44 protein-coding genes (1 of these 44 running past the window's edge) are annotated in these 57,671 nt (G+C 72.6%); 27 read left to right on the top strand and 17 right to left on the bottom strand.

The window, feature by feature from the left end:
• The 3 genes in view from CHB94_RS13010 to uxaC are tightly spaced (each overlapping or abutting the next) and all read right to left on the bottom strand, a layout consistent with a single transcriptional unit that may run on beyond the window.
• Positions 1-457, bottom strand: the beginning of a protein-coding gene (locus CHB94_RS13010) for a gluconokinase (RefSeq protein WP_217899292.1). It extends 1,046 nt beyond the left edge of the window; only the first 457 of its 1,503 coding nucleotides appear in the window; its start codon is at positions 455-457; its stop codon lies off the left edge, out of view.
• Positions 454-1,812 carry a mannitol dehydrogenase family protein gene (locus CHB94_RS13005; protein ID WP_254920616.1) on the bottom strand — a complete coding sequence of 453 codons (1,359 nt, stop codon included), beginning with the start codon at positions 1,810-1,812 and terminating at the stop codon, positions 454-456. Before CHB94_RS13005 ends, CHB94_RS13010 begins: the two co-directional genes overlap by 4 nt.
• On the bottom strand, positions 1,809-3,227 hold the full coding sequence (gene uxaC, locus CHB94_RS13000) for a glucuronate isomerase (RefSeq protein ID WP_089336995.1): 1,419 nt from the start codon (positions 3,225-3,227) through the stop codon (positions 1,809-1,811). Before uxaC ends, CHB94_RS13005 begins: the two co-directional genes overlap by 4 nt.
• Positions 3,228-3,476: 249 nt before the next feature.
• Between uxaC and CHB94_RS12995 the strand changes: the two genes are divergently transcribed.
• Together CHB94_RS12995 and CHB94_RS12990 are read left to right on the top strand one after the other, a co-directional pair.
• Positions 3,477-5,846 (top strand): glycoside hydrolase family 3 protein, encoded by a 2,370-nt coding sequence (locus CHB94_RS12995; protein ID WP_217899291.1) that lies wholly within the window; start codon positions 3,477-3,479, stop codon positions 5,844-5,846.
• A 107-nt stretch (positions 5,847-5,953) separates the two neighbouring features.
• Complete coding sequence (locus CHB94_RS12990; protein WP_089336993.1) at positions 5,954-7,243, top strand: lactate racemase domain-containing protein; 1,290 nt, start codon at positions 5,954-5,956, stop codon at positions 7,241-7,243.
• Here the strand turns inward: CHB94_RS12990 and CHB94_RS12985 are convergent.
• Positions 7,144-8,283 carry a LacI family DNA-binding transcriptional regulator gene (locus tag CHB94_RS12985; RefSeq protein ID WP_089337053.1) on the bottom strand — a complete coding sequence of 380 codons (1,140 nt, stop codon included), beginning with the start codon at positions 8,281-8,283 and terminating at the stop codon, positions 7,144-7,146. The two genes, CHB94_RS12990 and CHB94_RS12985, sit on opposite strands and share 100 nt — an antisense overlap.
• Before the next feature lie 213 nt (positions 8,284-8,496).
• Here CHB94_RS12985 and CHB94_RS12980 point away from each other — a divergent pair, with 213 nt between their 5' ends.
• Genes CHB94_RS12980 through CHB94_RS12970 form a run of 3 tightly spaced genes read left to right on the top strand, consistent with a single transcriptional unit; the run spans position 8,497 to position 11,371 of the window.
• The gene (locus CHB94_RS12980) at positions 8,497-9,531 is read left to right on the top strand and encodes a TRAP transporter substrate-binding protein (RefSeq protein WP_089336992.1); all 1,035 of its coding nucleotides are present in this window, start codon (positions 8,497-8,499) and stop codon (positions 9,529-9,531) included.
• An 8-nt stretch (positions 9,532-9,539) separates the two neighbouring features.
• Positions 9,540-10,049 (top strand): TRAP transporter small permease, encoded by a 510-nt coding sequence (locus tag CHB94_RS12975; protein ID WP_089336991.1) that lies wholly within the window; start codon positions 9,540-9,542, stop codon positions 10,047-10,049.
• Between the two features lie 8 nt (positions 10,050-10,057).
• Positions 10,058-11,371, top strand: coding sequence for a TRAP transporter large permease (locus tag CHB94_RS12970; RefSeq protein ID WP_089336990.1), 1,314 nt, complete (start codon positions 10,058-10,060; stop codon positions 11,369-11,371).
• 28 nt (positions 11,372-11,399) lie between these two features.
• Here the strand turns inward: CHB94_RS12970 and CHB94_RS12965 are convergent, their stop codons facing one another.
• The 3 genes from CHB94_RS12965 to CHB94_RS12955 are packed head-to-tail and all read right to left on the bottom strand — an operon-like array spanning position 11,400 to position 14,646.
• Positions 11,400-13,025 carry a phospho-sugar mutase gene (locus tag CHB94_RS12965; protein ID WP_089336989.1) on the bottom strand — a complete coding sequence of 542 codons (1,626 nt, stop codon included), beginning with the start codon at positions 13,023-13,025 and terminating at the stop codon, positions 11,400-11,402.
• Positions 13,022-13,840, bottom strand: a complete 819-nt coding sequence (locus CHB94_RS12960) for an NAD-dependent epimerase/dehydratase family protein (protein WP_089336988.1) — start codon at positions 13,838-13,840, stop codon at positions 13,022-13,024. Before CHB94_RS12960 ends, CHB94_RS12965 begins: the two co-directional genes overlap by 4 nt.
• Positions 13,837-14,646, bottom strand: a complete 810-nt coding sequence (locus CHB94_RS12955; protein ID WP_254920615.1) for a purine-nucleoside phosphorylase — start codon at positions 14,644-14,646, stop codon at positions 13,837-13,839. Before CHB94_RS12955 ends, CHB94_RS12960 begins: the two co-directional genes overlap by 4 nt.
• A 68-nt stretch (positions 14,647-14,714) precedes the next feature.
• On the opposite strand from CHB94_RS12955, the gene CHB94_RS12950 reads away from it, so the two are divergent.
• The 6 genes from CHB94_RS12950 to meaB all read left to right on the top strand — a co-directional run bounded on the left by CHB94_RS12950 (position 14,715) and on the right by meaB (position 23,045).
• Positions 14,715-15,269 carry a GNAT family N-acetyltransferase gene (locus CHB94_RS12950; RefSeq protein ID WP_176445545.1) on the top strand — a complete coding sequence of 185 codons (555 nt, stop codon included), beginning with the start codon at positions 14,715-14,717 and terminating at the stop codon, positions 15,267-15,269.
• A 66-nt stretch (positions 15,270-15,335) separates the two neighbouring features.
• The gene (locus CHB94_RS12945; protein WP_089336985.1) at positions 15,336-16,544 is read left to right on the top strand and encodes a glutamate--cysteine ligase; all 1,209 of its coding nucleotides are present in this window, start codon (positions 15,336-15,338) and stop codon (positions 16,542-16,544) included.
• Positions 16,541-17,866 (top strand): amidohydrolase, encoded by a 1,326-nt coding sequence (locus CHB94_RS12940; protein ID WP_089336984.1) that lies wholly within the window; start codon positions 16,541-16,543, stop codon positions 17,864-17,866. The genes CHB94_RS12945 and CHB94_RS12940 overlap by 4 nt, the downstream gene beginning before the upstream one ends.
• Positions 17,841-19,784: a methylmalonyl-CoA mutase family protein gene (locus CHB94_RS12935; RefSeq protein ID WP_089336983.1), complete on the top strand. Its 1,944-nt coding sequence runs from the start codon at positions 17,841-17,843 to the stop codon at positions 19,782-19,784. The genes CHB94_RS12940 and CHB94_RS12935 overlap by 26 nt, the downstream gene beginning before the upstream one ends.
• Positions 19,781-21,991 carry a methylmalonyl-CoA mutase gene (scpA, locus tag CHB94_RS12930; protein ID WP_089336982.1) on the top strand — a complete coding sequence of 737 codons (2,211 nt, stop codon included), beginning with the start codon at positions 19,781-19,783 and terminating at the stop codon, positions 21,989-21,991. The genes CHB94_RS12935 and scpA overlap by 4 nt, the downstream gene beginning before the upstream one ends.
• A 37-nt stretch (positions 21,992-22,028) precedes the next feature.
• Positions 22,029-23,045 carry a methylmalonyl Co-A mutase-associated GTPase MeaB gene (meaB, locus tag CHB94_RS12925; protein WP_089336981.1) on the top strand — a complete coding sequence of 339 codons (1,017 nt, stop codon included), beginning with the start codon at positions 22,029-22,031 and terminating at the stop codon, positions 23,043-23,045.
• 84 nt (positions 23,046-23,129) lie between these two features.
• On the opposite strand, the gene CHB94_RS12920 is transcribed toward meaB, so the two are convergent.
• Positions 23,130-23,585, bottom strand: a complete 456-nt coding sequence (locus CHB94_RS12920; protein WP_089336980.1) for a gamma-glutamylcyclotransferase family protein — start codon at positions 23,583-23,585, stop codon at positions 23,130-23,132.
• A 113-nt stretch (positions 23,586-23,698) separates the two neighbouring features.
• On the opposite strand from CHB94_RS12920, the gene CHB94_RS12915 reads away from it, so the two are divergent.
• From CHB94_RS12915 to CHB94_RS12905, 3 genes are all read left to right on the top strand, one after another.
• A complete protein-coding gene (locus CHB94_RS12915; protein WP_089337052.1) occupies positions 23,699-25,105 on the top strand; it encodes an NAD(P)H-quinone dehydrogenase in 1,407 nt (468 codons plus the stop codon).
• 120 nt (positions 25,106-25,225) lie between these two features.
• Positions 25,226-26,914 (top strand): zinc-dependent metalloprotease family protein, encoded by a 1,689-nt coding sequence (locus CHB94_RS12910; RefSeq protein ID WP_141137491.1) that lies wholly within the window; start codon positions 25,226-25,228, stop codon positions 26,912-26,914.
• Between the two features lie 88 nt (positions 26,915-27,002).
• Entirely contained in the window at positions 27,003-30,980 is a 3,978-nt protein-coding gene (locus CHB94_RS12905) for a hypothetical protein (RefSeq protein ID WP_176445544.1), read from the top strand.
• Between the two features lie 38 nt (positions 30,981-31,018).
• Here CHB94_RS12905 and CHB94_RS12900 read toward each other — a convergent pair whose 3' ends face one another.
• The 4 genes from CHB94_RS12900 to CHB94_RS12885 all read right to left on the bottom strand — a co-directional run bounded on the left by CHB94_RS12900 (position 31,019) and on the right by CHB94_RS12885 (position 35,424).
• Entirely contained in the window at positions 31,019-32,776 is a 1,758-nt protein-coding gene (locus CHB94_RS12900) for an acetyl/propionyl/methylcrotonyl-CoA carboxylase subunit alpha (protein WP_089336977.1), read from the bottom strand.
• A 79-nt stretch (positions 32,777-32,855) separates the two neighbouring features.
• Positions 32,856-33,464: a Maf family protein gene (locus CHB94_RS12895; RefSeq protein WP_089336976.1), complete on the bottom strand. Its 609-nt coding sequence runs from the start codon at positions 33,462-33,464 to the stop codon at positions 32,856-32,858.
• Entirely contained in the window at positions 33,461-33,646 is a 186-nt protein-coding gene (locus CHB94_RS12890; RefSeq protein ID WP_254920614.1) for an acyl-CoA carboxylase subunit epsilon, read from the bottom strand. The genes CHB94_RS12895 and CHB94_RS12890 overlap by 4 nt, the downstream gene beginning before the upstream one ends.
• A gap of 149 nt (positions 33,647-33,795) precedes the next feature.
• Complete coding sequence (locus CHB94_RS12885) at positions 33,796-35,424, bottom strand: acyl-CoA carboxylase subunit beta (RefSeq protein ID WP_089336975.1); 1,629 nt, start codon at positions 35,422-35,424, stop codon at positions 33,796-33,798.
• Between the two features lie 189 nt (positions 35,425-35,613).
• On the opposite strand from CHB94_RS12885, the gene CHB94_RS12880 reads away from it, so the two are divergent.
• From CHB94_RS12880 to dprE2, 4 genes are read left to right on the top strand one after another with little or no spacing between them, the layout of a single operon-like run.
• A complete protein-coding gene (locus CHB94_RS12880; RefSeq protein ID WP_254920613.1) occupies positions 35,614-36,108 on the top strand; it encodes a phosphatase PAP2 family protein in 495 nt (164 codons plus the stop codon).
• Positions 36,109-36,110: 2 nt separating this feature from the next.
• Entirely contained in the window at positions 36,111-37,103 is a 993-nt protein-coding gene (locus CHB94_RS12875; RefSeq protein ID WP_254920612.1) for a decaprenyl-phosphate phosphoribosyltransferase, read from the top strand.
• The gene (gene dprE1 / locus CHB94_RS12870) at positions 37,096-38,469 is read left to right on the top strand and encodes a decaprenylphosphoryl-beta-D-ribose oxidase (RefSeq protein WP_089336974.1); all 1,374 of its coding nucleotides are present in this window, start codon (positions 37,096-37,098) and stop codon (positions 38,467-38,469) included. The genes CHB94_RS12875 and dprE1 overlap by 8 nt, the downstream gene beginning before the upstream one ends.
• Complete coding sequence (gene dprE2 / locus CHB94_RS12865; RefSeq protein ID WP_089336973.1) at positions 38,466-39,221, top strand: decaprenylphospho-beta-D-erythro-pentofuranosid-2-ulose 2-reductase; 756 nt, start codon at positions 38,466-38,468, stop codon at positions 39,219-39,221. Before dprE1 ends, dprE2 begins: the two co-directional genes overlap by 4 nt.
• Before the next feature lie 76 nt (positions 39,222-39,297).
• Here the strand turns inward: dprE2 and wsfD are convergent, their stop codons facing one another.
• Positions 39,298-40,863 (bottom strand): glycan biosynthesis hexose transferase WsfD, encoded by a 1,566-nt coding sequence (gene wsfD, locus CHB94_RS12860; RefSeq protein ID WP_141137489.1) that lies wholly within the window; start codon positions 40,861-40,863, stop codon positions 39,298-39,300.
• A 458-nt stretch (positions 40,864-41,321) separates the two neighbouring features.
• Here wsfD and CHB94_RS12855 point away from each other — a divergent pair, with 458 nt between their 5' ends.
• On the top strand, positions 41,322-42,158 hold the full coding sequence (locus CHB94_RS12855) for a biotin--[acetyl-CoA-carboxylase] ligase (protein ID WP_141137488.1): 837 nt from the start codon (positions 41,322-41,324) through the stop codon (positions 42,156-42,158).
• Positions 42,159-42,187: 29 nt separating this feature from the next.
• Here the strand turns inward: CHB94_RS12855 and CHB94_RS24535 are convergent, their stop codons facing one another.
• Complete coding sequence (locus CHB94_RS24535) at positions 42,188-44,191, bottom strand: DUF6541 family protein (protein ID WP_141137487.1); 2,004 nt, start codon at positions 44,189-44,191, stop codon at positions 42,188-42,190.
• 343 nt (positions 44,192-44,534) lie between these two features.
• Between CHB94_RS24535 and CHB94_RS27025 the strand changes: the two genes are divergently transcribed.
• Both CHB94_RS27025 and CHB94_RS12845 read left to right on the top strand, forming a co-directional pair.
• The gene (locus CHB94_RS27025; protein ID WP_497006392.1) at positions 44,535-45,107 is read left to right on the top strand and encodes a PH domain-containing protein; all 573 of its coding nucleotides are present in this window, start codon (positions 44,535-44,537) and stop codon (positions 45,105-45,107) included.
• A 54-nt stretch (positions 45,108-45,161) separates the two neighbouring features.
• Positions 45,162-46,490: an acyltransferase family protein gene (locus CHB94_RS12845; protein WP_176445543.1), complete on the top strand. Its 1,329-nt coding sequence runs from the start codon at positions 45,162-45,164 to the stop codon at positions 46,488-46,490.
• A gap of 671 nt (positions 46,491-47,161) precedes the next feature.
• Here the strand turns inward: CHB94_RS12845 and CHB94_RS12840 are convergent.
• Together CHB94_RS12840 and CHB94_RS12835 are read right to left on the bottom strand one after the other, a co-directional pair.
• The gene (locus tag CHB94_RS12840; protein ID WP_089336969.1) at positions 47,162-49,474 is read right to left on the bottom strand and encodes a LasA N-terminal domain-containing protein; all 2,313 of its coding nucleotides are present in this window, start codon (positions 49,472-49,474) and stop codon (positions 47,162-47,164) included.
• Complete coding sequence (locus CHB94_RS12835; RefSeq protein ID WP_089336968.1) at positions 49,471-50,022, bottom strand: hypothetical protein; 552 nt, start codon at positions 50,020-50,022, stop codon at positions 49,471-49,473. The genes CHB94_RS12840 and CHB94_RS12835 overlap by 4 nt, the downstream gene beginning before the upstream one ends.
• Before the next feature lie 392 nt (positions 50,023-50,414).
• Between CHB94_RS12835 and CHB94_RS12830 the strand changes: the two genes are divergently transcribed.
• The 3 genes from CHB94_RS12830 to CHB94_RS12820 all read left to right on the top strand — a co-directional run bounded on the left by CHB94_RS12830 (position 50,415) and on the right by CHB94_RS12820 (position 55,161).
• Positions 50,415-50,978, top strand: a complete 564-nt coding sequence (locus tag CHB94_RS12830; protein WP_089336967.1) for a PH domain-containing protein — start codon at positions 50,415-50,417, stop codon at positions 50,976-50,978.
• Between the two features lie 77 nt (positions 50,979-51,055).
• Complete coding sequence (locus tag CHB94_RS12825; RefSeq protein ID WP_089336966.1) at positions 51,056-52,204, top strand: exonuclease SbcCD subunit D; 1,149 nt, start codon at positions 51,056-51,058, stop codon at positions 52,202-52,204.
• Entirely contained in the window at positions 52,201-55,161 is a 2,961-nt protein-coding gene (locus CHB94_RS12820) for an AAA family ATPase (RefSeq protein ID WP_089336965.1), read from the top strand. The genes CHB94_RS12825 and CHB94_RS12820 overlap by 4 nt, the downstream gene beginning before the upstream one ends.
• Positions 55,162-55,167: 6 nt before the next feature.
• Here the strand turns inward: CHB94_RS12820 and CHB94_RS12815 are convergent, their stop codons facing one another.
• Positions 55,168-55,680 (bottom strand): GtrA family protein, encoded by a 513-nt coding sequence (locus tag CHB94_RS12815; protein ID WP_089336964.1) that lies wholly within the window; start codon positions 55,678-55,680, stop codon positions 55,168-55,170.
• Positions 55,681-55,759: 79 nt separating this feature from the next.
• Between CHB94_RS12815 and CHB94_RS12810 the strand changes: the two genes are divergently transcribed.
• From CHB94_RS12810 to CHB94_RS12800, 3 genes are all read left to right on the top strand, one after another.
• Positions 55,760-56,965: a 5-(carboxyamino)imidazole ribonucleotide synthase gene (locus CHB94_RS12810; RefSeq protein ID WP_089336963.1), complete on the top strand. Its 1,206-nt coding sequence runs from the start codon at positions 55,760-55,762 to the stop codon at positions 56,963-56,965.
• Positions 56,966-56,973: 8 nt separating this feature from the next.
• Positions 56,974-57,492, top strand: a complete 519-nt coding sequence (purE, locus tag CHB94_RS12805) for a 5-(carboxyamino)imidazole ribonucleotide mutase (protein WP_089336962.1) — start codon at positions 56,974-56,976, stop codon at positions 57,490-57,492.
• Positions 57,492-57,671 (top strand): acyl-CoA dehydrogenase family protein (locus tag CHB94_RS12800; RefSeq protein ID WP_368073860.1); only part of this gene is annotated, 180 nt, incomplete at its 3' end. The genes purE and CHB94_RS12800, both read left to right, overlap by 1 nt.

The following is a 57,671-nucleotide window of genomic DNA, read 5'->3' as shown; positions in this document are numbered from 1 at the left end:
TCGTGTCCGGCTCGTGACGGGCGAACCACAGCAGCTTGGCCAGCGGTGACATGGGGTGCGCCGGCGTGCCGCTGATGCGGTGCACTTCGGCTGCCAGGCGCGAGGTGTGCAGCGAGCGCGCCTCGCCCTCCGCCCGCGCGTCCGCCCAGGTGACCAGCGAGGTCACCGGTGATCCCGCCCGGTCCAGGCCGATGAGCCCGTGCATGGCCGCGCTGAGCGAGACGGCGAGCACCCGCGCGCCCTGCGTCTGCGCGACGCAGGCCGCCAACGCCTCCATCGCCGCGGCGACGACGACGTCCGGCTCCTGGACGGCGTGCCCCGGCACCGGCTGCAGCAACGGGTACTCACGCACCGCCGCCACCCGCCATGGCCCGCCCACACCGAAGGCCACCGCCTTGGCCGCCGTGGTGCCGACGTCCAGCCCGACGACCACCGCCGCAGGAGGCGCGGCGGTCACTGCGAGCCGAGCTCGACGACGCAGGACGAGACGGCGGCGACCAGGTCGGTGTCGTCGCCCAGTGCGGGGTGCAGCGCCGCCAGGACCCGTGGCGCCGCATCGGACAGTGCCCCGTCGAGCAGCGGACGCAGTTCCGGCTCCCGTACGTCCTTGACCGGCGCGCCGGCTCCACCAAGGTGGAGGAACCACGCCGCGAGCACACGGACGGCGGCCTCGGGCAGCCGTCCGTCGGCACGTTCCCGCAGCAGCACGGGCACGATCCGGGCCGGGAGCTTCTGCGAGCCGTCTGCGGCGATCTGCGCGAGGGAGTGTGCGATCCGGGGATGGGCGAACCGCTCCAGCAACGCGGCGCGGTACCGCGCGACGTCGTCGTCCGGCAGGTCGAGATGGGGAGCGCAGGTGTCCCACCACTGCTCCACCCAGGATCGGCAGAGCGGGTCGGCGACGGCCTCGGCGACGGTCGTGCGGCCGCGGAGCGAGCCGGCGTAGGCGAGCAGCGAATGGGCGCCGTTGAGCAGCCACAGCTTGCGGTCCTCGAACGGCGTGACGTCGGGGGCGAGGACCGCACCGGCCGTCTCCCACGCGGGGCGGCCGCCCGGGAAACCACCGGCGAGCACCCATTCGCTGAACGGCTCCGTGGCCACCGGGCAGCGGTCGTCGACCCCGGTCGCTGTGCGGACCGCCCGGCGGTCCACGTCGGTGGGCTCCGGCGTGATGCGGTCGACCATGGTGGTGGCCACGGAGACCTGCTCGTCCAGCCAGTCGGTCAGCGAGGGATCGACTGCGTCGGCAGCGTCCCCCAACACGGCCCTCAGCGCGGCGCCGTTCTGCGGCAGGTTGTCGCACGGCACGATCGTCAGCGGGCCGGCATCGGCCCGGCGGCGGGCGAGCAGTCCCGCCACGAGCCGGGCAGGAGCGGATGTGACGGCGGCTCGGGCGTCGGCGCGCAGTGCAGCGATCTCCGCGGCCACCTCGGGCCGGGCCGTGTCGAGTCGGCCGGCGCCGTCGCGCAGGTAGCCGGCCTCGGTGACGGTCACGGTGACGACGCGGACAGCGGGGGAGGCCCAGTAGCCCAGCCAGGCGTCGTGGTCGGCCGCCGCGTGGGCGCGCGCCACGGACCGCATCACGTCGAACTCGTCGCCGTCGGCCGCCCTGGTGATCAGGGTGTACAGCCCGTCCTGTGCCTCGAGGGTCCGGGCCAGGTCGGCACGACGACCGGTGAACGCGGCGATGCCCCAGTCGTCGTCCGCCCGGTGGGTGTACCAGGCCTGGTGGGCGCGGAAGAAGCTGCCGAGGCCGAGATGCAGTGCCCGCACCGGCGGGGGCTCGGTGCTGCGGCGCAGCGGGGTGCTCACAGCTTGAACACCTCGCGCGGGCGACGGCTCACCAGGTCGACGGCAGCCTCGAGCGCCTCGTCCTCGTCCAGGCGGTGCTCGGCCACCAGGTGCGCCAGGTACCCGCTGTCCAGGCGCCGCGCCATGTCGTGGCGGGCCGGGATCGAGCAGAACGCCCGGGTGTCGTCGATGAACCCGGACGTGCGCGAGAAGCCGGCGGTCTCGGTGACCGCGGACCGGAACCGTCGCACGGCCTCCGGCGCGTCGAGGAACCACCACGGCGCACCCACGTAGACCGACGGATAGAACCCGGCCAGCGGTGCCAGCTCGCGCGAGAAGACCGACTCGTCGAGCGTGAAGAGGACCAGGTGCAGGTTCGGATGGGTGCCGAACCGCTCCAACAGCGGGCGCAACGGATCGGTGAACTCGCCGCGCAGCGGGATGTCGTGGCCGGTGTCCGGACCAAAGACGTCCGACGTGGGTCGGTGGTGGTTGCGCCGGACGCCCGAGTGCAGCGTCATCACCAGGCCGTCGTCGCAGGACATGCGGGCCATCTCCAGCAACATGTGACGGCGCAGTGCCGCACCTGCTGCCGCCGTCACCTCTCCGGCCAGCGCCGCGGCGTAGATGCGCTCCGCCTCGCCGTCCTCGAGCGGCTGCGTTCCCACGTCTTCGTGGCTGTGGTCGGCCGAGGTGGCCCCGTGTGCGACGAAGTGCGACCGGCGGGCCTCCATGGCCGCGACCCAGCCGGCGTAGGTGCCCGTCTCGATCCCGGCGGCCTCGCCGAGCCGGGCGACAGCGGATGCCCAGCCTGGCTGCGCCGCCTCCAGGTAGCGGTCGGGGCGGAAGGTGGGCACGACCCGTCCGGGGAACGTCGGGTCGGCGGTGAGAGCGGCGTGCGGGGCGAGGTCGTCGCAGGGGTCGTCGGTCGTGGCCAGCACCTCGATGCCGAACCGCTCGAAGAGCGCTCGGGGGCGGTAGGCGTCCTTGTCCAGTCGCTCCGCGATCTGGTCGTAGATCGCGTCCGCCGACTCCGCGGACGGTCGGAGCCCGACGTCGAAGATCTCCGCGAGCTCCGACTCCAGCCAGTACCGCACCGGCGTGCCGCGGAAGACGTGCCAGTTCTCACACAGCCGGCGCCAGACCGCCCTCGACTCCACCTCCGTCAGGACGCCGCGGCCGACGCCGAGGTCGGCCAGGGACACGCCGGACGCGTGCAGCAACCGCGTCACGTAGTGGTCGGGCGTCACCAGCAGAGCTGCCGGGTCGGTGAACGGGACGTCGTCGACCAACGTGCGGGGGGCGACGTGGCCGTGCGGGGACACGATCGGCAGGTGTCGCACCGCGTCGTACAGCCGCCGGGCGATGGCGCGCACCGCGGGCTCCGAGGGGAGCAGACGGTCGGGGTGCGGAGCCAGGGTATGAGTCGGCGGCATGTGTTCATGGTCATGAGGCCAGGCGTGGTTTGGCAAACGCTTGCCAGCAGTTGCCTCCCGCCGCTCCCGCGCCGACCGGACGCCCCCGTGCGGAGACAACTCCTGGCAATGCGTTGAGCCTGACGGAAGCTGGGAGCAGGGTCACATCTCCACGACGCTCTCGACGGGTGGCGAGGGGCGCTGGACGAGCCATTCAGGGCCGGACACCGGTCCTCGACGGCATCCATCGACGTTCGAAGGAGAACTCGGGTGACTCGAAGGCCCGGATCGGCCCTCCGGCGGGGCGCTGTCCTGCTGGCGCTGGCTGTCCCTCTGTCCATGGTCGTGCCCGCCGGCGCCGCCGCCGCGCCCGGCTCCTCCAGCGGTCATCCGCCGGGGCACTCGAACGCGGGCGGCAAGAACGCCCCGAGTGTCGAGTCGCGCGTGAAGCCCCTCCTCACGGTGGGCCAGCGGCAGTTCCGCGACCTCAACGGCAACGGCAGGCTCGACCCCTACGAGGACTGGCGTCGTCCGGTGGACGAGCGGGTGGCCGACCTGGTCGGCCAGATGACCCTGGCCGAGAAGGCCGGCCTGATGCTCATCGACACGCTGAACGCCGAGTGCGGTCCGGCCGCCGACGATCCGGCCGTCAAGGAGCGCGGCACGCTGGGCCCGAATGCCACCAGGTTCGTCAACGACGAGAACATGCACCGCTTCATCTTCCGCAACGTCGTGACCGGCGAGGACAAGGCGGTGTGCGCCGCACCGGGCGGGGGCGGCTTCGCCGCGAGCACGAGCGTCACGCCCGCGGAGGCGGCGCGGTACATGAACCGGGTCCAGGAGCTCAGCGAGAAGACGCGCCTGGGCATCCCGGTCCTATACAAGTCCAACGCGCGCAACCACATCGACCCGGACGCCCGCGCCGGCATCAACGAGTCCGCCGGGGCCTTCACCGCCTTCCCGAAGGAGGCCGGCATCGCCGCCGCCGCGCTGGGGGAGGAGTCCCTGCGGACCGGGGAGGCGCCCACGACCGGGGACATGTCGGTGGTCGAGGACTTCGCCGAGGTCATGGGCGAGGAGTGGGAGTCGATCGGGCTGCGCGGCATGTACGGCTACATGGCCGACCTGTCGACCGAGCCGCGCTGGTACCGCACGCACGAGACGTTCACGGAGGACGCCGACCTCGCCTCCGAGATCATGCGGAGCCTGGTGGAGACGCTGCAAGGGCCGGTCGACAGGTCCGGGGTCTCGCTGAGCCCCGACACGTCGGTGGCCCTCACCATGAAGCACTTCCCGGGCGGTGGGCCGCAGGAGCTGGGCCTGGACCCGCACTACGCGTTCGGGAAGACGCAGGTCTACCCGGGCGGTGGCTTCGGCTACCACCTGGAGCCCTTCGAGGCCGCCATCGACGCCGGCGTCTCGGCGATCATGCCGTACTACGGCATCCCGATGGGCGTCACCCACGACGGTGTCACGTACGACCAGACGGGCATGGCCTTCTCGGAGCAGATCGTCAACGACCTCCTCCGCGACGAGCTCGGCTTCCAGGGTTACGTCAACTCCGACACCGGCATCATCAATGACCGCGCCTGGGGGTTGGAGACGAAGTCGGTTCCCGAGCGCGTCGCGGCAGCGATCAACGGCGGGACCGACACCCTCTCCGGCTTCAACGACGCGCAGACGATCATCGACCTCGTCGAGAGCGGCCTGGTGTCCGAGCAGCGCGTGACGCTGGCCGCCGAGCGCCTGCTCACGCCGATGTTCCAGATGGGGTTGTTCGAGGATCCCTACGTCGACGAGGCGAAGGCCGAGACCGTCGTCGGGAGCGCGGAGCACCGCGAGGTCGGGCTGGATCTGCAGCGCAAGTCCGCGGTCCTGTTGCAGAACCAGGAGACCGAGGACGGGGACGCGGTGCTGCCGCTCGAGGACGGCGCCAAGGTCTACGTCCTGGGGGACTTCACCAAGGCGACGGTGGAGGGCTACGGCTACGAGGTGACCGACGGCAACGTCGCCACCCGGCCGAGCGCGGCCGGTCACGACTACGCGCTGATCTCGGTGACGGCGAAGAACATCAACACCGGCTCGTACGCCAGCAACAGCCCAGCGACGGGTCTGAACCCCGACCACATCAACCCGATCGTCGTGCCGGGCATGGCGGGTCTCGACGGCGAGAGCCCGTACGGGGAGGCCGACGCCTGCGTCTCCTACGGCGCCGCCACCTGCACCGACAACGGCCTGCGGTTCGGGGGCTCCCTCCCCTGGGAGTCGAGCATCCTGGACTTCACCGGCATGGCGCAGTCGCAGTCCTGGCAGGTCACCCCGTCGCTGGACACCATCAAGCAGGTGATGGCGGAGATCGGCGACCCGAGCAAGGTCGTCCTCCACGTCTACTTCCGGCAGCCGTTCGTGCTGGACGAGGCGAGCGGCCTGCGGGATGCCGGTGCGATCGTCGCCGGGTTCGGCATGAGCGACCGGGCCCTGCTCGACGTCCTGTCCGGGAAGTTCGCGCCCCAGGGCAGGATGCCGTTCGCCCTGGCCGGCACCCGGCGCGCCGTGGAGGAGCAGCTGAGCGATCTCCCGGGCTACCGGGAGACGACCGACGGTGAGCTGTTCTCCTTCGGGCACGGCCTGACCTACTGATCCACCGCACACGCACGGGCCGGTCCGGGATCTCCCGGGCCGGTCCGTTGCCATGTGTTGCCGGGGGCGCCTTGTCCGATTCCCGGACGAGGGCGCATGGTGCGGACATGACCCGGACTCTCGACCCCGTCGCGGATCTCGCGCGGCAGGCGGCGACCGTCGGCGGACCCCAGGAGGTCCTCACCGACGAGCAGGTTGCCGACTTCGTGCAGGAACAGCTGGCGGCACAGGACCTCGACGGCCGCAGCGTCTGCGTGATCATCCCGGACGCCACGCGCAGCTGCCCGCTGCCGCTGCTCCTCACCGCGGTGCACGGGGCGCTCGCCGGCCGGGTGAGCCGGCTGACCGCACTGGTCGCGCTGGGTACCCACGCCGCCATGACCGAGGCTCAGCTGGGGCGGCACCTCGGCCACCCCGTCGGCGAGCCGGCCGCGCGCTATCCCGGCATGACGGTGCTCAACCACGCCTGGTGGGACCCGCAGACGTTCGTCTCCCTCGGCACCATCCCCGCCGAGCGGGTGGCCGAGCTCTCGGAAGGCCGGCTGCACGAGGGCGTGGACGTCCGCCTGAACCGCGCGGTGGTCGAGCACGACGTCGCGCTCGTCGTCGGGCCGGTCTTCCCCCACGAGGTCGTGGGCTTCTCCGGGGGCAACAAGTACTTCTTCCCCGGCGTCGCCGGGCAGGAGGTCATCGACCTCTCCCACTGGCTCGGCGCCCTGATCAGCAGCGCCGAGATCATCGGCACGACGGGCATCACCCCGGTGCGCGCACTGATCGACGAGGCGGCCGCCCTGATCCCGTCCGAGACCCTGGCGCTGTGCGTCGTCGCCCAGTCCGGTACCGGCGCCCTGCACGCAGCGGCCTTCGGCGATCCGCGGTCGGCGTGGGCTGCGGCTGCGAGCGTCTCCGCGGAGACCCACGTGCGCTATCTGGACGCGCCCGTGCGCCGGGTGCTGTCGGTCATGCCGACGAAGTACGACGACATCTGGACCGCCGCCAAGGGCTTCTACAAGCTGGAGCCGGTCGTCGCGGACGGCGGGGAGGTCATCGTGTACGCCCCGCACATCACCGAGATCTCCGTCGTGCACCCGGAGATCTACGAGATCGGCTACCACTGCCGTGACTACTTCGTGGCGCAGTGGGACCGCTTCAAGCACGTGCACTGGGGCGTGCTGGCGCACTCCACCCACCTACGGGGGGCGGGCACCTACGACGCCGAGCACGGCGAGCAGTTCCGGGTACGGGTGACGCTGGCCACCGGCATCCCCGAGGACGTCGTCCGGGCGGCGAACCTGGACTACCTCGACCCGGCGGAGGTCGACGTGGCCGCCTTCGCCGCGGACGGCGAGACCCTCGTCGTCCCGGACGCCGGTGAGGTCCTCTTCCGGCTGCGCTGAGCGGTCGAGCCCCGCACCACCAGGCGCACCGGCAGGACGACCGCCTGGCCGGCCTGCTCCGGGACGCGTTGGGCGCCCGGCTCCGAGCGGCGGCTCGCGGTGCCACTGATCATCGCGAGCAGGTGCTTGGTCGCCGTCGCACCCTCGGTGTGCAGGGGAGCGGCGACGGTCGTCAGTCCCGGGGTGATGAGGTCGGCGGCGAAGATGTTGTCGAAGCCGACCACGCTGACGTCCTGCGGCACCCGGACGCCCCTGGCCGCCAGGCCGCGGATGAGGCCGATGGCGAGTTGGTCGTTGTAGGCGATCACCGCTGACGTCGGCGAGGTCCCCATCTCCTCGGCCGCGCGCACGCCACCCTGCACATCCGGGGTGAAAGGCCCGATGCGGCCCACCCGCAGGTGCAGCTCCAGCGCGACCTCGCGCAGTGACCGCCACCGCATGCCGTCGGCCCAGGACGCCTCGGGGCCGGCGACGTAGGTGATGTGCTGGTGGCCCAACTCGGCCAGGTGCTCGGCGGCCCCGCGGATCCCACGGGCGTTGTCGGGCACCACGCAGGGCACGTCCACGACGGCGCGGTTGAGGACCACCACCGGCTTCTGCTTGGACACCATGCGGATCGCCGAGTCCGACATCCGGGAGCCCGCCAGCAGGATGCCGTCGACGGTGGGCATGGCCCGCTCCAGCGCGGCCCGCTCGATCCGGCCGGACTCCTGGGTGTCGGCGAGCAGGATCGTGAACCCCGCGCGGGTGGCCGTGGCCTGGGCCCCGAGGATCACCTCCGCGTAGAACGGGTTGGCGATGTCGGGGACGACGAGCGCGATCATGCCGGTGCGGGCCGTCGACAGCGCCCGGGCCAGCGGATTCACCCGATAGCCGAGCTCCTCGGCGACGCGCCGGATCCGTTCGGCCGTGGCCGCGTTGACGCGCCCGGGCCGGGAGAACGCCCGTGAGACGGTGGACGGCGCGACCCCGGCCCGCCGGGCCACGTCGTAGATGGTCACCTTGCCCGGGACCGGCGCCTCTTCCTGGTGCTCGAGCATCACGCGGCCCTCCTCCGACGCTGCCGGCCGGGGTCACCGTAGGGACCCGGGTGAACGTGCGGCAAGCGGTAGCCATCATGCTGGGCAACACATGGCAACCAGTTGCCACGCGATTACGCTGCCTGGCTAGATGGGCGCGGCCCCGACTCCCACGGGCCGTTGAGCAGGCAGCGACGCCCACTCGGATCGCTCGACTACAGAACAGGATGTGCCATGCGCACGACGACGACGTCTCTCGCGGGAGTGCTGAGCGCAGCCGCCCTCTTCCTCGCGGCCTGCGGTGGCGGCGAGGGTGCGGAGGCCTCCGGCGGCTCGGGCTCTGGTTCGGAGGGGGGCGAGGGTCGCGCGCTGCGCCTTGCGCTCAACCAGACCGAGCAGCACCCGTCGTACCTGGCCCTGGACTCCTTCGGGCAGCGCCTGAGCGAGGCGACCGACGACCGCTGGTCGATCGAGGTCTTCGCCAACGAGACGCTGGGCGCTCAGGCGGAGGCGCTGCAGCTGGTGAGTTCCGGCGCCGTGGACATGGCCATCGTCTCCGGGACCCAGCTCGAGAACCTCGACGAGGACTTCGTCGTCTTCAACCTGCCCACGGTCTTCGACTCGGTGGAGCAGCAGATGAGCGTCGTCAACGACCCGGACGTGGTCGGGGACCTGTACTCCTCGCTGGAGAGCTCGGAGAACATCACCGTCGTCGGCGGATTCACCCAGGGCACCCGCAGCGTCTACACCACGGACGGTCCGGTGGAGACGCCGGAGGACCTGGCGGGCAAGAAGATGCGGGTCCAGGAGAGCGACCTGCACCTGTCGATGATGGAGGCCATGGGCGGTTCCCCGACCCCGCTGGCCTTCGGTGAGGTCTACACGGCGCTGCAGTCGGGCGTCATCGACGGGGCGGAGAACAACGAGGTCTCCTACTTCACCCAGAAGCACCACGAGGTGGCGCCCTTCTACTCCCGCACGAACCACCTCGTCGGGCTGGACTACCTCATCATCAACACCGGCGTGCTGTCGGAGATGTCCGAGGAGGACCGGGCCGCCTTCGACGAGGAGTGGACCGCCGCCCACGAGGAGCACACCCAGCTGTGGACGGAGGCCACGGAGCAGGCGATCGCCGACGCCGAGGCGGCCGGGGCGACCTTCTCCGAGGTGGACACCGACGCGTTCAACGCGGTGCTCGAGCCCCTCGTCGACGAGTTCCTGACGACCGACTCGCAGCGCGCCCTCTACGACGCCGCACGCGGGAACTGACCTCTCCCATGGAGGCGATCAGGGCGAGGGTCGACAAGGTCCTCGCCGCGGTGTCCATCGGCCTGTTCGTGGTGCTGCTGGTCGTGGTCTGCTGGCAGGTGCTGTCGCGCCAGGTCCTGCAGACGCCGGCGGCCTGGACCGAGGAGACGGCGCGCTACCTGTTCGTGATCCTGGCGCTGCTGTCCGCGTCGCTGGTGTTCTCCGAGCGCGGGCACATCGCCGTCGAGATCCTCATGGCTCGTTTCCCGGTGCGGGTGCAGAAGGTCGTCGCGGTGCTGGTCGAGCTCCTCGTGATCTTCTTCGCGCTCTACGTGCTCGTCCTCGGGGGCTACCGGGTCGCCGAGAACTCCTGGAACCAGGGGCTCTCCGCGATCCCGGTGTCGGTGGGGCAGATGTATCTGGTGCTCCCGCTCGCAGGGGTGCTGATCACCTTCTACTCGCTCTGCCACCTGCGCGGGCTGCTGCGCGGCACCACCGGGCCGGTCCCCGAGGGCGACGTCGTCGCCGCCGACGTCTGAGAGAAGTCATGGACACCGCAACACTGGTCGCCCTCGTTCTCGTGGGCGGCATGGTCCTGCTGATCGCCCTCGGGGTCCCCATCGCCGTGGCGATGGGGCTCCCGTCTGCGGTGGCCACCATGGTGCTCCTCGGGTGGGACGGCGCCGCGCTGACCTCGGCGCAGCGCCTCTTCTCCGGCAGCAACTCCTTCGCTCTGCTCGCCATCCCGTTCTTCGTCCTGGCCGGGGGGCTGATGAATGCGGGCGGGTTGGCGAGGAGACTCATCGACTTCGCCCTGGTGGTGGCCGGCCGGCTCCCCGCCTCCCTGGCCCAGACCACGGTCGTGGCCAACACGCTGTTCGGTGCCGTCTCGGGTGCCTCGGTCGCCTCCGCCGCCGCGGTCGGGTCGGTGCTCGCTCCCCGGATGAAGGAAGAGGGGTACGACCCCGCCTTCTCGGCCGCGGTGAACGCCGCCGCCTCGCCGACCGGCATGCTCATCCCGCCCAGCAACACGTTCATCATCTACTCGCTGGTGTCCGGCACCTCCGTCGCCGCGCTCTTCATGGCCGGTATCGGCCCTGGGCTGCTCTGGTCGGGGATCTGCGTGCTGATGGTCGCGCTCTATGCGCGCAAGCGTCCGGAGCTGCGGGCCACGGAGCGACCCACCCTGCGGCAGGGGCTGCTCGTGCTGTGGCGGGCGGTACCGGCCCTCTTCATGATGGTGGTCGTCGTCGGGGGCATCCTCGTCGGCGCCTTCACCGCGACGGAGTCCGCGGTCATCGCGGTGGTGTACGCACTCGTCGCCGGGTTCGCCACCCGGACGCTGAAGGTGGGGGCGCTTCCGGGGGTCATCCTCGAGGCGGCCAAGACGACCGCGATCGTCATGCTGCTGATCGGGGTCTCCGGGATCCTGGCCTGGGTGATGTCGTTCGCCCGGATCCCCACCCTGGTCAGCGACGCCATGCTCGGCCTCACGGACAACAAGGTCCTCGTGCTGCTGATGATCATGGTGGTCCTGCTGATCGCCGGGACGGTGATGGACCCGACCCCGGCCATCCTCATCTTCACGCCGATCTTCCTGCCGATCGTGACCGGTCTGGGGGTCAGCCCGATCCACTTCGGCGCGATGATGGTGTTCAACATGTGCCTGGGCAACATCTCGCCGCCGGTGGGCAACAACCTGTTCGTCGCGGCCCGGGTCGCCGGTGTGAAGGTCGAACCGGTGATCGGCCGGCTGATGCCGATGTTCTACGCGCTCACGGCGTCCCTGTTCATCGTGACGTTCGTCCCGGAGCTGTCGATGTGGCTCCCGGAGCAGCTGGGTCTGATCAACGCTCCCTGACCGCCTCGCGGCCGGGTGCCGGGTCTGACTACAGCCCCAGGGCCGCTGACATCTCCGCGCGGAGCTGGTCGAGCTCGTCCTCGCCGCGGCCACGGGCTGCGATGAGGCCGGCGTCCTCGTGCACCGGCACCACGGTCTCCAGGTAGGCCTTGAGCTTCGGTTCCGTGCCACTCGGGCGCACGATCACCCGGACGCCGTCGCCGAGCAGCCGCACGGCATCCACGGGCGGGTCCTCCAGCGCCAGGTCGGCGAAGGCCACCTCCCGGCCGAGCAGCGTGGCCGGGGGAGCGGAACGGAGCCGGGTCATCGCGTCCGAGATCAGCGACAGGTCCTCGACCCGCACCGACAGCTGCCCGGTCACGAAGAGCCCGTGCTCGTTCGCCAGCTCGTCCAGCCGGTCCAGCAGCGTGCGGCCGTCGGCCTTCAGTTCGGCGGCCAGCAGGGCGACGGCGAGCGACGCCGAGATCCCGTCCTTGTCCCGGACCACGGACGGCGCCACCGCATAGCCCAGCGCCTCCTCGTAACCGAACACCAGCAGTGCGCCGTCCGAGCCGGCCCGGATGATCCACTTGAAGCCGGTGGGGGTCTCCGCCGTCGGCTGCCCGGCTGACTGCGCGATCACGTGCATCAGCGAGCCGCTGACCAGCGACGACGCGTACGTCCCGCGGACACCGCGGCGCAGCAGCCAGTCGGCCAGCAGGGCGCCCACCTCGTCGCCGGTCAGCTGCCGGCCGCCGCAGACCACGGCGCAGCGGTCGGCGTCCGGGTCCTCGGCGATCGCGACATCGGCACCGATCCGTGCGGCCAGCGCCTTGAGCAGGTCGGTCGCGCCCGGCTCCTCCGGGTTGGGAAAGGCGACGGTCCGGAAGGTGGGGTCGGGGGCGTCCTGCTCGGGCACGCCGACCGGCTCGGCCAGCCCGGCGGCGGCGAACACCGCCCGCGTCGTCTCGGCACCCACCCCGTGCAGCGCGGTGTAGGCGACGGTCAGGTCGCCACGAGACGGCACCCGCGACGGCTCGAGTGCCTCGGTCACCGCGGCCACGTAGTCGGCCTGGACGTCGTCCCCGAGGGTCAGCCAGTCGTCGGACAGCGGCACCTCACGCGCCGGCCCGGTCGCGGCGATCGCGGACTCGATCAGCCGGTCGGCCGGCGGCACCAGCTGCGCGCCGTCCCCGAGGTAGACCTTGTAGCCGTTGTCGTCGGGGGGGTTGTGGCTGGCGGTCACCATCACGCCGGCTGCGCACCCCAGGTGCCGGACGGCGAAGGAGAGCACGGGCGTCGGCAGCGCCTTCGGCAGCACCTGGACGGCGAACCCGGCGGCGGCCAGCACCGCGGCCGAGATGTGCGCGAACTCGTCGGACCGCCGGCGGGCGTCGAAGCCGATCACCACGCCGGCGCCCGCGTGCCCGGAGTCGGCGAGATGGCGGGCCAGCCCCGCGGCGGCGCGGGTGACGACGGCGGCGTTCATCCCGGCCGGGCCGGCGCGCAGCGGGCCGCGCAGGCCGGCCGTCCCGAAGGTCAGTGGCCCGGCGAACCGGCGGGCGAGCTCCTCCCGGTTCCCCGCCTCGATCAGCGCCTCGATCTCGGCGCGGTCACCGTCGTGCGGGTCGGCGTCGGCCCAGGCGCGGGCGGTGGCGAGCAGGTCGTCGGTCATGCCGGGAAGTTCTCCGTGTCGAAGGCTGCGGTCGTGTACTCGCCGCCGACGCGGCTGTGCACGGGATCGGTGGGGTCGGGCTCGCCGTGCACCTCGAGCAGCGCCTCGGCGTAGACCTCGGCGTCGTCCTGTGGCTCGTAGCCCAGCGCACGGGCGGCGGTGAGGTCCCACCAGTTGCGGGTGTTGGCCGAGACACCCCACACGACGGAGAAACCGGGTGCCGGTGCCTTCAGGGCGGCGTCCACGAGGGAGACGGTGTCGGCGGGGGAGAGCCAGGTGCACAGGTGGCGGACCGTCGTCGGCTCCGGGAACGCGCTGCCGATGCGCAGGCAGACGACGTCCAGGCCGTACCGGTCGTGGTAGAGCGAGCCGAGCGCCTCCATCGTCACCTTGGCGACGCCGTAGTAGGTGTCCGGCCGCGGCGGGGCGTCCTGCTCCCGGAGCAGCCCCTCGGCCGGTCGTGGTGTGTATCCGCTGGCGTGGTTGCTGCTGGCCAGGACCACGCGCGGGACGCCGGCCCTTCGGGCCGCCTCGAGTGTTGCGTAGGTGCCGTCGATGTTCGCGTGGCTGATGGCCGGCCAGGTCGACTCCCCGACGACGCCGGCCAGGTGGACCACGGCCGCGACGCCGTCCGCCGCGTCGACCATCGCGGCGAGGTCGGTGACGTCGGCGACGACCTGCTCCTCGCCGGGACGCTCGTCGGCCACCGGGACGACGTCGAGGCAGCGCACCGCCCAGCCGCGCTCGGGCAGTCCGCCGCGCAGCACGGTGCCGATCCGGCCGGCGGCGCCGGTGACCAGGACGGGACCGCTCATGCAAGGCGCCCGATGAAGTCGACGAGGAACTGCCCGAGCCGACCCGCGGCGGCCTTGCCCGCGGCGAGGACCTCCTCGTGGTCCAGCTTCTCGCCGGTGATGCCCGCCGCGGCGTTGGTGACCATCGAGAGCCCGAAGATCTCCATGCCCGCCGCCCGTGCGGCGATCGCCTCCAGCGCCGTCGACATGCCGACGAGGTCCGCACCGAGCGTCCGCAGCATCCGGATCTCGGCCGGGGTCTCGTAGTGCGGGCCGGGGAGCGCGGCGTACACGCCCTCCGTGAGCGTGGGGTCCAGCTCGCGGGCCAGGGACCGCAGTCGCTGCGAGTAGAGATCGGTGAGGTCGACGAAGTCAGCCCCCACCAGCGGGGACCGCGCGGTCAGGTTCAGGTGGTCGCTGATGATCACGGCCTGGCCGACCCGGTGGTCCGGGGCGAGCCCGCCGGCGGCATTGGTGAGGACGACGGTCTTCACGCCCGCGGCGGCCGCGGTGCGGATCCCGTGCACGACCGGGTCGACGCCCCGGCCCTCGTAGAAATGGGTCCGGCCGAGGAAGAGCAGCACGCCGCGGTCGCCCACCCGCACGGAGCGGACCTCACCACCGTGCCCCACGGCGGTGGGGGCGGCGAACCCGGGGAGGTCGCCGATCGCGACCGAGGCGGCGGCGGGACCGAACGCGTCGGCGGCCGGTGCCCAGCCGGACCCCATGACCACCGCCACGTCGTGCGGCCCGCCCAGTGCGGCGGTGAGGTCCTTGGCCGCCATGGCGGCGAGGGATGTGGGATCGGTTCCGGGAGCCTGGTTCACGCACGGACGCTAACGCAGCGACCGAGAGCAACAGTGCGACCGTCGCCCACGGCGGCGAGGATCGGGGCATGACGGCGAGCGGACGCGGTACCCAGCCGACGCTCACCGGCCGGCGGGTGTGCCTGCGGCCGTGGCGGACCGACGACGCCGACGCTGTGTTCGCCGCCTGCCAGGACCCGGAGATCCAGCGGTGGACGCAGGTGCCGGTGCCCTACGCGGCCGAGCACGCACGGGAGTTCGTCGGCGCGGTGGCGCCGCGGACCTGGACCGACGGCGGCGCGCTGTTCGCCGTCGAGCTGCTCGACGGCGGGCCGCTGGTCGGCAGCATGGGCCTCTCGCCGCCGCGCGACGGCGTGGGGGAAGCCGGCTACTGGACCGCTCCCGGGCAGCGCGGCCGGGGACTCACCGGCGAGGCGCTCCGCGTCCTCAGCGACTGGGCCCTCGACGCCGTCGGCGTCCACCGGGTCGAGCTGCTGGTCGACCCGGCCAACACCGGCTCGCGCCGGGTGGCGGAGAGCGCCGGCTTCCTCGCCGAGGGGACGATCCGGCAGCGCTTCCGCTTCCGCGGGCAGCCGAGCGACCTCGTCCTCTACGCCCGGCTGGCGGTGGACCGGAGGTCCTGATCCGCCGGGGGAGTGATCTTGCTCCGTCGAGGGGTGCCAGGCGGTGTTCGATCCTAGACTTCCGACGTGCAGATCCCGTTCCGCTCCTCCGAGCGTGCCAGCCTGGGCGTCGAGTGGGAGCTGCAGCTCATCGACCGGGAGACCCGGGAGCTGACGGCCGGTGCGAACGAGATCCTCGAGGAGATCTCGCTCGACGGCGCTGCGGAGCACCCGAAGGCCAAGCACGAGCTGCTGCAGTCGACGATCGAGATCATCACCGGGGTCTGCACCACGGTCGAGGAGGCCAAGTCCGACCTCGGGGGCACGCTGGCCGAGGTGAGCGCCGCCGCCGAGCGCCGCGGGCTGGGACTGCTGTGCGCCGGCACGCACCCGTTCACCGACTGGCAGACCCAGCTCATCTCCCCCAAGGAGCGCTACCTCCAGCTCGTCGAGCGCATGCAGTGGCTGGCCCGGCGGCTGCAGATCTTCGGTGTCCACGTGCACGTCGGTGTCCGGTCGCCGGAGAAGGTCATGCCGATCGTCAACGCGCTGTGCCAGTACGTCCCGCACTTCCTGGCCCTCTCGTCGTCCTCGCCGTTCTGGGTCGGCTGCGACACCGGGCTGGCGTCGTCCCGGACGAAGGTCTTCGAGGGCATGCCGACGGCGGGGCTGCCGTACCAGCTCGCCGGCTGGGAGGAGTTCGAGTCCTACATGGAGACGCTGATCTCGACCAACGCCATCGAGAGCGTCCGTGAGGTGTGGTGGGACATCCGACCGCACCCGGGCTTCGGGACCGTCGAGCTGCGCATCTGCGACGGGCTGCCCACCCTCGACGAGATCGGGGCGGTCGCCGCGATGTCCCAGTGCCTGGTCGAGCAGTTCGACACCCAGCTCGACCGCGGCTACACCCTGCCGACACCACTGGGCTGGGTGCTGCGGGAGAACAAGTGGCGCGCGGCCCGCTACGGCCTCGACGCCGACATCGTCGTCGACGAGAAGGGCACCGTCCGCCCCGTGCGGCAGGCGATCCTGGACCTCGTCGAGGACCTCACCCCGACGGCGAAGCGGCTCGGCTGCGAGGCGGAGCTCCTCGACGTCGAGCGGGTCCTCGCCGTCGGCGCCTCCTACCAACGGCAGCGGGCGGTGGCCGCCGCCTCCGGTGGGGATCTCAGGGCGGTCGTGGACAGCCTGCTCGCCGAGTTGCGCGATGGCCTCCCCACCCACCCCGAGCCCTCCTCGGGCCCGGCCGGACCGGTGCCCGGCCCCGCCGAGTGCGCCGGAGGGCACGCGGCATGACGCCGGTCGTGGAGAAGCTCGGAGCGGCCGTCGACGAGTGGGTGACCGCCAACCACCCTCAGCTCGTCGCCACGCGACGACACCTGCACGCCCATCCCGAACTGGGCTACGCGGAGTTCGAGACCACCTCGTTCCTCGAGCAGCGGCTGCGCCACCACGGCCTCACGCCGCGCCGGCTGCCGACGGGTACCGGGCTGGTCGTGGACGTCGGCTCCGGCGGGGTGGGTGGGGGACCGATCGTCGTCCTGCGGGCCGACATCGATGCCCTGCCGTTGGCCGACCTCAAGGACGTGCCCTACGCCTCCACCCGCGACGGGCTCTGCCACGCCTGCGGTCACGACGTGCACACCACCGTCGTCCTCGGTGTGGCGATCGCTCTGGCATCGATGGACGGCCTGCCCGGCACCGTCCGCTGCGTCTTCCAGCCCGCGGAGGAGACGGTTCCCGGGGGTGCCACCGAGGTGGTGGCCTCCGGCGTCCTGGACGGGGCGTCGCGGGCGTTCGCGCTGCACTGCGACCCGTCCATCCCGGCCGGCAAGATCGGCCTGCGCACCGGCGCGATCACCGCCGCGTGCGACCGCATGGACGTCACGCTCACCGGACCCGGCGGGCACACCGCCCGCCCGCAGCTCACCGTCGACCTGGTGGACGCGCTCGGGCGGCTGATCACCGACCTCCCGGCGCTGCTCTCCCGGCAGGTGGACCCGCGCGCGGGCATGTCGCTGGTTTGGGGCTCGGTCAACGCCGGGATCGCGGCCAACGCCATTCCGCAGCGGGGCCAGCTGCGGGGCACCTTGCGCGTGCTCGACCGGGAGGCGTGGACCGGTGCCGAGGAGCTGCTGCGCTCCCTGGTGGAGCGGGTCGCCGCGACGACCGGGGCCGAAGTGGACGTCGACTACATCCGCGGCGTGCCACCGGTGATCAACGACCCGCGCTCGGTGGCGCTGCTGCGCTCGGCGGCCATCGACACCGTGGGCACCGACCACATCGTGCTCTCGCCGCAGAGCATGGGCGGGGAGGACTTCGGCTGGTTCGCCGACCTCATGCCCATCGCGCTGGCCCGGCTGGGCACCCACGGCGGCGGCGCCCCCCTCGACCTGCACCGGGGCACGTTCGACGTCGACGAGCACGCGATCGGCGTCGGCGTCCGCCTGCTGGCCCGCACCGCGCTGCACGCCCTGGAGGCCGACGCGGGGCCGCGTCCCATCGGTACGCCGCCACCCGCGCGCACCCGGCGCCCGGCGCCCGGCGACACTTCTGCCCGACGAGCCGTTGACGAGAGGCGGGAACCCGACGATGAGTTCCACCGACCAGCAGGCTGACGCACCGGCGCGGGCCGATGCGGAAGTGCCGGCCGAGCACGAGGTCCCCAGCGACCTCGCGCTGGCCGCCGAGTTCGACCCGGTGACGCGCGACCAGTGGCGCGCCCTCGTCGCCGGCGTCCTCCGCAAGTCCGGCCGGGAGGAGCTGCCCGACCCGGTCGAGGACGCGCTGAGCCGGACCGTGGCCACCGGCGTGCGGGTCGCCCCCCTCTACACCGCCGAGGACGCCGCCGACCTGCCCACGGCGGTCGGCGTCCCCGGCCTCGCGCCGTTCGTGCGAGGCTCCCGCGCCGGCGCCCATCCGGAGAGCGGTGTGCCGGGGGGCTGGGACGTCCGCCAGCGGCACGCCCACCCCGACGTCGCCGTCACCAAGGAGGCGATCGCCGCCGACCTGGAGAACGGCGTCACCTCGTTGTGGCTCGAGGTCGGCGAGGGCGCGGTGCCGGTCGACTCGCTCGCCGAGGTGCTCTCCGACGTCTTCCTGGACCTGGCGCCGGTGACGGTGTCCGGTGGGCTGCCGGCCGCCGAGGCGTTCCTCGCCCTCGCCGAGGGCCGTGACCTGGCCCCCGGTGGCTCGCTGGGCCTGGACCCGCTGGGTCTGCAGGCGGCGACGGGGGAGCCGCAGGACCTCACCGGCCTCGCCGACGTCGCCCGGCGGGCCGCTGACCACCCCGGTCTGCGGACGGTCGTCGTCGACGCCACGGTGTTCGCCGACGCCGGGGCATCGGTGGTGGAGGAGATCGGCTGCTCGCTGGCGGCCGGGGTCGCCTATCTGCGGGCGCTGACCGGCTCCGCCGACGGGGGGCAGGGTCTCCCGCTGGACGAGGCCTTTGCGCAGCTGGAGTTCCGCTACAGCGCCAGCGCCGACCAGTTCACGACCATCGCGGGGCTGCGCGCCGCCCGCCGGCTCTGGGACCGCGTCGGCGAGGTCAGCGGTGCCTCGCCCGGCGCCCGCGCCCAGCGCCAGCACGCCGTCACCTCCTCGGTGATGACGACGAAGCGCGACCCCTGGGTCAACATGCTGCGCACCACGGTGGCCTGCTTCGCCGCGGGCGTGGGTGGCGCCGACGTCGTCACGGTGCAGCCGTTCGACGCCGCGCTCGGCCTGCCGGATTCCTTCTCCCGGCGGATCGCCCGCAACACGCAGAACCTGCTGGTGGAGGAGGGGCATCTCGCTCGCGTCCTCGATCCGGCCGGAGGCTCCTGGTACGTCGAGTCGCTGACCGACCAGCTGGCCCAGGCCGCGTGGGACTGGTTCACCGAGATCGAGCGGTCCGGCGGTCTGGTGGCGGCACTGGACTCAGGGCTGGTGCGCGACCGCATCGCCGCCGCCTGGGAGGCCCGGACGCGGCGGATCGCCACCCGGAAGGACCCGATCACCGGCGTCAGCGAGTTCCCGAACCTGGCCGAGAAGCTGCCGGCGCGGGAACCGTCCCGTGCTGCTCGGCCCTCCGGAGGACTGCCCCGGGTGCGGGCCGCGCAGGACTTCGAGGAACTGCGGGACCGTGCCGACGCCGCTGTGCAGTCCGGACCGGGGCAGCGGCCGGCGGTCTACCTCGCCACGATCGGCCCGATCGCCCGGCACACGGCCCGGGCCACCTTCGCCGGCAACCTGTTCCAGGCCGGCGGGCTGGACACCCCGTCCGGTGACGGGCTGGACGGCTTCGCCGGGGCCGGGACGACGGTCGCCTGCATCTGCGGGACGGACAAGGACTACGCCGAGTCCGCGGCCGCGCTGGCCGGGGAGCTGCGGGAGGCCGGCGCCACCCAGATCTGGCTGGCCGGGAAGCCCGGCCTCGCCGTCGACGGCGTCGACGGGTATGTCTTCGCCGGGTGCGACGCCCTCAGCGTGCTGCGCACCGTCCACGAGCTGTTCGGCCACGGTGACCACGATGGCCCCCAGGGAGGTCAGGCATGAGCGCGATCCCCGACTTCGGTTCCGTCGAGCTCGGCCGCCCGGCGGCCAGGACGTCAGCCGACGACTGGGCCAAGGCATTCAAGGAGACGACCGGCCGCGGGGTCGAGGAGGCGACCTGGGAGACGCCTGAGGGCATCGCCGTCCCGCCGCTGTTCACCCCGGCCGACCTGTCCGGGTTGGACTTCCTCGACACCTATCCCGGTATCGCGCCCTTCCTGCGCGGCCCCTACCCGACGATGTACACGACTCAGCCGTGGACGGTCCGGCAGTACGCCGGGTTCTCGACCGCGACGGAGTCCAACGCGTTCTACCGGCGCAACCTCGCTGCCGGACAGAAGGGCCTGTCGGTCGCATTCGACCTGCCCACCCACCGGGGCTACGACTCCGACCACCCGCGCGTGGTCGGCGACGTCGGCATGGCCGGGGTCGCGATCGACTCGATCCTCGACATGCGGCAGCTGTTCGACGGCATCCCGCTGGACCGGATGAGCGTCTCGATGACGATGAACGGCGCCGTGCTGCCGGTGCTGGCGCTCTACATCGTCGCCGCCGAGGAGCAGGGGGTGACCCCGGACCGGCTGACCGGGACCATCCAGAACGACATCCTCAAAGAGTTCATGGTGCGCAACACCTACATCTATCCGCCCAAGCCCTCGATGCAGATCATCAGCGACATCTTCGCGTTCACCTCGCAGCAGATGCCGCGGTACAACTCGATCTCGATCTCCGGCTACCACATCCAGGAGGCCGGGGCGACGGCCGATCTGGAACTGGCGTACACCCTCGCCGACGGGGTCGAGTACCTGAAGGCCGGCCGGGATGCCGGCATCGACGTGGACGGGTTCGCGCCGCGGCTTTCCTTCTTCTGGGCCATCGGCATGAACTTCTTCATGGAGGTGGCCAAGCTCCGGGCCGGCCGCCTGCTGTGGGCGAAGCTGGTGAAGGAGGCCGGGGCGCAGAGCGCGAAGTCGCTGGCGCTGCGCACCCACTCGCAGACCTCGGGCTGGTCGCTGACCGCGCAGGACGTCTACAACAACGTGGTCCGCACCTGCCTGGAGGCGATGGCCGCCACCCAGGGGCACACCCAGTCGCTGCACACCAACGCCCTCGACGAGGCGCTGGCGCTGCCCACCGACTTCTCCGCCCGGATCGCCCGCAACACCCAGCTGCTGCTGCAGCAGGAGTCGGGGACGACGCGGGTCATCGACCCGTGGGGCGGCTCCGCATACGTGGAGAGGCTCACCTACGACCTGGCCCGCCGCGCGTGGGCGCACATCCAGGAGGTCGCCGAGCACGGCGGCATGGCGCAGGCCATCGACGACGGCATCCCGAAGCTGCGCATCGAGGAGGCGGCCGCCCGCACCCAGGCGCGCATCGACTCCGGCCGGCAGCCGGTGATCGGCGTCAACAAGTACCGGGTCGACGCCGACGAGGCGATCGAGGTGCTGCGCGTCGACAACGCCGACGTGCTGGCCCAGCAGAAGGCCAAACTGGAGCAGTTGCGCGCCGAGCGCGACGGCGGCGCGGTGCAGGACGCGCTGCGGCGACTCACCGACGCCGCACGAGCGGCGGCGGAGGGACGGCGGGACTCGTCGCTGGACTCGAACCTGCTCAAGCTGTCCGTCGACGCCGCCCGCGCCAAGGCGACCGTGGGCGAGATCTCCGACGCGCTGGAGAAGGTCTACGGGCGCCACTCCGGGCAGGTGCGCACGATCTCCGGTGTCTACCGCGACGAGGCAGGAGCATCGGGGCCGATGGAGGAGACCCGCCGCATGGCCGAGGCGTTCGAGGAGGCCGAGGGCCGCCGGCCCCGGATCCTCGTCGCGAAGATGGGCCAGGACGGTCACGACCGCGGCCAGAAGGTCATCGCCACCGCGTTCGCCGACCTCGGTTTCGACGTCGACGTGGGCCCGCTGTTCCAGACGCCGGAGGAGGTCGCCCGGCAGGCGGTCGAGGCCGACGTGCACGTCGTCGGCGTCTCGTCGCTGGCCGCCGGCCACCTCACGCTGGTGCCCGCGCTCAAGGACGCTCTCGTCGAGCTCGGCGCCGACGACGTGATGATCGTCGTCGGCGGGGTCATCCCGCCCGACGACGTGCCCACGCTCGAGGAGATGGGTGCCGCGGCGGTGTTCCTGCCCGGCACGGTCATCGCCGAGGCCGCCCAGGACCTCCTGCGGGCGCTCTCGTCCCGCCTCGGTCACGCATGACGGCCGAAGTGGCGACTGTCGCCGTCCGGGGCGGGGCGTGAGCCGACCGATCGACGTACCCGCGCTCGTCGAGGGGGTGCTGGCCGGCGACCGGCGCGTGATGGCGCGCGCCATCACGCTGGTGGAGTCCCGGCGCGGTGACCACCGGGAGCGGGCACAGGAGCTATTGGTGGAGCTGCTGCCGCACGCCGGGGGAGCCCGCCGGATCGGCATCAGCGGCGTCCCCGGGGTCGGCAAGTCGACCTTCATCGACCAGCTCGGGGTGGACCTCACCAGCGCCGGCTCGAAGGTCGCGGTGCTCGCCGTCGACCCGTCGTCGGCCCGCTCGGGTGGGTCGATCCTCGGCGACAAGACCCGGATGTCGCGGCTGGCGGTCGAGCCGAACGCCTTCATCCGGCCGTCGCCCACCTCGGGCACGCTGGGTGGGGTCGCGCAGGCCACCCACGAGTCGATCGTCGTCGTGGAGGCGGCCGGCTACGACGTCGTGCTGGTCGAGACCGTCGGCGTCGGGCAGTCGGAGATCACCGTCGCCGAGATGGTCGATTCCTTCCTCTTCCTGACGCTCGCCCGCACCGGCGACCAGCTGCAGGGCATCAAGCGCGGCATCCTCGAGATCGCCGACGTCATCGCCGTCAACAAGGCCGACGGCCCGGCCGCCGCGGACGCCCGCAAGGCTGCCCGCGAACTCGCCGGAGCGATCCGGATGCTCCGCGGGCACACCGAGGGTGGCTGGGACGTGCCCGTCATGACCTGCGCCGGGCTGACCGGTGAGGGGCTGGCCGAGGTCTGGGCGAAGCTGGTCGAGCACCAGGACCGGATGAAGGCCTCGGGGGAGTTCGACGATCGGCGACGCACCCAGCAGGTCCGCTGGACCTGGCAACTCGTCCGTGACTCGCTGGAGCACCAGCTGCGCTCCCACCCCGCGGTGCGCTCAGCGGTGCCGAACCTGGAGAAGGCGGTCCTGTCGGGGGACCTGACGCCGGCTCTGGCCGCCCAGCAGATCCTGCAGACCTTCCTCGCCGCCCCGGAGGACGCGCCCGCCGTCACCCCCTGACTTCGGCGGCGATCATGAAGTCGCGGGGGCGGCACACCATGGGACGACGGCGTGTCGCCACGCCGGTTTCATGACCGCAGAGCCTCAGGAGGTCGAGCGGCACTCGCGGGAGCGCAGGGCGGTGACGTAGTCGGTGGGCGCACCTGCCGCCTCGGCGGCGTCAGCGATCCCGCCCAGGTGCCGGGCGGAAGGCAGCCCGCCCTCGAAGGCGTCGAGGACGTAGACGTAGGCGACCTCGTCGCCGGTGAGCGTGTGCACGCGGAGGTGCACCCGCTGGTAGAGCCCCTGGTCGGCGCCTTCCCAGGCGTCCAGCGCGCGCTCGTCGGCCTCGGTGAGGTCGTAGAGCGCGACGAACACGCCGGGACCGGAGTCGTCGTCGGGCACCAGGGTGGCCAGCGCACCGTCCCAGCCGTACTCCTCGGCGCCGAAGGTGAGCCGCCAGCCGCGAACCCACCCGGTGCCGGTGTGCGGGGACGACGGACAGCGGCGCACCATCTGTGCGGGATCCATGTTCGACCCGTAGGCGGCGTAGAGGCCCATTGCGCCGAGACTAACGACCGAACTTGGCAGGCCGAAGGACGGCGGTCACACGTCGCGCGTCCGCACCGGGGAGAATGGGCTCCGACCGTCCGATCAGCACCGGGGAAGGATTCATGACCCGCATCGTCATCATCGGCGGCGGACCGGCCGGCTACGAGGCCGCGCTGGTCGCCGCGCAGCTCGGTGCCGAGGTCACCGTCATCGAGCGGGACGGCATCGGGGGCGCCAGTGTGCTCACCGACTGCGTGCCGTCCAAGACCCTCATCGCTGCCGCCGGCACCATGACGTCGGTGCGCGACTCCGGCGTCCTCGGCCTCCGAGGAGCCGAGCTCGCGACCGTGAACCTGGAGCTGGCGTCGGTGAACAGCCGGGTCAAGGGCCTGGCCATGGCGCAGTCGGCCGACATCCACGCGCGCCTGACCGCCGAGGGCGTGCGCATCGTCGCCGGGCAGGGGCGCCTCTCCGACGAGCTCCGGGGGCTGGCCGCGCACCGCGTGCAGGTCGTCGACGTCGAAGGGAACGTCGCGGAGGAGTTGGAGGGCGATGTCGTCCTCATCGCCACCGGCGCCGACCCCCGGGTGCTGCCCGGGGCCGAGCCCGACGGCGAGCGCATCCTCGATTGGCGCGACGTCTACGACCTCGAGGAGATGCCCGAGCACCTCGTGGTCGTGGGCTCCGGCGTGACGGGTGCGGAGTTCGCCTCCGGTTACCTGGAGGCCGGCGTGCCCGTCACGTTGGTCTCCTCCCGCGACCAGGTGCTGCCCGGCGAGGACGCCGACGCCGCCGCCGTGGTGGAGAAGGTCTTCCAGTCCCGCGGCGGGAAGATCGCCGAGCGGGGCCGCGCAGCCTCGGTGAAGCGCACCGAGAAGGGCGTCCTGGTCGAGCTGACCGACGGGCGCACCGTCGAGGGATCGCACGCGCTCATGACGGTCGGCACCGTCCCGAACACCGCCGGCGTGAACCTCGAGCAGTGCGGGGTGGAGGTCACCGGCTCCGGGCACGTCGTCGTCGACCGGGTCTCCCGGACGTCGGTGCCCGGCATCTACGCCGCCGGTGACGTGACCGGCGTCTTCCAGTTGGCGTCGGTAGCCGCCATGCAGGGGCGGATCGCCATGTGGCACGCCCTCGGTGAGGCCGTCGCCCCGATCAAGCTGAAGACCGTTGCCGCCAACGTCTTCACCCATCCGGAGATCGCCACCGTCGGGGTGCAGGAGAAGAGCCTGCCGGACGCGACCGACGTCGACGTGGTGCGGCTGCCGCTGGCGACGAACGCCCGCGCCAAGATGGGTGACCTGCACGACGGCTTCGTCAAGCTGTTCGCCCGGCGCTCGACGGGCGTGATCATGGGTGGGGTCGTCGTCGCCCCCGGTGCCTCGGAGCTCGTCCTCCCCATCGCGCTCGCCGTCACCAAGGGGCTGACGGTGGCCGACCTGGCGCAGACGTTCGCCATCTACCCGTCGCTGTCGGGCTCGATCACCGAGGCCGGTCGCCGCCTGATGGGGGCCGACCACCTCGCCTGAGAACGATCCCGCGCGGAACGGGCGGGGGAGCAGCGGCAACTGAGCCGGATGTGACGAGCGCTCCGCTCAACACCGGCAGTTCGGTGCCGACGGGCGTGGGCACCGCCGATGTCAGGGTGGATGTCTGCTGCCCGGTCCGCCCCCGCCCCTGCTGCTCGCCGGCGGCTGCTGCGCTCGTTCTCCGTGGCCGCCGCGGTCCTCTCCGGGATCGTCGCCCCGGCGGTCCTGCCCGGTGCCGTCGCCGCGGCCGAGGAGCCGGCCGGGACGACGGTCGTCGGCAGGCTGGTGCAGGCCTGGGCCGAGGCCGCTCCCGGGGAGATCGCCGCCGGCCACGCCCATGAGGGGCCGATGAGCTGGGTCCAGCCCGCGCAGGGCGACCCGGTCCTGATCGACACCGGGGGCGTCGAGGGGGTGCCGGCCGGCTCGACCGTCGCGGTCACCGTCGAGGGACCCACCCCGGACCACTCCGAGGACGGGGGAGCGGAGGCCTCGCCCGTCGTGGACACCACGGTCCTCGCTCCGCCGGTGGTCACGCCGGCCCCGGCGTCGGCCCGGTTCACCAACGAGGTGACCGTGGCGATGGTCGCCCCCGCCGGCTCGGACCCGAAGGGCGACGGCACTTCGCTCGAGCAGGTCGTCGCGGCGGTGAACGACCGCGTCGCGCCGTTCTGGTCGGAGCAGACCGACGGCGCCATCTCCCTGGGCGTCACCGCCGCCCACGGCTGGGCCGCGGCCCCCGTGAACTGCGAGAAGCCGGGTCTGCTCTGGGACGAGGTCGCGGCACGGGTGGGGTTCGTGCCGGGCCCCGGCAAGCACCTCCTGCTCTACGTCAGCCGTTCCTCGGACTGTGGCTACGCGCTCGCCGAGGTAGGCAGCGCACCCTCCAGCGGCGGCCGGATGTACGTCCGGGACACCGCGACCTCCGTGATCGCCCACGAGTTCGGCCACAACTTCGGACTCGGGCACTCCTCGGGCGAGCAGTGCGACGCGACCGTGGAAGGCGGCTCCTGCCGCACGGTGGGCTACCGCGACTACTACGACGTGATGGGCGTCTCGTGGTCGCAGCTGGGCTCCCTCAACGCTCCGCAGGCCGCCCTGCTCGATGCGCTCCCGGTGGCCCAGCAGCAGTCGATCCCCGTCTCGGGGAGCGCGGCCACCGTCACCCTGGCGCCGCTCGCCGGGCGCGACGGGACACGTGCCATCCGGCTCACGGACGCCGAGGGCGTCGACTACTGGCTGGAGTACCGAACGGCTACCCGCCGTGACGGCTGGCTGGCCGACCCCGCCAACCGCTTCGGCCTGGAGTCCGGTGTGCTGCTGCGCCGCGCGGGTGGCCTGCCGGACACGTCCGTCCTGCTTGACGCGACGCCGTCCGCCGCCGGCGGCTGGGATGGCGACTACCGCGCCACCCTGCCGGTGGGAACAGCCGTCCCGGTGTCGGGCGGTGACTTCTCCGTCGTGGTGCAGGGCGTGTCGCCGGAAGGTGCCGTCGTGAGCATCACGCCGACGCGGCCGGCCACCGCCGTCACGCCGGCGTCCCCCACCCCCCGGGCCCCGAGGGCGACCGTGCTCCCCGGTACGGGCCCGCCGGCCGCCGAGGCGCCGGTCGCGACCGTCGGGGAGAGCGCTGCCCTGCGGGTGCCGGACCACGCCGGTCTGGGGCAGCGCGCCCCCGTGGCACTCCACTCGTCTGCGGACACGGCGGCGGGGCGCGGCCTCCTGGTGCCGGTGGCCGGGTCCGCCCTGGCGTTCGCCCTGGTGCTCCTCGCCGGCCGGTTGCGTCGTCGGCGCCGCATCGCTGCGTGCTGATGCAACTGCGCTGCGCACGGAGAGTCCTCGGGCGATCCGCGCTGCTGCGGGTGAGATGACCCCGATCCCACTGCCTCTGGAGCCTCCTGTGAGAACTTCCCGTCGACCGCGCGGGGCGCGGCTGGTCGCCGTGTGCCTGTCGGCGGCCGTCGTTCTCCCGGTCCCGGGCTGGGCCACCCCGGCCTCCGCCGACGAGGACGTGACGACAGGCGACACCGTCAGCGGCACGTTCCAACAGGTGTGGCCGGAGTACGAGGATCCACGAACGGCCGCCGAGCACGCGGGTGACGGGCCGCTGAGCTATCTCCGGACATCTGCCGGGGACGTGGTCCGGCTCGACACCGATGACGTCCAGGACCTCGAGGTAGGCGCCACCGTCGAACTGACCGTGGGACGCACCGTCACGGATGCGGCGTCGGCCGAGGGGTACGAGCGGGCGCGCGAGGTACTCGACGCCGAGGTGCTCGCCCCCGCGCCTGCCGCTCCGCCGCTGACCTCGCCGGCGACTCCGCCGTTCACCAACTCCGTGACGGTGGCGATGGTGGTTCCCGCGGGTGGTGCGAGGGACTCCGCCAGTCTCACGGACGTCGTCGCAGCGGTGAACGGGCCGGTCGCCGACTTCTGGGAGCGGGAGACCGACGGGGCGATCCGGTTGGGCGTCACGACCTCGCGCGACTGGATCACCGCCACCGCGGGTTGCTCCGACCCGTACGAGTTGTGGGACGAGGTGGCCGCGAAGGTCGGTTTCACGAGGGGTTCGGGCAAGCACCTCCTGCTCTACGTACCGAACACCGGCCTTCCGGCGTGCTCGTACGGGCTCGCCGAGGTCGGCTCCTCCCCCTCCACCGGCGGTTTCTCCTACGTGCGGGACACCGAGACGTCGGTCCTGGCGCACGAGCTGGGGCACAACTTCGGTCTCGGGCACTCCTCTGGTCTGCTGTGCTCGGGCAGCGGCTACAACAGTGGGTGTTCGGTCGAGGCGTACCGCGACTACTACGACGTCATGGGAGCCTCCTGGGACCAGCTGGGGTCTCTCACCGTCGTCCAGGCGGCTCGGTTCATGCCGGTGAGCTCGCGGTCCTTCGAGCTCACCGGCTCGACCGAGACCGTCACCCTCGCCCCCGTGTCCGGGCGGACCGGCGTCCGGGGCATCGCGATGCGGAACTCCGACGGGAGGACGTACTGGTTGGAGTACCGCCCGTCCAGCGGCCGGGACCAGTACCTGGGGACGCAGGACAACTGGGTCGGCCTGCAGTCCGGTGTGCTCCTCCGGCAGGACACCGAGGGGAACGACACGTCCCTACTCCTCGACGGCACGCCGTCCTCCCCGTCGGCCTGGGAGAGCGACTTCCACGTCGCGCTCCAGGTGGGGGCAACCGTGCGCATCGACGACTACGTGACCGGGGGCGCCTACCGGGTGACGGTGCAAGCCGTCACGGTGGAGGCGGCGACAGTGCGGGTGGAACCGGTGAGCGCGGTCACGCTCGCCCACGAGGCGGCCGGGGGCGACGCCGGCCCCATGGGTGCGCCGACTGCGGCGGAGGTGTGCGGCACCGCGCACGTGACGCGCTACTGCGAGCGCGCCTACGAGAACGGCGGCATCTACTGGACCCACTCGACGGGCGCGCACCTGGTCCGCGGGGAGATCCTCCCGTTCTGGCTCGCGGGCAATGGGTTCTCCGGGGTCTGGGGGTTCCCCTCCACGGACACCGCGTGTGGTCTGGCCGACGGTGGATGTGCCCAGCAGTTCCAGGGCGGGGCAATCTACTGGTCTCCGGGGGCAGGCACGTTCGGGACGTCGGGTCAGATCGGGGAGTTCCACCGTCGCAACGGCGCCCAGGCCGGCCTGCTGGGCTATCCCACGGCACCGGCCGTCTGCGACGCCGACGGGTGCGACCAGCCGTTCGAGGGCGGAACGGTCGTCTGGGAGGAGACTCGAGGCGCCATCGTCGTCCAGGGTCCGTTCCGCGACGCATGGGCATCGGCCGGAGGCCGGTCGGGCTGGCCGGGACCGCCTTCTGCGGCGATGCGGTGCGATCTCGTCCGTGGTGGCTGTAGCCAGCGGTTCGACGGAGGGTGGCTGTACTGGTCCGCAGCCTCCGGAGTGCACGGGGTGTCCGCTCGGATCATGAGTGCGTGGGCTGCCCAGGCCTGGGAACGGGGGTCACTCGGGTACCCGACGGCGGACGAGATCTGCGGTCTGACCGGCGGTGGCTGCCGGCAGAGCTTCGAGGGCGGGACCGTCCTGTGGAGCTCGGCCACCGGGGCTCGCGCCGTAGCCGGCCCCGTTGGCGAGACCTGGGCCGCACAGGGCGCGGAGTCAGGAGTGCTCGGCTACCCCACCGGCAATCAGACCTGCGGGCTGGTCAACGGCGGATGCCTGCAGCAGTTCCAGGGCGGGACGGTGTACAGGACCACCACCACGGGTGCCCACGCCGTCGTCACCGGGCCGGTGGAGAGAACGTGGGGCGCCCAGCGCTGGGAGCAGGGGCCGCTGGGTTACCCCTCGTCGGCGCAGGTCTGTGGCCTGGTCGGCGGTGGGTGCCTGCAGCGGTTCCAGGGCGGCACGATCTACGCCGGTTCCGGGACGGTCGGTCATGTCGTCTCCGGTGCGTTCGCCGCCGCGTGGGCCGCCGAAGGGTCGGACGCCGGACCGCTCGGCCCTCCGACCGGTGACCAGCGCTGCGGGCTGGCCGGCGGTGGCTGCCTGCAGAGTTTCCTCGGCGGGGCCGTTTACCACACGGCGGCGACCGGGGCGCGTGCGGTGCATGGGGCGGTGGCCGGTGCCTTCGCCCGGCAACGCTGGGAGCAGGGGCCGCTGGGCTACCCCACGTCGGCGCAGGTCTGCGGCCTGGTCGGCGGCGGGTGCCTGCAGCGGTTCCAGGGCGGCACGATCTACGCCACCACGGCCACCGGGGCGCATGTGATCCTCGGCCCCATCGGCGACGCCTGGGGGGCGCAGCGGTGGGAGCAGGGGCCCCTCGGTTATCCGATGGGTGACCAGCGGTGCGGGCTGGCCGGAGGCGGGTGCCTGCAGAGCTTCCAGGGCGGAACCGTCTACTACACGGCGGCGACCGGCGCCCGGGTGGTGACCGGGGCGGTGGCCGGTGCCTTCGCCCGGCAACGCTGGGAGCAGGGGCCGCTGGGCTACCCCACGTCGGCGCAGGTCTGCGGCCTGGTCGGCGGCGGGTGCCTGCAGCGGTTCCAGGGCGGCACAATCTACGCCACCACGGCCACCGGGGCGCATGCGATCCTCGGCCCCATCGGCGACGCCTGGGGGGCGCAGCGGTGGGAGCAGGGGCCCCTCGGTTATCCGACGGGTGACCAGCGGTGCGGGCTGGCCGGAGGCGGGTGCCTGCAGAGCTTCCAGGGCGGGACCGTCTACTACACGGCGGCGACGGGGGCACGTGCCGTCGCCGGCCCGGTCGCCACGCACTGGGGGAACCAGGGAGCGGAATCCGGCCCTCTGGGATATCCCATCGGCGGTCAGGTCTGCGGACTGAAGGACGGCGGCTGCCTGCAGCGGTTCCAGGGCGGCACGGTCTATGGCACGAACACCGGCACCGCCACCGTCGTTCCGGGGCCGATCGCCAACCACTGGGCCGCACAACGGTGGGAGGCCGGACCGCTGGGGTTCCCGGCCACCGACCAGCGTTGCGATGTCGCCGTCGGCGGGTGCCGGCAGGACTTCCGAGCCGGATCGGTGCTCTGGAGTCCGAGCACCGGGGCGCAGTCCGTGCTCGCAGGACCCATCGCCGACGTGTGGGCCGCGCAGGGTTCAGCGAGCGGCTTCCTCGGTTATCCCACGACGGCGCGGTCGTGCGGCCTGGTCGCAGACGGCTGCCTGCAGAGGTTCCAGGGCGGCACCATCTACAGCACCGCTGTGACCGGGACCCATGCTGTCTCCGGGCCGATCGCTGCGGCGTGGGGTGCGCAGCGATGGGAACGGGGCCCGCTGGGCTACCCGACCTCCGGTCCCTACCCGGTCACCGGCGGAACTGCCCAGGACTTCCAGGGCGGGACGCTCACCCTCGATGACGGCAGCGGACAGGTCACCCGCGACTGAGCGGTAGCCGTGCCGGGCAGCCGCTGAGCGGCACCGGGTCAGTCCGCGTCGGCGATGGCGCAGATGACCGCGCCGCTGGTCACGGCGGCCCCGACCTCTGCGGAGAGGCCGGAGATCCGCCCGGCCTTGTGGGCGGTGATGGGCTGCTCCATCTTCATCGCCTCGAGGACGACGACGAGGTCGCCGGCGTTCACGGTGGCGCCGTCCTCGACCGCGACCTTGACGATCGTGCCCTGCATCGGCGAGGTGAGTGAGTCACCCGACGCACCGGATCCGCCGTGGCCGGAGCCCCGCTTGCGCGGCTTGGACGGAGCTCCCGGAGCGGCGCCGCCACCGGCGGCGAGCCCGGCGGGGAGGGAGACCTCGAGCCGCCGTCCCCCAACCTCGACGACGACGGTCTGACGGGGCGTCTCCTCCTCCTGCTCGGCCGGGGCGGCGTCGTAGGGGGCGACCTGGTTGTCCCACTCGGTCTCGATCCAGCGCGTGTGCACCGTGAACGGCTCAGTGGTGAAGGCCTCGTCGCGGATCACGGCCCGGTGGAAGGGGACGACCGTGGGCATGCCCTCGACGATCAGCTCGTCCAGGGCGCGGCGGGCGCGCTGCAGCGCCTCCTCGCGGGTGGCACCGGTGACGATCAGCTTGGCCAGCATCGAGTCGAACGCGCCGACGACCTCGCCGCCGGTCTCGACGCCGGAGTCCCAGCGCACGCCCGGGCCCTGCGGGATCTCCAGCCGCTCCACCGGGCCGGGGGCCGGCATGAAGTTGCGGCCGGCGTCCTCTGCGTTGATCCGGAACTCGATGCTGTGCCCGCGCGGGGTCGGGTCCTCGGTGATCTCCAGCGGCAGGCCAGCGGCGATGCGGAACTGCTGACGCACCAAATCGATGCCGCTGGTCTCCTCGCTGACGGGGTGCTCCACCTGGAGGCGGGTGTTGACCTCGAGGAAGGAGATCGACCCGTCCAGGCCGACGAGGTACTCGACCGTGCCGGCACCGTGGTAGCCGGCCTCCCTGCAGATCGCCTTGGCCGAGGAGTGGATGCGCTCGCGCTGCTCGTCGGTGAGGAACGGCGCAGGGGCCTCCTCGACGAGCTTCTGGTTGCGCCGCTGCAGCGAGCAGTCGCGGGTGCCGACGACGACGACGTTGCCGTGGGTGTCCGCGAGCACCTGGGCCTCGACGTGTCGCGGCTTGTCCAGGAACCGCTCGACGAAGCACTCCCCGCGGCCGAAGGCCGAGACGGCCTCGCGGACGGCGGAGTCGAACAGCTCGGGGATCTCCTCGAGGGTGCGGGCGACCTTGAGGCCACGGCCACCACCGCCGAACGCCGCCTTGATCGCCACGGGCAGGCCGTGCTCCTCGGCGAAGGAGACGATCTCGTCGGCACCGCTGACCGGGTCCTTGGTGCCGGGCACGAGGGGGGCGCCGGCCTTGGTGGCGATGTGCCGGGCGGCGACCTTGTCGCCGAGGTCGATGATCGACTGCGGTGAGGGGCCGATCCAGGTCAGCCCGGCGTCGATGACGGCCTGGGCGAAGTCCGCGTTCTCCGACAGGAAGCCGTAGCCGGGGTGGATGGCGTCCGCGCCGGACCGCTTGGCGGCGTCCAGGATCTTGTCGATGACCAGGTAGGAGTCGCCCGGCGTCGTGCCGCCCAGGGCGAAGGCCTCGTCGGCGACGCGGACGTGCAGCGCGTCCCGGTCGGGGTCGGCGTAGACGGCGACGCTGGTCAGACCCTCGTCCTTGCACGCACGTGCGACGCGGACCGCGATCTCACCGCGATTGGCGATCAGGACCTTCTGCACCGGGGCACTCCCTCTCGAGTAACGGTCGAACTGTAGTTCGCGGGGCGGGACCGGCGCGGGCCAGGTCACGCGGACGGGGTCAGCGGCGCCAGAGGTCGGTGATGGACAGGCCGCGCTTGGCCAGCTGGGTGCGCAGGACGGTCAGGGACAGCCCGACCACCGCGGCGGGATCCCCCTCGACGCGGCGGACGAACGGCGCACCCAGACCGTCCAGCGTGAAGGCGCCGGCCACCGCGAGCGGCTCACCGGTGGCCAGGTAGGCCTCGATCTCCTGCGGCGTCGGCGTCGCGAAGTACACCACCGTCGAGGCGACGGCGATGTCGCGGCTGACGACGGCGCCGTCGCGGACGTCGAAGAGCGCCTGGCCCGTGTGCAGGATGCCGGACCGGCCGGCCATCCGCCGCCAGCGGTCGCGGGCCTCCGCGGCGTCCGCCGGCTTGCCGAGCGGCCTGCCGTGGAACTCCAGGAGCGAATCGGCGCCGATGACCAGTGCGTCGGTCTCCCGCTTGGCCACCGCCGTGGCCTTGGCCGCGGCGAGGAGGGCGACCTGCTCGGCCACCCGCGGTGCGCGGACGGTCGACTCGTCGACCTGGCTGACCACGACTTCGGGCGCGAGCCCGGCCTGGCGCAGCAGCGAGAGGCGGGCGGGGGAGGCCGAGGCGAGCACGAGCTTGCGATCGCTGCTCATGCGAACCGTCCCGCGGCGCGCCAGCCGCCGTGTCCCACCTGCAGTGGCCGGCGATGGGCGTCGGAGTACGACGCCCAGGCCCCTACCGGCGTCGGACGGCGGCGCGCCCGCGGCTGGGACAGCGTGGCCACCACGACGGTCAGCGCGGCCAGTTCCTCCGCGGACGGCTCCCCGCGGACCACTCGAAGCAGAGGCGGCGTCTCATCGCGGTCTGGTCGCGCCGAGTGGGCCCCGGAGGGGTCCGCGTAGGCGTGACGACGGGGCTCATCGCGGCCGGGGGACGGCTCCTGGCCGCGGTGTCGTCCGGAGGACGACGATGTTGATGTCGTCGTCACAGCGGGATGTTCCCGTGCTTCTTGGGCGGCAGGGTCTGCCGCTTGCTGGCCAGCACGCGCAGCGCCTTGGTCACCTGCACGCGGGTGTGCGACGGCGGGATGACTGCGTCGACGTAGCCCCGGTCGGCGGCGATGTAGGGGTTGGCGAGGGTGTCCTCGTACTCGGCGATCAGCTCGGCCCGGCGGGTCTCGGGGTCCTCGGCCGCGGCGAGCTCCTTGCGGTAGAGGATCCCGACGGCGCCCTGCGCGCCCACGACGGCGATCTGCGCACTTGGCCAGGCCAGGTTGACGTCGGCGCCCAGGTGCTTGGAGCCCATGACGTCGTAGGCGCCGCCGTAGGCCTTCCGGGTGATCACCGTGACCTTGGGGACGGTGGCCTCGGCGTAGGCGTAGATCAGCTTCGCGCCGCGCCGGATGATGCCTTCCCACTCCTGGGACGTCCCGGGGAGGAACCCGGGGACGTCGACGAAGGTGAGCACCGGGATGTTGAAGGCGTCGCAGGTGCGCACGAATCGCGCCGCCTTCTCGCTGGCGTCGATGTCGAGCGTGCCGGCGAACTGGGTCGGCTGGTTGGCCACGATGCCGACGGGACGGCCTTCGACCCGGCCGAACCCGATGACGATGTTGGGCGCGAACAGCGGCTGCACCTCGAGGAACTCGCCGTCGTCGAGGACGTGCTCGATGACGGTGTGCATGTCGTAGGGGGTGTTGGCCGAGTCCGGGATGAAGGTGTCGAGCTCGAGGTCCTCGTCGGTGAGGGCATCGGGGAGCACGGTCTCGACCGGGGCCATCTCGATCGCCGGCAGCGGGTCGAGGTTGTTGCTGGGCAGGTAGGACAGGAGCGCCTTGACGTAGTCGAGGGCGTCGTTCTCGTCCTGGGCCAGGTAGTGGGCGACGCCGGACTTGGTGTTGTGCGTGCGGGCGCCGCCGAGTTCCTCCAGGGTGACGTCCTCACCAGTCACGGTCTTCACGACGTCCGGCCCGGTGATGAACATCTGGCTGGTCTTGTCGACCATCACGATGAAGTCGGTCAGGGCGGGGGAGTAGACGTGGCCGCCGGCCGCCGGGCCCATCACGAGGGAGATCTGCGGGATGACGCCGGAGGCGTGCACGTTGCGTCGGAAGATCTCGCCGTAGAGACCGAGGGAGACCACGCCCTCCTGGATGCGCGCGCCGCCGCCCTCGTTGATGCCGATCATCGGGCAGCCGTTCTTCACGGCGAAGTCGAGGATCTTGACGATCTTCTCGCCGTAGACCTCGCCGAGGCTGCCGCCGAAGACCGTGACGTCCTGGGAGAAGATCGCGACCGGCCGGCCGTCGACCGTGCCGTAGCCGGTGACGACGCCGTCACCGAAGGGCCGCTTGTCGCCCATGCCGAAGTTGGTCGACCGGTGCCGGGCGAACTCGTCGAACTCCGTGAAGGACCCCGGGTCGAGCAACGCCTCGATCCGCTCGCGGGCGGTCATCTTGCCCGCCGCGTGCTGCTTCTCCACGGCGCGCTGGGACCCAGCGTGCGTGGCCTCCTGCACCCGGCGCTCGAAGTCGGCCAGCTTCCCGGCGGTCGTGTGGATGTCGATGTCGCCGGGGACGTGCTCCCCGGCGCTCTCCAGCTCGGCGGCGCTCACGGGCCGTAGCGTAGGGGAGCGTCGCCGTGCCCTCGACCGCGCCGGGTCTGCGAGGGTCGTAGCCGGTGCGCGGCACGTGGCGGAAGTGGTACCGCGTGACGGGTCTCCCACTCGCGCGCTGTCCGAGCGCTCGGTCCCGGCTACAGTCGAGCTCCGATGATGACGGCGTTCAGAGTTCCGTTGGCGCGCGTGGACCATGCTGTGCTCCGGTCGACGCGGCGGGCGCTGGGTGGCACACCGGCGGTCGGGCTGGCCCGTGGGCTCTCGCGCTTCGGTGAGCACGCGCTCGGGTGGATCGCGCTCGGTGCCGTGGGCTGGGCATCCGGCCGGCGCCGCGAGGACTGGGTGACGGCGACCGTCGGTGTCGTCACCGCGCACGCCGCGGGAGTGGGCGTCAAGCGGGTCGTCCGCCGCGTCCGCCCGGCGCTGGAGGACGTGCCCGCGCTCGTCGCGACGCCCAGCCGACTCTCGTTCCCCAGTGCGCACAGCTGCTCGACCGCCGCGGCGGCGGTCGGGTTCGGTCCCATCGTCGGCCGCCCGGCGATGGTGGGTGTCACCGGGCTCATGCTCGTCTCGCGGGTGCTGCTGGGTGTCCACTACCCGTCGGACGTCATCTCGGGCGCCGCCCTGGGCGCCGGAACAGCCGCCCTCGTCCGCCGGATGTCCGCTTCCAGGGAGGCCTGACCGTGTCCGATGGCGCACGCCCCACCACCGGACTGCACGAGGCGTCACCCCCGCCGTCCGCGGTCGGTGCCCTGGAGGAGCGCCCCGCAGGAACGCTGCCGGCTCGTCCCGCGGGATTCCGCGGATCGTTGGCCTGGGGCCTCGTGCGCGCCGTCCGACCCCGCCAGTGGGTCAAGAACGTCCTCGTGCTCGCGGCCCCGCTGGCCGCCGGTGCCATCCTGGACCCCGACGTCATAGGGCCGACGGCCGTGGCCTTCGCGCTCTTCTGCCTGTCGGCGTCGGCCGTCTACCTGGTGAACGACTCGATCGACATCGAGGAGGACCGTCGGCATCCACGCAAGCGGTTCCGCCCGATCGCCGCGGGGATCGTGTCGCGGCCGCTGGCCGTGGGGCTCGCCGTCGTGCTGCTGACCGTGGCCCTGGCCGCTGCTGCCTCCCTCACCCGGCCCGAGTTGGCGTGGGTGCTGGCCAGCTACGTCGTCATCCAGCTGGCCTACTGCGTCCTGCTGAAGAACCAGCCGGTGATCGATCTGGCCGTCGTGGCCTCGGGTTTCCTGCTGCGCGGCATCGCGGGCGGCGTCGCGGCCGGGCTGGTTCTCTCCCAGTGGTTCCTGCTCGTCGCCGCGTTCGGGTCGTTGTTCATGGTGGCGGGCAAGCGCTACTCGGAGCTGGTGCTCGTGGGTGAGGCGGCCGACACGCGCAAGACCCTGCAGGAGTACTCGGCGAGCTACCTGCGCTTCGTCTGGAGTCTTTCGGCGGGTGTGGCCTGCACCGCCTACAGCCTGTGGGCCTTCGAGATGGGGGAGACGCAGAAGGGCATCCCCTGGTCGACCCTGTCGATCGCGCCCTTCGTCCTGGCGATCCTCCGGTACGCCGTAGATGTCGACAAGGGCGCCGCGGGCGCCCCGGAGGAGATCGTGTTGCGCGACCGTGTCCTGCTCGGCCTCGGCATCGTCTGGGCCGCCACCGTGGGAGTGGGGGTCTTCAGTGCCTGAGACGGCTGCTCTCGCCGGCGCACCGCGCGTTCCGCTCACCGGGTGGGGCCGTACCGCGCCCACCCCGGCGACGCTGATCCCGGTCCACGGTGAGGAGGAGGCCCGCGCGGTTCTGCGTTCCCGCCCACCGCGGGGCCTGGTCGCCCGTGGCCTCGCCCGCAGCTACAACGACGCTGCGCAGAACGCCGGCGGCCAGGTGCTCGACATGACCACGGCCGACCGTGTGCTGGACACCGATCCGGCCACCGGCGAGATCGTGGTGGAGGCCGGTACCTCGCTGGACCGGCTGATGAACCTCTTCGTGCCGCAGGGCTGGTTCGTCCCCGTCACCCCGGGCACCCGGTACGTGACCGTCGGCGGGGCGATCGCCGCCGACATCCACGGCAAGAACCACCACATCGCCGGGACCTTCTCCCAGCACGTCTCCTGGCTGGACCTGCTGACCGCGGACGGCGAGGTGCGCCGCGTCGGGCCCGATCAGGACCCGGACCTCTTCTGGGCGACCGCCGGGGGCATGGGCCTCACGGGGGTCATCCTGCGTGCCTGCGTGCGCATGAAGCCCATCGAGTCCGCACGCATCCTGGTCGACACCGACCGGACGCCGGACCTGGACTCGCTCATGGCCCTGCTCTCCGAGAGCGACCACCTGTACGACTACTCGGTGGCCTGGATCGACTGCGTGGCGAAGGCCGCCCGCATGGGGCGTTCGGTGCTCACCCGCGGGCGCTTCGCCCGCCGCGACGAGCTGCCGGCCCGCCAGCAGGCCGATCCGCTGCGTTACCACGGCTCGGTGAAGCTCTCCGCGCCGAACGTCTTCCCGCCCGGGTTGCTCAACCTGGCCACGGTCGCCGCCTTCAACGAGGTCTGGTACCGCAAGTCGCCGAAGAAGAAGCGGGACCAGCTGCAGGGCATCGGCACGTTCTTCCACCCCCTCGACAGCGTGGGGGAGTGGAACCGGATCTACGGCCCTCGCGGCTTCGTCCAGTACCAATTCGTCGTTCCCTTCGGCCAGGAGGATGCGCTGCGCGAGGCGATGGTCCGGATCAGCAACTCCGGCCACGCCTCGTTCCTCGCCGTGCTCAAGCGGTTCGGCGAGGGCAACCCGGGCATGCTCTCGTTCCCGGCGCCCGGCTGGACGCTGGCTCTGGACATCCCCGTGGTCGGCGGGCTGGCCCGGCTGCTGGACGAGCTCGACGACCTGGTCGTCGACGCCGGCGGCAAGGTCTACCTCGCCAAGGACTCCCGCGTGCGTCCGGAGGTGTTCGAGCGGATGTACCCCGAGCTCGAGAAGTTCCGCGCCGTCCGGGCGCGGGTCGACCCCGACGGCGTCTTCACCTCGGACCTGGCCAGGAGGCTCTCACTGTGATCGACGCTCTCGGTTCGGTCGGCTCGCTGCTGCTCGTGGGGGGCACGTCCGACATCGCGGTCGCGACGGCTCGTCGCTACCTCGCCGAGCGGCCGCTGCGCGTCGTCGTCGCGGCCAGGGACACCCCGCGCCGCGCGGCGGTCGCCGAGGAGCTCGCCGCCGCGGGCGCGCGCGTCGAGGTCGTCGACTTCGACGCCGACGACCCCGGTTCCCCGGCGAAGATGGTCGCCCAGGCGGCAGCCGGCGGCGACATCGACGTCGCCGTCGTCGCCTTCGGGCAGCTCGGGGACCCCGAACTCCTGCGCAGCGACGCCGACGCCGTGGGCCGGCTGGCGCACGTCAACTACGTCGCGCCCGCCGTGGTCGGCACCGAGCTGGCCGGCCGCATGCGCGCACAGGGGCACGGCGTCATCGTGGCGCTCTCCTCGGTCGCGGGGGAGCGGCCCCGCGCGTCGAACTTCGTGTACGGCTCGAGCAAGGCGGGGCTCGACGCCTTCTACAGCGGTCTGGCCGACTCCCTCGTGGGCAGCGGGGTGTCGGTGCTGGTGGTGCGCCCCGGCTTCGTCCGCTCCAAGATGACCGAGGGCCTGGCGGACGCGCCCCTGGCCACCACACCGGAGGCCGTCGCCGACGCCATCGTCAACGGCGTGCGCAAGGGCCGCCACACCGTGTGGGTGCCGGGCGTGATGCGGTGGGTCATGAGCGGCCTGCGGCACACCCCGCGCGCCATCTTCCGGCGCCTGCCCATCTGACAGGATCGGCGGCGGCTCCCGGGACCGCTGATCGGCGTCCCGGATTCCCGGCTCCCTGGGCGCCACGGCTTGCGTCCTACCGCACGGTGCGGGAGGTGCCCCGAGCGGTGGCGCGTCGCAGGGGCAGCATGACGGCGACGGCCAGGGTGCCAGCCGCGGCCCAGAGCGCCACGTCCAGCAGGTACGCGGACAGCCACGTGTGCTTGGCGATCTCGAAGAAGCCGTCACCGAGCACCGCGACCAGGGCCAGACCGACGGCCGTGACCGCCGCCAGCCCGCTCAGCCGTCCCAGACCGCGCGCAAGAGGTGAGCGTATCCGGAATGACGCCCCGCCGAGGGCCATCCCGGCCGCGGCCAGCAGGGATGGCCACCATGGCCGGCTCATCTCGTCCAGCCACCGGTGCAGGGACTCGGCGGTGGCCGCCTGGGCGCCCACGGGAGCGACCACCCGCGAGGGGCGCGTGGCCGGCGTCCAGGGCTCGCCCGCCAGGTAGTCGAGCTCGCGGTCGGCGGTGGACTGCAGGGCGATGCCCAGCGACTGCAGCAGTGCGTCGGGGTGCCTGACGAGCGTCCTCCAGGCCGCGTTCCGAACCCCTTCCGGGTCTGCCGCGATCACTTCCGCACCCGGGACGCCCGCGGGACCGTCGGGGTAGTACGCGCGGCCGGCGTGCGAGTTCGCCTCAGCGGGAAGCCCGACCGCGGTGGCGGCTTCGGGGCCGACCTCGGGGAGCACCAGGGTGAAAACGAGGTTGTGCGTGTTCACCCACGCGTAGTGCCGGGCCTGCCACGCCTGCGCCGATGCGAGCGGGGCCACGGAGGCGGCGAGGAGAACCGCCGCCAGTGCCGGACCGGCGAGGTGTGCCCACCGCCGGGGGCGGCCGGGTACGGCGATCGAGGTCAGCACGCAGACCAGCACCGCGACCGCCAGAACCGGCGCGTACGCCGTCTTGGCGGTGGCTGCCAGGAGGCCGCCGGCCGCGACCAGCAGCAGCGCCATCCCCCGGGCGGCGCGGTGCCGGGGGCAGGTCACCGCGACGGCGGCCGTGCCGACGCAGAGGGCGTAGGTCCCCAGCATCCCGGCCGGCTCCCCGTAGGTGGAGAGGAAGAACCGGGAGAAGTCCGCGTCGCCGAGCGGAACCAGTGGGGGCACGAGTACGGCGGCCCGGAGTAGGCCGCCCGCGGTGGCGGCCCACGCGCCGAGCACGGTGACCCCCGCCACGGCGAGCGCGTAGAGCCAACCCAGCTCCGTGAGTGCCCAGGGGCCGGCGGCACCCCCGACGGCGGCGTCGAGCAGCGCGAGTGCCGACGAGGGGGCCGGATCCGGGCAGGGGACGCCGCCGGCGACGAAGTCGAGAACCACCCCGCCGGCCCAGTTCGCCTGACCCGTCGGCGTGGCGGGCACGAGCCCCGCGCCGCAGAACAGCCGGACACCGTCCCCGTTGTCGGTGACGCCCACCGGCCTTCCCGTCATCAGGCCTGTTGCCAGGGCGACCACGACTACGGCGAGCACCCCGGCGAGCAGAGCGACGCCGAGCCGATGAAGCGTCCGCGGGCCGGACGGGCCTTCGCCGCTGTACGGGCGGACGCTCCCGGGAGCGTCGATCAGCCGGGCCTTCTCGTCGACCATGTGGTCGGAACCCATCAGCAGCTCGTTCCTGTAGGCGCGTACGGACGGGCCGGCGTGCTCGTGTCCGCCAGCGGCACGCCCGGGAAGAGGCGGGATCGAGCCGTCGTTCACGCCGTCCATGACCGGCTGCCCCGGCTTGACGTGCCCGGTGGGCGTGTCAGTCGTACCTGACACCTCGGGGGTGTCGTCGCCCGCGGCGCATTCGGTTACCGAGAGGTCATGCCGGGCGGAGGTCGGGAGACCCGCATCGACCGGAGGGTCGCCGCCGTTGTCGCGGCCAGATTACCCCGGCCGATCGTCCCGACCGCGGCGCACGGGGCGACCGGGGCTCGTGATTCCCAGGGGCCGGAGGAGGTTGACGCACAGGGCGCGCAGGTCCCTCGCCGGACAGAACCGACGCGCCGTTCGTGCCCATCCGGTCTTCGGCGACTGCCCGTCCGATCCGTCGCCGGCCGCGGCCGTAGCGTGAGGGAGTGTCCGACGCGCCCTCGTCCCGATGGTCCGACCTGGAGCGCCCGGCCCTCGACGGGCCGGCGCTCTCCACAGCCCTGACCCGGGACAGCGGCCTCTGGCGCTCGCTGGAGGTGGTGCCCGAGATCGGGTCCACGAACGCTGCGCTGGTGGCCGCCGCCGCGGCCGACGAACCCGAGGGTGCAGTGCTCGTGGCTGAGCACCAGGTCGCCGGCCGCGGCCGGTTGGACCGCGTCTGGACCTCCCCGCCGCGCGCCGGGCTGACCGTCTCCTTCCTGCTGCGCCCCGACGTGCCCGCCGCCCGCCGGGGGTGGCTGCCCCTCCTGACGGGAGTGGCGCTGGCCGAGGCGGTCGGCCAGGTGACGGGCGTCCGAGCGTCGCTGAAGTGGCCCAACGACCTACTGGCCCTGGACGGCCGGAAGCTGGCCGGGATCCTGGCCGAGAGCAGTGGGACGGCGGTCGTCGTGGGCGTGGGGCTCAACGTGTCGACGACGGCGGCCGAGTTGCCCGACACCGGCACCTCCCTGTCCCGGCTTACCGCCGCGACGGTGGATCGGGCACCGGTGCTCCTGGCTTTCCTGCGCGCCGTGGAGCGGCGTTACCTGCAGTGGACGGCGGCCCTCGGCGACCCGATCTCGTCCGGGCTGGCCCGGGACTACCTCGCCTGGTCCTCGACCGTGGACACCGACGTCGTCGTCAGCCTGCCGGACGGCTCGACGCTGGAGGGCACGGCGACGGCGGTCGACTGGGACGGCCGGCTCGTGGTGGCCACGCCTGGGGGGCAGGTGGAGCTGGCCTCCGGCGACGTCCGGCACGTTCGGCGCTCCGCCGGCCACTGAGGGACGCGGGAGTAGTGGCCACCGCGACCTCAGCCGGTCATGTCTCCGTCGGACTCCGACCGGTCGCACGCGGGGACCGGCTCGACCGGCGTCTCGGTCAGGTCCACCTCGTAGATGCGAACCCCGGTGGTCTGATGCACGAGCTGCAACGACGCTGCTCTCCCGACGCCGACCAGTCCGGGGGCTCGGTGGAAGTCCTGCCGGACGAAGCCGCTGCCCAGGAAGACGTACCGGATGTCGAGCTCCTCGATCGCCTGGCGGACCGCCGGATCGGAGTCGAGGCAGTTGAACCGCTCGAACAGGAGCTGCTGCGTGTCGCCCAGGAGCCAGACCGCGCCGGGGTTCACGATGTGCCCGAAGACCGGGCGCAGGCCCGCGACAGCGGACAGGTAGGCCGACCCGTCGTTGGAGTCGTTCATGACCGCGCCACCGCTCGAGTGCTCCGCGAGCCACTCCATCGCGGCGACCTCGTGGTGGTCGAGAGTCCGGTCGTCCTGGTAGGCCCCCGCGATGCGTGCCTGGTTGCTGGGCGCGTACAGCCCCTGGGAGATCAACGCCAGGACGACCAGCCCGGCTGCAACCATGGCGCCGGTGACCGCCCGAGAGGACAGGCGGTATGCCCGCCCCCCGAGCACCCGGCGCACGGCCGTCGCCGCGAGGGTGGCCAGGGACAGCAGCCCGTGCGCCGCAAGCGGCGCGAAGCCCAGAACGGCGAGCGCCGCGAAACGGTAGCGGTCGTTCCACCAGGGCGCGGTGAGATCGGTGACGAATTTCGAGTCGGAGGAGGCCGCCAGCACGAACAGCGCGACGGCGATGACAGAAGACCCGACCCACCACCACAGGTACCGCGCCCGGTACAGGGTGAGCGCTCCGACGATCATCAGCCCGGCCAGCCAGTACTGGGGGGTGGCGGAGCCGTGGTTGAGGAGGAACAGGTCCCCGACGGCCTGGCCGGGCCGCTCGATCGCCGGCCAGTCCTGTACCCAGCCCCCGGTCGTCTTCAGCACCGCGCCCTTGGCGGCGGGGAAGGCAGCCACCACCGCCAGCGCGCCAGCTGCCACGAGCAGAAGCACGTCTCGTCCCGGCGTGCGCGTCGGCGCCGCCCAACGGAACCCGAGGTACACCAGGACCACCAGGCCGGCGGACAACGCCGTACTCGGGTGCAGTCCGAGGAGGCCGGCGGCGCCGAGCCCGGCGAGGACGACCAGCGCGGGGGAGCGACGCTGGAGCACGACGTCCAGGATGATCACGAAGGCCGGGCTCACCGCCACGCCCGCGGCGTAAGGCAGCAGCGGCCCGCGCCACAGGAGGTCGTACGGGAAACTAGCGAAGCCGGCCAGGAGCAGGGGGGTGCTCGCCGTGACGGCGAGCGGGGCGCCGAGGCGGCGCAGCAGCATCGCCAGCCCGGCGCCCGCGATGAGGCACACCAGCATGGCCTGAGCGTTCAGCGCCTCGAAGGGGGTGGCTCCGGTCAGCTGCGCGACCGTCGCGGCGAGGGCGTGCAAGGTGTGCGGGTAGTAGAAGTCGACGGACTCCCAGTCGTTGATCACGCGCAGAGCTGTCGGAGCCAGGTCGCCGCTGTCGGTAAGGAACCGCACCGCGTTGGCGTGGAAGACGTAGTCCCAGTCCTGGTTCGGCGCAGCCAAGCGGCCGAAGCCGGAGAGCAGCACGCCGGCGGACAGCGAGCCACCGGAGACGACCCCGCCGACGACGACCCAGTCACGCCACGACAGGCGGGCGGGGCGCTCGACGCGCACACTCCTCCGCCAGCCGGACCCCCGGCCGGTCAGCACACGGACCAGCAGGATCGCCAGCGCCACGAGCGCGGTGACGATCATCAGGGTGAGTGCGTTCCAGTGGAACGGCACGAACGACGCCGCCGTCGCGGCCGCGGTCGTGATCCCGTACGTGATCAGCGGTGCGGTGGCCAGTGCGACCCCGGGTCGTAGGGCCGCCAGAAGTCCGACGACGAGCCCGGGAAGGACGAGCACCAGCAGGCTGACGACTGGAACGACGACGGTTTGGAACGTCAAGGGGGATCCACTCTGTACTCGTGATGCGGCAGGCCCGGCCACGGTACGTCAGCACAACGATCCACCTCGCTGTTCGAGGGCCCAGTGCCCCACCAGTCCCGTGAACACCTCCGGGCCCAGTGGATCCCCGGCGCGGGCAGCCGGACGGAGGCGCGACACGCGCGCGGCTCGGGCTCAGGACATCCGTGGCCCGCTGCGTCATCCTGGAGAAGGGCCCTACCCGGACAAGTTGCTCGTCGAGGACGAAGAGGTCGTCCGGCACCTGCGCTCGCACTGGCTGACCCTCTTGTGGCCGGTCGTCCGGCTGGTGCTGATCGTCGGTGCCGTCTCGTTCGGCACGGCGATGATCCCGGCCGGCCGGCAGCAGGGCATCCTCCGGATGCTCGTCCTTGCTGTGGTCCTCGTCCTGCTCCTGACCCTCGTTGTGGTGCCGCTGCTCAGATGGCGGACGACGCACCACGTGATCACGATCCACCGGGTGCTGTTCCGCGAGGGAATCCTGGTCCGCCGCGGCCGAGACCTCGGGCTCTCGCGCATCACTGGCGCGCGATCACCGGCTGGCGCGAGGAGGCGGTGGCCGAGCTCGAGCGGGCCCGCCGTTGCTCCGGCGCGCTGGAGTCCCTGGCCGGCGACGTCACCACGGCGGGAGATGGAGCTGGCCGAGCTGCGTGCCCGGGCCGACCGAGGGCTCCAGGTAGGCCGGCTGAACCGGCTGATCGCGTCCCTGGCCACGTACCACCGCCGGCAGGCGAGGAAGCGGACGAGAGAGCCGGCGGCGGCCGAGTTCACTTCGGCCGTCCCGCCGATGGTTCGAGACGCCTGTGAGTGGAGTGGCGCGCAGTCAGGATCTGCCAATCAGAGGTCCGCGTTTTGGGGTTGTGTTACTCCTTGTGATGGATATAGGCGATTAGCGTAGTCGGCGAGCGGGACGAACCGGTCCGGGCTCACGAGCCGACCGAGGGGTTCAGTGGTGACAACAACGGCGCAGAGCATCCCGCCGGCATCCCCCACGAAGCGCGGTCGCGGCGAGATCCGTGCGCTGACCGGCCTGCGTGCCGTGGCCGCCACCTGGGTCGTGCTCTTCCACTTCCGTTCGTTGCTGACGCCCTATCTCGACCATCTACCGCTCGCCGAGCCGCTCGTGGACGCCGGCTGGATCGGGGTCGAGCTGTTCTTCATCCTCAGCGGCTTCGTCATCGCCCTCCGATATCTGGACGAGGTCGGTGGCCGCCCGACGCCGGCGGTCGTGGCGCGCTTCGTCTGGAACCGGATCGCCCGTGTGTGGCCGGCCTGGGCCGTTCTGACGGTCATCATGGGGGGCTGGATCTGGACCCTCAGGTCGGTCGGTTGGGATGCCGACGTCCTGGGTCCTCATCCCGATGCCGACGTCTTGACGATGGTGCGTCAGCTGTCCATGACGCAGATGTGGGGAGAGGACAACCTTCTCGGGGCGAGCTACCTCATCCCCGGCTGGTCGATCAGCGCGGAGTGGCTTGCCTACCTCGCCTTCCCGCTCCTGGCTGTGCTGCTCCGCCCCTTGCGCCGGCTCCACCCGGCCATGAACTTCTTGCTCGCACACTTGGCGATCACACCTCTCGTGGTCATCTCCTACCGGACCGGCCCCCTCGACTGGTCGCAGAACTGGTTGCTACGCATTGCCTGCGCCTTCACGGCCGGGATGCTGCTGGCCTTGGCTCTGCGCGACATGCGCACCACCCCCGCGCTCCAGACATGGGCGGCTCGACTGACCTGGGTGACGCCGCTGGTCGTCGTCCTCGTGTCTGTGTGGGCGTCCTGGCGAGCCGGCGGGGACCCCGGGGTCGACTTCCACGGCGTGGCCGTCCTCGCCTTTCCTGCCCTCATCGCGGCACTCGCCGTCAGCGACCGGGGGACCGCTCGCTGGCTCGCCCGCCCGGCTCTGGTCTACGGGGGGCGGATCTCCTACTGCCTCTACCTCGTCCACTTCGCCGTGCTGGAAATGGCGCTCACCGTCGCCTGGCAGGATCCGGCGACGCGGTTCCACCTCACTCCGGAGCTCGTCCTGCTCATGCCCCTGGGCATCCTGGTGGCCTTCGGCCTCAGCGCGCTCCTCCACCACGGGGTCGAGAAGCCGTGCCAGCGGCTCATGGTCGGCCCGCCCCGACGGTTCGCCCGGCGGGTGGCGGCCCGGGACAACGGGCTACGAGCCGCAGGCGGGTCGGCGAAGCCGCGCATAATCATTCCGGGGGCGCGCGAGGCCGCGACCGAGCGCCTCGTCCCGAGCGCGGCGGTGTCCGGCCGGGCCACGGCGAGCCGCTGAGCGAGTTCCGTCACCCGCGTCGGGCACTCGCCCCCTCCGGTGGCGGGCCCTCCTCTCCCTGGGCGACCGGAGGGCCGACGCGCCGTCAATGCCGATGACGCAAGGCGCCGGACCGGCATGGATGCCGAGCGCGAGCTCCGCATCCGGAGTTGCTGAGGGCGCAGCAGGCGCAGGGAGCGACAGTTCCGCGGGCGAGGTTACGGCGACGCATGGCCAGGCGTGGCGACTCCAGGGGCCGCTCCGGCGGGATGGCCGGCGGTGATCGAGTCTTCCGGCTCGTCGCCGCGGCCCGCCCCGCCGCACGCAGCCTGGCGCCGGCGCCTGGGGAGAGGTTCCGTGGATGTCCGTCGACCCGGCACGGACGTCGTGGCAGGGCGGGATCCGCGGCCTCGGAAAGGGGGTGGCGTGCAGCAAGCGCTGGAGCCGCGCCGCGACCACAGGAACCCGTGGCGACGCAGCCGGAGGAAGCAGCCGCTGGTACGGCCGGGGAACCACTGCCCGCGCCCGCACCCACGGCAGCGCCGGGCCCTCTCCTCGATCCGCGCCTGGGCTGAAGTCCCGCCTCGAACTCGCGCCGGCTGACCGGGCCGTCCCTCGGTGGAACCGCCCGGCTTCACGTGGCTCGCGCGACGCCGCGATACGGCGCGCCGATGCCTACCGGCGGGGGCCGATCAGCCCCGTGAGACCTGGCCGGTGGACCGGTCCAGGATCAGCCGACCACCCTCGAAGTCCTGAGCTGTGCCCTGGGCGACCGCGTAGGCATCCGAGGTGGGGTAGCCCAGCGAACCCTGCTCCCACTTCTGTGCCGCCCAGGCGTTGGCGATGGGACCGTTGAGGAGGGTGCGGGTCCCGGTGGTGGTCGTGTACATGGTGCCGCCCTGGAACTGTTGCAGGCAGCCGCCCCTGACCAGTCCGCAGACTTGCGGCCCCCGGGGGTAGCCGAGGGGACCGGACTCCGCACCCTGCGCGGTCCAGGTGGTCTGGACCGCGCCGGCGACGGCGTGTGCTCCGGTGGCGGGGCTCCAGGAGATGGAGCCGCCCAGGAACGTCTGACTGCAGCCGCCGTCCCTCAGTCCGCAGCGCTGATCCGTGGCGGGGTAGCCGAGCAGGCCCCGTTCCCACTTCTGGGCGCCCCAGGCGTCGGCGATCGGGCCGCTGAGGACGGTGCGGGTCCCGGTGGCGGGCGCGGTGTAGATGGTGCCGCCCTGGAACTGCTGGAGGCAGCCGCCGTCCTTCAGGCCGCAGACCTGCGGCCCCCGGGGGTAGCCGAGGGGACCGGACTCCGCACCCTGCGCGGTCCAGGTGGTCTGGACCGCGCCGGCGACGGCGTGTGCTCCGGTGGCGGGGCTCCAGGAGATGGAGCCGCCCTGGAACGTCTGACTGCAGCCGCCGTCCCTCAGTCCGCAGCGCTGATCCGTGGCGGGGTAGCCGAGCAGGCCCTGCTCCCACTTCTGGGCGCCCCAGGCGTCGGCGATCGGGCCGCTGAGGACGGTGCGGGTCCCGGTGGCGGGCGCGGTGTAGATGGTGCCGCCCTGGAACTGCTGGAGGCAGCCGCCGTCCTTCAGGCCGCAGCGCTGGTCGGCCGTGGGGTAGCCGAGCGGGCCCTGTTCCCATCTCTGGGCGCCCCAGGCGTCGGCGATCGGGCCGTTGAGGAGGGTGCGGGTTCCGGTGGCGGGCGTGGTGTAGATGGTGCCGCCCTGGAACTGCTGGAGGCAGCCGCCGTCCTCCAGGCCGCAGCGCTGGTCGGCCGTGGGGTAGCCGAGCGGGCCCTGTTCCCACCGCTGTGCGGCCCAGGTGGCCCCGATGGGGCCGCCCAGCCACTGAGCGCCGGAGCCCGGACTCCAGTACATGTCTCCGCCTTGAAAGGACTGCACGCAGCCGTCGTCCTTCAGGCCGCAGCGCTGGTCACCGGTGGGGTAGCCCAGCAGGCTCTGCTCCCAGCGGAGGGCTCCCCACCCGTCGGCCAGCGGGCCGTTGGTGATCGCGTACGCCCCGGAGCCGGGACTCCAGTAGATGCTTCCGTTCTGATAGTTCTGCAGGCAGCCGCCGAACACCAGACCACAGCGGACCCAGCTCGTGCTGGGGCCCAGCGCGCCGCCGGCGCCGCCGCGTGCTGCGTAGGCCGACAGGATCGCGTCCCCGCCCGGGGACTGGGTCGAGCCGAACCAGTCGGTGAAGTACAGCCAGAAGTTGCGGTTGCCGTACGACGAGCACGAGTTCCCGGTGCCGTAGCCGGCGGCGAGCGACGCCGCATTGGGCCGGTAGGGCGTGTAGTTGTACAGCCCCGCCGTTGCCTGGTTCCGGATGTGGACCACGGAGGTCCCGCACGACGTCTCGACGTCCCACTGGATCGTGTTGTTCGCACCGGCGCGGTAGGCGTACCGGGTCGGGTAGGTCGCGTAGCGCTGGTACTGGCGCGCAGCGGCGTAGACCTGGTTGTAGAAGCCGTAGTACTGGGAGTCGCACGCCGCGTTGTCGGGGCACCCCATGCCGGCCGCGATCTCGTACCGCCGGGGAGTGAGCCTCGAGCCCGACGCCGTGACCAGCGCCTGCTCCTTCTGCAGCAGGACGAGAAGGACGCGCGGGCTGATGCTGCACGCCTGAGCGACCTTCCAGATGATCTGCGCCGCCCACTCGGCGCCCGCTCCGTGGTACGTCCCGTCGCAGATGCCGTCGGCGACGCGGGTGAAGGTGTCCTGCCGGTAGTCCTTCAGGCAGGGCGTCCCGTCGGGCGCCGGCACGCACTTGGCGCCCTTCGCGTTGATGAAGGCCGAGATCTGCTCCGGCGTCATGGCCCCGGCGTCGAAGAACATGGCGTCGCTGATGATGTTGCCGGCGTCGAACTGGCTGGTATCGGCCGCCAACTCCAGCTCGGGCGTCGCAGGGGTGGTGGTGTCCGACGACGTGCTGAGGAGTGCCGCCACGGTGCACACGGCCAGCGCGATCGGGAGGGCGCGGCGCGCCCAGGTCACGAGGCGGCTCACGGGACGGACACCTCCAGCGAGTCCGACTCGCCCGACGAGCCCTCCGACGAGTAGCTGAGCCGGGCCTCCCACGTACCTGAGGCGAGACCCGGGGCGGCCTCGAGCAGCCCGCAGGACGTCGTCGTCGCATCCGCTGTCCCGGTGCCCGTGGCGGTGACTTCGACCGAGTCCCGGGTCAGCGTCAGCGTGCAGGTGCCGCCGTCCTCGATGACTCCGGCGGCGAAGCCGTTGGCCTGGACCGTTCCGGTGGCCGGGTCGAAGCCGGCGTAGGTCAGGACCACGTCGACGCTTCCACCCGTGGGCCGCCGCGGCTCGTCGGTGGCCACGAAGGTCGGCTCGGGCTGGAGCGTGTAGGCCTCGGTGGTGGGGGCCCCTTGCCCGACCGCCTGCCCCGGTGCCGCGGACGTGGTCGCCGACGGGGCGGAGGACTGAGCGGAGGACTCAGCGGAGTCGTCCGGACGGAGGAGCAGGACCGCGCCCACGGCGGCGGCCACGAGTGCCAGCAGGGTCACCGCCAGAAGGGGGCGGCGGCGGCGAGTGGTGGACACGCGACCTCGCAGAGAATTCGTGCGGCCCGCGGGCCGCTCACAGCAGGGGCGGGCGCTCGCCTCGTGGGCGGACGCTCGACGGCGGGACCTGGCTCTGGCAGGTTCCGGCACGCCCTGTAAGGGGATGATGACATAAAGCAATTACGACAGGGGGATCTCGGCCGGTCCGGCGACCGATTCCCCATCGGCAGGCCCCGGCGGAGGTGGACCCCCACCGACTGCTGGTCGAGTCGCTCTCGACCGCAGGCGGCGCAGCGCCGGGCCGGTGTGGCAGGCGTGGTGCTCCACGGTCGGGTGCCGGTAGCGGCAGGTGCGGCGGACGCCGCTGCTGCGCGACACGCGGTGGCCTGAGGCGCGACGACGCGGGGCAGCGGCTGAGTCATCCTGGACCGGTGCCGTACCCGGACAAGCTGCTCGCCGAGGACGAAGACATCGTCCGGCACCTGCACCCGCACTGGCTGACCCTCTTCTGGCCGGTCGTGCGGCTCCTGCTGATCGTCGGCGCAGCCTCGTTCGGCACAGCGATGATCCCGGCCGGCCGACAGCAAGGCATCCTGCGGATGCTCGTCCTGGCCGTGGCCCTCGTCCTGCTCCTGACCCTCGTCGTGGTGCCCTTGCTGCGCTGGCGGACGACGCACTACGTCGTCACGACGCACCGGCTGCTGTTCCGCGAGGGGATCCTCACCCGCCGCGGCCGGGACGTCGGGCTGTCCCGCATCACCGACGTCTCCTTCCGGCAGACGCTCTGGGAGCGGATCGTCCGCTCGGGCACGCTGACGATCGAGTCGGCCGGCGACAGCGGGGCCACCGTCCTCCGGCAGATCCCCGACAGCGACGGCGTCCAGCAGCTCCTGAACGTCATGATCGAGGAGGACGCCGACCGCAGGGCCCAGGAGAGCGTGAGCCATCACGAGGAGTACTACGGCGGCCGCACGGCTCCCCAGCACTACCTCTGACCCCTTAGTGCTGTGGGACCGGTCCGTCACGGCGCGCCTGAGCCGGTTCTGTCGGTAGCGCCACCTACCTTCCGCCCATGCGCCTGCTGCACACCTCCGACTGGCACATCGGCCGGACGCTGCACGGCACCGAGCTGCTCGCCGAGCAGGAGGCGGTGCTCACCGGGCTGGCGCGGGTGGTCGCGGCGGAGTCGGTCGACGTGGTCCTCGTAGCCGGTGACGTCTACGACCGCGCCGTCCCCTCCGCCGACGCCACGGCCGTCCTGGACCGGGTTGTCGGCCGGCTGCTCCAGGCCGGGGCCGCCGTCGTCATGACCCCCGGCAACCATGACTCCGCCCGCCGGCTGGGCACGTTCTCCGGGCTGCTCTCGGCAGCAGGTCTGCACGTGCGCGCCTCGACCGGTCGGCTCGACGAGCCGGTCCTGCTGTCCGACGAACACGGGGAGGTCGCCGTCTACGGGCTGCCGTTCCTGGAGCCGGAGGTGGCGCGGCACGAGCTCGGGATCAGCGGCGGGCGCAGTCACGAGGCGGTCGTGGGGGCGGCGATGGACCGCGTCCGGTCCGACCTCTTCCTGCGGCCGGGCGCCCGCTCGGTGGTCCTGGCCCACGCGTTCGTGGGCGGCGGCGTGGCAAGCGACAGCGAGCGCGACATCTGCGTGGGTGGGGTGGACCTCGTGCCGGCGACGGTGTTCGACGGCGTCGACTACGTGGCGCTGGGGCACCTTCACCGCCCCCAGACGCTCACGCCGCGCATGCGGTACAGCGGCTCGCCACTCGCGTACTCCTTCGGCGAGGCGGGGCAGCAGAAGCAGGCCTGGCTGGTCGACCTGGACGCACACGGCCTGGCCGAGGTGCGCCCCGTCCCCCTGCCGACGCCGCGGGAGCTGACCGTCCTCACCGGCACCCTGGACCAGCTGCTGGCGGACCCGGTGCACGGCCCGGTCGAGGAGCACTTCGTCTCCGCCCGGTTGACCGACGCGATCCGGCCGGTCGACCCCATGCGCCGGTTGCAGAGCCGGTTCCCGCACTGCGTCCACCTCGAGTGGGCGGGGGCGGGGGCGGTCGCCGGCGGCCGCAGTTACCAGGAACGGCTCCGCGGCCGCAGCGATCTCGACGTGGCCGCCGAGTTCGTCGGGCACGTGCGCGGAGTGGCCCCGAGCGCGACGGAGCGGGAACTGCTGGCCCGGGCGCTGGGCGCCGCCGACCGCGCGGAGGTGCGCAGGTGAGGCTGCACCGGCTGTCCCTCACGGCGTTCGGCCCGTTCGCCGGCACCGCGGAGGTCGACTACGACGAGGTGGGCCGGGACGGCCTGTTCCTCCTGTGGGGCCCCACCGGTGCGGGGAAGACGACGCTACTCGACGCCGTGGTGTTCGCGCTCTACGGAACGGTTCCGGGGGCCCGCGGCGAGGAGAAGCGGCTGCGCAGCGATCACGCCGCCGCCTCGGTGCGGACCGAGGTCTCCTGCGAGCTGACCCTGGGCGGTGAGCGACTGCTCGTCGTCCGCCGTCCCGAGCAGCAGCGACCGAAGAAGCGTGGCGAGGGCGTCACCACCGAGCAGGCCCGGCTCCTCGTCCAGCGGCTCACCGACGGCGGCTGGGAACCAGTCAGCACCCGCATCGACGAGGGGTCCGAGCACCTGCGTATGCGACTCGGCCTCGACGTGCACCAGTTCTGTCAGGTGGTGCTCCTGCCGCAGGGCGACTTCGCCCGCTTCCTGCGGGCGGAACCCGAGCACCGCGGCGAGCTGCTGCGCACCCTGTTCGACGTCGGGCGCTTCGCCTCCGCCGAGGACTGGCTCGCCGACGAACGGGCGACCGCCCGTGAGCGGGTCGCCGTCCAGAAGGCCCGGGTCAGCACGCTGCTGGCGCGGGTCGCCCAGGTGGCCGACATCGACGTCCCGGAAGAGCTGGCCCCCGAGCTGGTCGGGGGAGGGGGCGGTGGTGCGGTCGGTCCCTGGGTGGACACGGTGCGGGCGACGGCGAGGAACCGACTGGCCGAGGCGACCGCGCGGGCCGAGGAGGCAGCCGCCGAGGCAGGGCTGGTCGACGCCGAGCTCGCCTCGGCCCGCGCCCTGGCCGAACGGCACGACCGCCGGGACCGCGCCCTCGCCGAACTCGAGGCACTGACCGCGCGCGAGCTGGAGCTGGCCGGGCTGCGCGCCGAGCGGAACGCCGGTCGCCGGGCCGAGCCGCTGCGGGACTGCCTCGAGTCGGCCGCGCGGGCCGCGGGGGAGGCCGAACGGACCACTGTGGCGGTCGAACGGGCGCGGGCGGAGTGGGACCCGGTCGCCGACGGCCGGGACGCCAGTGCCGACGTCGTCCGCGAGCTGCGCGACGGCGCTGCCGCCGCACGGGCGCTACTGCCCGAGACCGAGCGCGTCCGGGAGCTCACCCGCCGCATCGCCGGACTCGACCGCCGGATCACAGAGCTCGCCGCCCGCTGTGACGAGGCCGGCCGGGCGGAGGAGACCTGGCCCGCGCGGCTGGCCGAGCAGGAGGACCGGGTGACCCTCGCGCGCGCCGCGGCCGTGCGGCTGCCCGGGCTGGAGAGCGCCGTCGCCACGGCGGCGGCCGCGCTCGACGCGGCAGGGGCGGCCGACCGGCTGGAGGCTCGGCTCGCCGGCAGTCGCGAGCTCGTGCAGACGCGCCGCGAGGCCTGGTCCGACGCCAGGGAGCACTGGTTGGACCTGCGGGCGCGGCGGCTCGAGGGCATGGCCGCCGAGCTCGCGACCCAGCTGACCGACGGCGCGGACTGCCCGGTCTGCGGGGCCACCGAGCACCCACGGCCCGCCGCGCACGCCGGGCCGGTCGTGACCGCAGCGGACGAGCAGGTCGCGCACGCCGCCGCGGAGGCCGCGGAGGCATCGCTGAGCGCTGCCACGGCCGAGCTCGACCGCCAGGAACGGGAGCTCGTCGGCCTCCGGGCGCGCGCCGGAGACGGGACCGCCGCCGACCAGGCGGCCGCGCTCGAGGAGCTCCGGAGGGCCGCACGGGACACCGCAGACCTGGCAGCGACGCTCGACCGGGCCCAGGACCTGCTGGCGGAGCTGTTGACCGAGCGGGAGTCCTCGGCGGCGCGCCTCGCCGCCGACCGTGAGGAGCTGGGTGCGCGCGGCGCCGAGCGTGCTTCCCTGGCCGACGCACTGGCCGAGCTGGAGCAGCGACTGGATGCGGCACGCGGGGAGGACGCCGACCTCGTTGCCCGGGTCGCCCGGTTGACCGCCGCAGCGGACCGCTGCGAGGTGCTGGTCGACGCCGTCGCCGCGGACGCGCGCGCCCGCGAAGCCGCCAGCGACGCGCTGCGGATCGCGGAGGAGCGTGCCGTCACGGCGGGTTTCGACGACGTGCTCGTCGCCGGGGACGCGCTGCTCGGCGAGGGCCGGCTGGACGCGCTCGACCGGGAGCTGGACGGGCACGACCACCGGCTGAGCGTCGTCCGTGCCCGGCTGGCGGAACGCGAGCTCGCCGAACTGGGGCCCCGCCCTGACGTCGGCGCCGTCGAGGAGCGCTGCGCCGCGATCACCCGCCGGCGCGAGGAGGCGGTCGCCGAGCTCGAGCGGGCCCGCCGCTGCTCCGGCGCGCTGGAGTCCCTGGCCGGCGACGTCATCGCGGCGGAGATGGAGTTGGCCGAGTTGCATGCCTGGGCCGATCAGGTGACGGCGCTCGCCGACCTGGTGACCGGCCGCGGCTCGAACGCTCTGCGGATGCGGTTGCAGTCCTTCGTCCTGGCCGCGCGTCTCGAGCAGGTCGCCGAGGTGGCGAGCCGGCGGCTGCTGGAGATGTCCGGCGGCCGCTACACGTTCCTGCACAGCGACGCCCAGGGACGGCACGGTGCCCGCGGCGGGCTCGGTCTCGACGTGTTCGACGAGTACACCGGCGTGCGCAGGCCCACCAAGACGCTGTCCGGCGGCGAGAGCTTCATGGCCTCACTCGCCCTGGCCCTCGGGCTGGCGGACGTCGTCACCGCGGAGAGCGGCGGTGTCCAGCTGGACACGCTGTTCGTGGACGAGGGTTTCGGCAGCCTCGACCCGCAGGCGCTCGACGCGGTGATGACGGTCCTGGACGAGCTTCGGCGCGGCGGCCGGACGGTCGGCGTCATCAGCCACGTCGAGGAACTGCGCACCCGCATCCCGACCCGCCTGGAGGTCGTCAGCGGCCGCGAGGGATCCCGCCTGGCCTCCTGACCCGGCTCAGGGGACCCGGCGCGCCGGGGAACCGAGCGCGTCCGGAGCGAGCGCGGGGCGCGGGAACGTGGGTGCTGCCGGGGCCAGGAAGACCCATCGGCGGTACAGGACGAATCGGAGTGCCGTCCCGAGGGCGATGGCGGCCACGTTGGTCAACTGCAGGGCGAACGCGGATTCCTGGCCCAGCGGATACCGCACCGCAGCGATCATGAGCATGCTCAGCATCAGCGTGAGGCCGTTGACTCCGAAGAACAGCACGTACTCCCGGGGGAGCCCCGAACGAACCCGCCGGGAGAACGACCAGTAACGGTGCCCGACGAAGGCAGCCGTCGTCGCCACCGCCGAGGCGAGCACCTTGGAGGTGACCGCGCCGAGTCCGACGGAGGTGTACAGCACCTGGAAGAGCGTCAGGTCGAGCACGAGGCACGCCGCGCCGACGACGCCGAAGGCGCTCAGCTCGCGCAGGAGCAGGGTGGCGCCGGCACTCAGGCGGGAACGGAGTCGAGCGCCTGGGACCACGCTCGGAGTGTACGAACCCGGCGCCGTCGTCCGACCTCGCTGCACGGCCCGAGAGTGGCCCGGCTAGCCTCAGGCCACCATGCCTTCCGGACTCGACCCGCGGACCGGCCTCCCGGTCGTCGCCATGGTCGGCGGGGGGCAGCTGGCGCGCATGACCCATCAGGCGGCGGTGGCGCTCGGGCAGTCCCTTCGGGTCCTCGCCGCGTCGTCCGATGAGTCCGCGGCCCTCGTCACCGCCGACGTCCGGCTCGGTGACCACCGCAACCTCGCCGACCTGCAGCAGCTGGCCGACGGTGCCACCGTCGTCACCTTCGACCACGAGCACGTGCCCACCGAGCACCTGCACGCACTCGAGGCGGCCGGCCACCGGGTCGCGCCCGGCCCGGACGCGCTCGTCCATGCCCAGGACAAGCTGGTGCTGCGGCGAGCACTGCAGGAGGCGGGGGAGCCCCAGCCGGCCTGGGCCGAGGTGCGCACCGTCCACGACGTCACCGCGTTCGTCGACGACGTCGGGTGGCCGGTGATCCTCAAGACGCCCCGGGGCGGCTACGACGGCAAGGGCGTGTTCGTCGTCGACGGCCCGGACGACGTAGCGGCCTTCCTCGAGAGACACGGCACTCTGCTGGCCGAGGAGCGGGTGCCCATGATGCGCGAGCTCAGCGCGCAGGTGGCCCGGTCGCCGTTCGGTCAGATCGCGGTCTGGCCGGTGGTGGAGACGGTGCAGCGCGACGGCGTGTGCGCCGAGGTTCTGGCTCCGGCGCCGGACCTCTCCGATGAACTGGCCACGGCGGCCCAGGAACTCGCCGTCCGCATCGCCGACCGGCTCGGCGTCGTCGGCATGCTCGCCGTCGAGCTGTTCCAGACCGCCGACGGCGTGCTGGTCAACGAGCTCGCGATGCGGCCGCACAACTCCGGCCACTGGACCATCGAGGGCGCCCGGACCAGCCAGTTCGAGCAGCACCTGCGCGCCGTCCTCGACTACCCGCTCGGCTCCACGGCGATGACGGCCCCCGTCGCGGTCATGGCGAACGTGCTCGGCGGCGCCGCTGCCGCCGACGACTGGGCCGGCCCCCCGCTCGACGAGCGGGTGCACCACCTCATGGCGCACTGGCCTGACGTGAAGCTGCACTGGTACGGGAAGGGGCTGCGGCCCGGCCGAAAGCTGGGCCACGTGACGGCGCTCGGGAACGACCTCGAGGAGGTCCGGGCGAGGGCCGTCGCCGCCGCCCGCTACCTGGCCGACGGCATCGTCGACGATGCCTTCGCCTTCGAGCAGGAGCACTGAGGAGCGGCATGAGCGACGCGTTCGCGGGCCCCGTGGTGGGCATCGTGATGGGCAGCGACTCGGACTGGCCGATGATGGAGCCCGCCGCCCTCGCCCTCGAGGAGTTCGGCGTCCCGTACGAGGCACATGTCGTCTCCGCCCACCGGACGCCGCGTCGCATGCTCGACTACGCGGAGAGCGCAGCCGGCCGTGGGTTGAGAGTGGTCATCGCCGGGGCCGGGGGAGCGGCCCACCTCCCCGGGATGGTCGCCGCCGCGACCCCGTTGCCGGTCATCGGCGTGCCGCGACCGCTGGACCGGCTCGACGGTCTGGACAGCCTGCTGTCGATCGTGCAGATGCCGGCCGGCGTCCCGGTGGCCACCGTGGGCATCGGCGGGGGGCGCAACGCCGGCCTGCTCGCCGTCCGCATCCTGGCCGCCTCCGACGCCGGGCTGCGGGATGCAGTGGGCCGGTTCCAGGCCGATCTGGCCGACCAGGTCGTCGCTCGTGACCTCACTCTGCAGGAGCGTCTCACTTCGAACGACTAGTGCCCCAGGCTTACGCTCTACCCGTGGGTAACAACGCCGGGCTGTACGCCCTCACCGAGGAGCACGACGCGATCCGGGCCGCGATCCGGGAGATCGCCGAACGGGAGATCGCCCCCTACGCCGCCGAGGTGGACGCCGAATCCCGCTATCCGGTCGAGGCGCAGAAGGCGCTGACGGCC

It is taken from the genome of Blastococcus mobilis (assembly GCF_900188025.1).
In the GTDB taxonomy this organism is placed as follows: domain Bacteria; phylum Actinomycetota; class Actinomycetes; order Mycobacteriales; family Geodermatophilaceae; genus Blastococcus_B; species Blastococcus_B mobilis.
Note: the sequence above shows the minus strand (reverse complement) of the source record. Positions and strands in the feature narration are given on the sequence as shown.

Coding starts and splice junctions, on each gene's coding strand:
- CHB94_RS12920 (WP_089336980.1), bottom strand. CDS start 23,585: ATGGGCCTCTACGCCGCCTACGGGTCGAACATGGATCCCGCACAGATG.
- CHB94_RS27025 (WP_497006392.1), top strand. CDS start 44,535: ATGATCCCGGCCGGCCGGCAGCAGGGCATCCTCCGGATGCTCGTCCTT.
- scpA (WP_089336982.1), top strand. CDS start 19,781: ATGAGCGCGATCCCCGACTTCGGTTCCGTCGAGCTCGGCCGCCCGGCG.
- CHB94_RS12915 (WP_089337052.1), top strand. CDS start 23,699: ATGACCCGCATCGTCATCATCGGCGGCGGACCGGCCGGCTACGAGGCC.
- CHB94_RS12810 (WP_089336963.1), top strand. CDS start 55,760: ATGCCTTCCGGACTCGACCCGCGGACCGGCCTCCCGGTCGTCGCCATG.
- CHB94_RS12970 (WP_089336990.1), top strand. CDS start 10,058: ATGGACACCGCAACACTGGTCGCCCTCGTTCTCGTGGGCGGCATGGTC.
- CHB94_RS12960 (WP_089336988.1), bottom strand. CDS start 13,840: ATGAGCGGTCCCGTCCTGGTCACCGGCGCCGCCGGCCGGATCGGCACC.
- wsfD (WP_141137489.1), bottom strand. CDS start 40,863: ATGGGTTCCGACCACATGGTCGACGAGAAGGCCCGGCTGATCGACGCT.
- CHB94_RS12990 (WP_089336993.1), top strand. CDS start 5,954: ATGACCCGGACTCTCGACCCCGTCGCGGATCTCGCGCGGCAGGCGGCG.
- CHB94_RS12895 (WP_089336976.1), bottom strand. CDS start 33,464: ATGAGCAGCGATCGCAAGCTCGTGCTCGCCTCGGCCTCCCCCGCCCGC.
- CHB94_RS12825 (WP_089336966.1), top strand. CDS start 51,056: ATGCGCCTGCTGCACACCTCCGACTGGCACATCGGCCGGACGCTGCAC.
- CHB94_RS12965 (WP_089336989.1), bottom strand. CDS start 13,025: ATGACCGACGACCTGCTCGCCACCGCCCGCGCCTGGGCCGACGCCGAC.
- CHB94_RS12940 (WP_089336984.1), top strand. CDS start 16,541: ATGACGCCGGTCGTGGAGAAGCTCGGAGCGGCCGTCGACGAGTGGGTG.
- purE (WP_089336962.1), top strand. CDS start 56,974: ATGAGCGACGCGTTCGCGGGCCCCGTGGTGGGCATCGTGATGGGCAGC.
- uxaC (WP_089336995.1), bottom strand. CDS start 3,227: ATGCCGCCGACTCATACCCTGGCTCCGCACCCCGACCGTCTGCTCCCC.
- CHB94_RS12910 (WP_141137491.1), top strand. CDS start 25,226: ATGTCTGCTGCCCGGTCCGCCCCCGCCCCTGCTGCTCGCCGGCGGCTG.
- CHB94_RS12935 (WP_089336983.1), top strand. CDS start 17,841: ATGAGTTCCACCGACCAGCAGGCTGACGCACCGGCGCGGGCCGATGCG.
- CHB94_RS12985 (WP_089337053.1), bottom strand. CDS start 8,283: ATGCTCGAGCACCAGGAAGAGGCGCCGGTCCCGGGCAAGGTGACCATC.
- CHB94_RS12975 (WP_089336991.1), top strand. CDS start 9,540: ATGGAGGCGATCAGGGCGAGGGTCGACAAGGTCCTCGCCGCGGTGTCC.
- CHB94_RS12950 (WP_176445545.1), top strand. CDS start 14,715: ATGACGGCGAGCGGACGCGGTACCCAGCCGACGCTCACCGGCCGGCGG.
- CHB94_RS12980 (WP_089336992.1), top strand. CDS start 8,497: ATGCGCACGACGACGACGTCTCTCGCGGGAGTGCTGAGCGCAGCCGCC.